The following is a 57671-nucleotide window of genomic DNA, read 5'->3' as shown; positions in this document are numbered from 1 at the left end:
CCTAAAGCTAAGGTAACTTCACCGGTAGCTAAACCAAAGCCGCCTGTTGAACAAGTTGTGGTGGCGAGCAAACCAAAGCCTAAAACAGTATTACCGGTTGTCAAAGCCGAGCCAACGGTTGCGGCAACTAAACCGCAACCCAAGAAAATTGCGCCGATCGTCAAGGCATCAGCTAAATCCAATGCGAAAGAAGAGGATGAGTCGCTGTTGTCATTTATTGATGACTGGCTGGGTATTAAACCGGTTAAGCCATGGCAAAAAGGCACACTGGCGAAAAAAGAAATGAAACCCGGTGGTGTGGTGCCTGAGTTTGATGTGTTTTCAGAAAAAGTATTTTCATACAAGCAGGGATCTGTCGGCGGCAATGGTGTCGGCGGCGGTGGTTGTGGCTGTAACTAATAATAAGCAAGAAAAACAATGAAGAATAAATTACCTTTGACGCTGCTTGGGACTGTTGCGATGGCAGGCTCAGCAGCGGCCGCTGACCATATTTCGGTCCATCACATGAATTTCGAAGAGTATGGCGATAAAGTCAAGGCTGCCGATAACATAGTCTCATTCGAGAAGAATTTCGGTCTGGACTGGACCCTGAATGGCGAAGTTGGTTATGACTCAGTTTCCGGCGCTTCTCCGGCCTGGGGGCCGACTACACCGAGTGCCGGGAACGAGGACTTGATCGAGCGTAATCGCCGGACGGAAGCGGCGCAGGCAGCAACAACCGAAGTCATTCGGGCCGGCTATGATCCTTATCGGGATGCCTATGCGATTCAGCCTTTTGAGCTGGAAGATAAGCGTAAATCCGCAGCAGCAAGCCTGACCTACCGAGACAGCAAGCGTAACGAGTGGACATTCGGTGCTAACTTCTCAACGGAAGAAGACTATGAAAGCATCGGCACCAATGCCCAGGTGCTTTTCTATGCCGATAGCCGGAAAAACCGTTCCTACACATTAGGCGGCTCTGTTCTGTTTGATAAAACGCTTGCCTTTCAGGAGTACAGCAATTTTAGCAATACACAGGAATGGGAAGATATCTTTACCGGTAGCTTTGAAGCGGGGCTATCTCAGGTCTTTACGCCGAACTTTTACACCACCTTTACCCTGTATTCAGGCTATCGAAGCGGTTATCTGAGCAATCATTACCTGACGGTATTGCGAGAGGTTGATATTAACGGTGACGGTCAGATTGGTGATGATGAAGTCTTTCTTGGTCAGGACTCCCGCCCGGATACCCGGCTTTCCGGCGGGTTAAACGTGCAGGCATTTTATAATGTCAATTCGCGCATTGTTGTGCGCCCGCGTTATAAGTTTTTCGTTGATGACTGGGGAGTCAGCTCCCATCAGATCGGCGGCAAGATGAATATCACGATCACTGAGTGGCTGACCTTGGCACCGGGATACTTTTGGTATAACCAGCAAGGTGCTGACTTCTACCGTGATCCGTCCGAGAAGGATCCAACGTTTGCGGCCACGGGTTATGCGACCTCGGATCTTCGCTTGGGCGATTTCAATGCCAATGCCTATGAGCTTGGCCTAAGCCTCAAAGTCTCTTCGCAGTGGCGCCTAAATGCACTTGCCGCCTATTACGAGCAGAGTAATGGCTATGAAAGCCGCTGGTGGGTACTGGGTGCAACCTATGAGTACTAACCAGCCTTTTAGTCACCGTTTTATGGCGATGACAGTACCCTGTGAAGTGATGATTTTTGCGCCGGAACCGGCGCAAATCGCACAGGCCATTGAAGCCAATACCCGCCGTTTGGAAAGTAAGTTTAACTTCTATGATTCAGGTTCAGTGCTGTCAGCTCAGATTAATCAGCGAAAGGCAGATAGTGTTGAAATTGATGACGAGACGTTGTCGGTGCTCACTAAGGTCCGCGAACACAGCATCGCGACCAATGGCATTTTCGATATCACGATCGGAACTGTAAAAGCCTTCCAGCAAACAGGTGGTTCAGTAAGCCGGGAAGAGGCCTACCAATTTGCCCAACCTTATATGGGACTATCATCCTGGAGCCTGGAAGAGAGCAAGCTTAACTTTGCCTGTTCACAAACCCGTATCGATCTGGGCGGGGTGATAAAGGAAGTAGCTGTTGATCAGGCTATCGACATCGCGACTAAGCATAATGCGAGCGGTGTACTGATCAACTTCGGTGGTGATATTCGCGTATCAGGCGGAAAGCCTGATGGCAGTGACTTTGTTGTGGCCGTGCTCAATCCCAAAGATCCGTCACAGCCTATTTTCGCACTACCGTTGCGGGAGCAGGCCCTGACAACCTCGGCGCACTATGCCCGACGCTATCAGTTCAGTGATCAGGAAACATCACATATTCTTTCTGAGCAAGGAACATACCGTCGCGTTCTGTCATCGACTGTGGTGGCTGAAACTGCCCTTCAGGCCGGTATTTTCAGTACTTCGCTGACGATTGACCCAAGAATATCAGTGCCGGAATCAGTGGGCTTCGCATTGGTCGATGACCAGCTTACCGTTCACCAAGACATAGAATTTCTAAATCAATGACGCATATTTTCCAATTGAGTCCGCAAGCTTTTCGTTTGTTTGCGGGAATAGTATTTGCCTTGTGCATGAGTTTCGCCGTGCAGGCTGGCGAAGAGAAATCCTTCCTGCCCGTCGAGCAGGCTTTTCCTTTTTCATATCAGCTAGTCTCTGATGCTGACACTGGTGCTGATGGAAGGGCATTGCAGGTAACCTTCGATACGGCAGAGGGCTACTATCTTTACCATAAACGCTTTTCGTTTAAGGCCAATAGCGATTCGCTGGTAGTGGGAGAGCCTCGCTACTCAATTGCCGCCGAGCAAAAACAGGATCCCAATTTTGGCGATGTAAAAGTGTATCATCGCCCGCTGACCATCACCGTGCCATATACGGGGCAGGGGGAAGCCAAAATCCGGTTTCAGGGCTGTGCTGATGATGGCTTGTGTTACCTGCCTCAGACGAAGAAGCTTGATTTGGCAGCGGCTCAATCTGTTGAGCCGTCAAAACCTTCTCCAGTATCACTGGACTCCTCATTGGCAAGCGATACTCAGGGGCTTTCTGAGTTATTGAAAAATGCCAGCCTGCTACAGGCGCTGGGCCTGTTTTTCCTTCTGGGGCTGGGTCTGTCATTAACGCCTTGTGTACTGCCGATGATCCCGATCCTGTCCAGTATTATTGGTGGTCAGGGTGAAGGGATGACGGGCTGGAAAGGCTTTCGTATCTCGCTGGCGTATGTGCTGGGGATGGCGACAAGCTATGCCTCGGCGGGTGCCCTGACTGCGACGTTGGGGCAGGGCCTTAACTTACAGGTTGCAATGCAGCAGACCTGGGTACTGACCTTGTTTGCAGCCTTATTCGTGTTGCTCGCCCTGTCGATGTTCGGTTTTTACGAGCTGCAGCTGCCTTCGCGTATTCAGGTTGCGCTTAACAGTCAGTCTCAGAGATTGACTGGCGGTAAGGTGATCACCGTATTTGTTATGGGGGCCGTGTCTGCGCTGGTGGTATCGCCGTGTATTTCGGCACCGCTGGCAGGCGCACTCCTGTACGTGTCTACGACGCAGGACTGGGTCCTCGGCGGAGCGACTCTGTTTACGCTGGCGCTTGGTATGGGCGTGCCTCTGGTGGTAATTGGTACCTCGGGCGGAAAGTTCCTGCCAAGAAGCGGACCGTGGATGGTCAAGGTGAAGCAGTGTTTCGGTGTCATGCTGCTGGCGGTAGCTATTTTGCTGGTGAGTCGTTTCGTAGCTCCTTGGGCAACGCTTGGACTTTGGGCATTGCTACTGATTGGTAGCGCGATTCACTTTGGGGCGCTGGAAGCGGCGCAAAGTGGCTGGCAGCGAACCACTAAGTCTCTGTCCTTTATCTCGTTGGTATATGGCGTGATCCTGCTGGTGGGTATGCTGACTGGAGCGGATGACCCGCTTGATCCGCTAGGCTCATTAAGTCGAGGTGTTCCGGCATCTCAAGCGGCTCCTGCAAGTCTGTTCACTAAAGTCACAGCAGTGGCAGAACTGGAACGCGGCATAGAGAATTTGGACCCTCGGCAATCTGTCACCATGGTCGATCTGTATGCTGACTGGTGCGCGTCATGTAAAGTCATGGACAAGAATGTCTTTCAAGACAGTGAAGTGATGGCGAAGATGGTGAGCTTTAATAGCCTGAAGTTTGATGTGACAGCCAATACCGACGAGCAGGCTGCATGGTTATCTGCCAGAGACTTATTCGGCCCGCCGGGAATCCTGTTCTTCGATAGTCAAGGTAACGAGATCAAATCACTCAGAGTGATTGGCGAGCTTGATAAACAGCAGTTCCTGGCTCACATAGCCAAACTCGGCCAACAGAGCTAAATACCAAAATAACTGTCCTTGAGTGCTATAAACGAAAACAAGCCTAGTCACATTACATTGTGGCTAGGCTTGTTTGTTGTTGCTTCTTTGTTTTATAGATTCGATTAGCTCTGTTTGGCTCTGGCTTTCTCCCTGGCGAAATACTCCTTGGTCAGCTTAAACACGACAGGGCTAAGCAGCAGCAGGGCGATCAAGTTAGGGATTGCCATCATGGCATTCAATGTATCGGCCAGTAACCAGATGAACTCGAGAGAGCTGGTGGCACCAATAGGTACCGCGATGATCCACAGTACGCGGAAAGGAATAATTGCCTTTACGCCAAATAGGTACTGGATACATTTTTCGCTGTAGAAGCTCCAGCCCAGAATCGTCGTAAAGGCAAAGATTGAGAGTGCTATAGCGACGATATAATTGCCAAGCCCCGGTAGTGAGGAGGCAAATGCTGCCGAGGTCAGTGCTGCCCCCGTTTCGCCGGTAAGCCAGGCACCCGAGACCACAATCGAGAGGCCGGTGATACTACATACCACAATGGTATCGATAAATGTTCCCAGCATTGCCACGAGCCCCTGTGCGACAGGGTTCTTTGTTTGCGCCGCTGCGTGGGCAATCGGTGCACTTCCCAGACCGGCTTCATTGGAAAAGATCCCTCGGGCCACACCAAATCGGATGGCGGCCCAAACTGCTGCTCCGGCAAATCCCCCTTGAGCGGCAACGGGTGTAAATGCGCTGCTGACGATTAGGCTAAATGCGGCCGGGATCTCAGAGGCGTTCATGCCCAGTATTAGCAAGCCAGAAGCAATATAGAAGGCAGCCATTAACGGAACCAACTTACCGGCGACATCCGCAATACGCTTTATCCCTCCCATGAGTACAAGCCCAACCAGGATCATCATGGCCAGGCCCGATACCATAGGAGGAATACCGAAGTTAGCATCGACTGCTGCAGCAACGGAGTTTGACTGGACGGTATTACCGATACCAAAGCCAGCTATTGAGCCAAAAATGGCAAAGGCCGTACCTAGCCATGCCCATTTGCGGCTCAGTCCGTTTTTGATGTAGTACATCGGGCCGCCGACATGGTTGCCGTCTTCATCGGTTTCACGGTATTGGACAGCGCATACGGCTTCTGCAAACTTCGTTGCCATCCCGACAAGCGCCGTACACCACATCCAGAACAGCGCGCCCGGTCCGCCGAGAAAAATCGCCGTTGCCACACCGGCTATGTTACCAGTACCTATGGTGGCTGAAAGGGAGGTCATTAGCGCATTGAACGGGCTGATTTCACCCTTGCTATCGTCATCTTTCTCCGGGATACGGCCTGACCACAGCAGTTTAAAACCGGAACCCAGTTTGACAATAGGCATGAATTTCAGGCCGACAGTCAGGAAAATGCCGACACCGAGTATCATCACTAGCATGGGGACACCCCATACCAGGCTGTTTATTGCAGAGATAAGGCTGGCTAAAGACTCCATAGGGTATGCTCTTCAAGTTTTTATAATATATGCAAAAACATAGGTGCTGTTTGTAATAAATACAAACATCATTAGCGTGAAATGCGGTGCAGTTGCTCTCTTAAGAGTTTGGTTGATTCGCGGTATATGGCGGTAGTGAGTGGCTTAGTCCGGTTATAAGCTCTGTTACTGGCATGAAACCAAAATGAAACGGAAAAATCATGATCGCAAACTAGGGAGTGAGTACACTTAATAGTGACGTCCAACGCTTTCCTTTTGTGATCTTCCATATTGGGCATAGGCAGTGCCAAGGCTAGAGGAAAGCGGGTGGACGTAATCCTCTAGTGAAGATTTTGAAGCAAACGGAGAGTAAGGAATGGGTTATGCGTCATTGGAGCAGGAAGAACAAGCAGCGACTGACCAGGCAGTATAAAGTGGAGCATATGGCCGCGAAGCTGATCAATGAAATGCTGGCTAAAAAAGCCACTGAAAGGTCAATTTCTACGACTGAACGGCTATAACAGAGCCTTATTACAATCGAGAACACTTTTTTATATTTTTGGGCCGTGTATCACGGTCTTTTTAATTAACGGGCTATTTGACTGTATATCAGTGAAGGAAATGGTTCAGGGGTTTTATATAGCTCTAACTTTTGTCTTTTGGGATTTGATTGAGTCTGATTAGTTTGTTAATACTAAATCCAGATTTTAATTAAGGTTTAAATAATTAATTGTATTAGCAAGTTCTCGATTAGATAAGAGGTGTTGATGATTAGGCAGTATGCGGTATTTTCTAAAACGTACCCAAGAGTTCACTGGTTTATTGTTGCAATGCTGGTTCTTGTTCATGTCATAAGCAGTTATTTTATACTTGAAAGCAATGAGCTGATATTTGCCTGGGGCGTGTGCTTGCCCGCTCTACCAATCCTTTTCTTTGCCATAGCATCTAGCTACAAGAAAAAGTACCTACACGGATAGTATGATAGATACTCAACATAACAAGGAGTTGAGTATTGTACCTAAGGGGTGTTTAATAAGAATCATTACCATTACGTAAATTTCTGTTATTTTGCTCGCATTTTTAAAATAAACACGGACGTAAATCTAATTAATCAATAATGACTCTTCCTTAATAGTTAATTTGAAGTGTTATCGCAACAATGAAAGCAGCTTTTATTTGAGCCATTTATTTGACCGTTAGTGTCAAATAAAAATCTACTTTATATTGTTTGCTATCAATAATTGAATAAACAACCCGCACATTAATTGATGCCGGTTCCAAATTCGTATTGATTTAATTATTAATTATTCTTTCAAAGAATATGCGCATATATGAGTAGCTTTATCTAGCGTTAAGCCGTGTTTTTCTCATTGCTCGTTATTACAATCTACCTCTTTATGGGTGGCTATTTCGTTGCGCGCCTAACCCGAGCACTAAAAATAAAAAATGGTGATAACGAAGCCTAGAGGAACTTTCGTTATCACCAAAAATAGGCACAAGTGCCTTGAAAGAGAGGTGGTGTTCAATGTTCATTAGTGAGTATAGGCGCTCTTTGAGAAACTAGGACTTTTTTGTTGTACATTTTTTCTGTGCAATTTGTCGTAGCTCGATATTCTCTCGCATTTCAAACGTCTGGCTGCTGTACACAGACACAAAAAGCCACAAAAAAGGCCACTCGAAAGTGGCCTCTAGGTATTCAAGTATCCAATGCTTACTCTTTACCGAACACGTTGTTCTCTTGCTCTTGCACGCGGATGAAGGTAGTACGCTTGGTTAGCTCTTTAAGCTGCGCTGCGCCAACGTAGGTGCAGGTTGAGCGCACACCGCCCATGATGTCCTGGATGGTATTTTCAACCGGGCCGCGGTATGGCAATAGTATGGTTTTTCCCTCGGCAGCACGGTACTTGGCAACACCGCCGGAGTGCTTGTCCATCGCGCTCTGAGATGACATGCCGTAGAATTTCATGAACATCTTGCCGTCTTTTTCGATGACTTCACCGTTGCTTTCTTCGTGGCCGGCCAGCATACCGCCCAACATAACGAAGTCTGCGCCGCCACCGAAGGCTTTGGCTACGTCACCGGCACAGGCACAACCGCCGTCACCGATAATACGACCACCCAGGCCGTGCGCGGCATCAGCACACTCGATGATGGCAGATAACTGCGGGTAGCCAACGCCCGTTTTGACGCGAGTGGTACATACCGAGCCCGGGCCGATACCTACTTTAACAATGTCGGCACCAGCCAGGATCAGCTCTTCCACCATATCTCCGGTAACAACGTTACCGGCGCTGATGACTTTGTCTGGGAACTCTGCACGTACTCTTTCAACGTACTCAACCAGGTGCTCCGAGTAACCGTTGGCGATATCGATGCAGATAAAGATCAGCTCGTCGGTCATCGCCATGATGTCTTTGGTCTTCTGGAAGTCAGCGTCTGAGGTACCGGTAGATACCATGACATTGTTCAGTACGCTGGCGTCGCTGCGCTTGATGAACTCAGCCCAGTCAGCCACGGTGTAGTGTTTGTGAACGGCTGTCATTACGCCGTGCTTGGCCAGCGAAGCGGCCATTTCGAAGCTACCAACGGAATCCATATTAGCTGCAATAATAGGTACACCTGACCATTGACGACCGCTATGCTTGAATGTAAAATCGCGGGTTAATTCAACTTGAGAACGGCTTTTTAGGGTTGAACGTTTTGGACGAAACAGTACATCTTTAAAACCTAACTTCAAGTCTTGTTCGATACGCATTGGTATTTCCTTAATCTTATCGAATTTTGCCCTTTGGCTTTCTTGCTATTGGCAGATAGCAGGTAGATCACCGAAGAGCAGGCACAAAAAAACCGGAGCGTTGGCAGACGCTCCGGTTTTCAGCATTATAGGCCGAGAAAGTTAATTAACAAGTCTAATAATGTTATTTTTTTTGTGGTATCCTCACAAAGATATTAGGTTGAAAAAGCCTAAGAATTGTCAAATTTTCCTGAATTCTTCGCATATCTCTTCCATTCTTCCATAATCATTGCATAATCCCATTGTCTTGCTGGCTAAGTGGATAGGTTGACCTTGTTAAGCAAAAGAAAAATAAAAAATACGTTTCCGCTCGACTTCTATGGTGAGGATGGGAGTTGGCGCTTCATTATCCGGGCAGAGAATCCCGGAGAGGTGCTGGATGCGATGTATTGGCGTGCATACATTTCATGTCACCGGAAAGAGTTCGATTTGTTGCATGTTGCGACCGATAAGTTTAACTATAAATATAACTATTCGAGCGTCGATGCGGCTGATTTGCATTATGGCACCGGAGGATCGCCGATGCGGATCAATATGATGGGGCCAATTGTCCCTATTTCCGCAATATTGGCGCAAGTTACAGCAAAAAGTTTACAGAACGATAAGAAAACAGCATAACTGCCGGGTTATTCAAAAAAAGGAGCGAATTGACGCTCCTTTTTTTATGCCTGATTTTTATCTGGTTATTGGCAGTCCCTGATTGTTAAGTTATTGTTGTTAGGTATGCAGTGATAACCGGAGAGACAGATGAATCATTGGATCCGCAGATTACTATTGGTGGCAGGCGCCTTGCTTCCGAGCATTGCCACCGCATCGTCGTTACCGGCTATCCAGGGCAAGTGGCAGTGTACGCCGCAAAATGAAAGGCCTCAGGAACAAAGTTGGGTGACTTACGATTTCAAGTCCGATGGTACGATGACATCACAAGAGTGGGTCAGGTATCAGGAAGAGCAGCAGACCCAACTGGAGTTCAACCTGTTTATCGATTATCGCTATGTCGTCAACGATGCCGATTATATGCTGAAACCCGTTAAGCTAAGCCGGGAGATCATTACCGATCCCAACAACAGTAACCCTTTTGACTATGCTGCTCGTCGCGATTTAACCGGCTACCGCATTTTCTTTAAGCCGATATTGCAAGGCGACAATGAAGCCTTGTTTGATATGTGGTACCACATTACGCCGAACAAACACTTTCAGATGCAGTGCAAGCGGCAGGGAGTCGTATAGCCGCTGCCATCGGCGTAGCTGTTACTGGCTGCGCTCCAGTAGCCTGTCCCTGTATTGCGTCGGCGTGACCCCGCGCTGGCGCTGAAATGCCTTGCTAAAGCTTTGCACATTTTTATAGCCCAGCTCCCTGGCAATCTCCGCATTAGACATATCTTTGAGCATGTACTTTATTGCAAGATTGCACAGTACGTAGTTGGTGACATTGGTAAAGCTCCAGCCGAAGGCATTGAACCGGCGCTGGAGTTGCTGCCGGCTTACCCGATAACGTTCGGCAATAAAGTCCAGGCTTGGGTAACCGTAGTGGCAGGCGTAGCTAACCATCTCGTACATGACCTTGGCGGTATCATGGGGTTGCGGCATGTTCAGAAACTCATCAAGCTGCAGGTTGGAGACCAGCATCGGGCGTGATGTGCTGAAAGGGTGAGCACTGCCGTGTTCCAGCATGGTGATATCAAGCCAAACCTTTGTCACTGCCGCATTCCATGTAACGTCACACCCAAAATAGGCTTCTACTCTTCCATTTCCGCATGGCGGGCCGCTGATCTCGACATGTTTTGGCCGATAATCATCGCCCATGAAATGTTTTAGCGTATTGGTATACATCACGGCAATGCGAATGCTGTCGTGGAGCCGGCTTCGGCCTTCTGAAAAGTGGTTGTCATAACACCACTTGATAAGCCTGCCTGATTGCTCGCCGTGAAAGCTGGTACCCGATTGCAGGCAGGATGTCCCGTAGTTGATACGCCTGAAGGCGAGCGCCAAATCGGGACTCGATAAAAACCAGTCACCAAAATAGCCCATGTTGTCGAACTTCAGGTAGGTGGCTATCTCTATCATATAGGCAGGATCGCCACTCTTTTGCTCAATCTGTTCCAGCCAGCGCTGCACATCGATAAAGGGAACGAGCGTCATTGGTTCCGCCAAAATCTGCGGTGGGATCCCCAGCCCTTCAGGCGTGAGTCCGTAGCGGGCGGTTATGCCGGCAGAGACCGGTTGCAGGAATGCCGAACGGATAAAGGAAATATCCAGTGCTGCCGATGCTTGATTCATGAGTTTGGGCTTGATGAAGATAGGGTGTGGATAGAATATCGCAAATATAGATGCTATGTGATGTCTTCTGTCCATAAAAAGTACGCAGTTCACATTATTGGGCACACTCCACACAACAAAAAAACATAACAATATCAACTTTAATATCGGAGATGTCTTACATGAGCCTCGTAAGCATGCCTTTTGTCGATAGCGGTGTCGACACAGCATTACATATTGTGGCCGCAGTCGTTTTAATAGGGACGATTGCGGCAGCAGGTTATGGATTCTGGCGAATCCATGAGCTGCCAATTCAAAAAGCCCACACCAAGGAACACCATCAAATAGGGTTGATAACAGCACTGACCTGGATAGGGTTCGTCTGGCATTGGGTGTGGGTCATTGCCGTCTTTATCGCCTTTGTCGATGGCGAGCAGGCACTTCGTCGTATCCGCGATATCTGGAAAGGCAATGATGAAGAAAGTACTGGTTCTTATCAGCATGAAAAACACACACAAGAGCCATCATCCGACTCGGTTGTAGCGGATCACAATGACAAGGAGGCCGAGCATGCTTGAGGGATTAGCCGTATGGTCGTTGTTTATCTATCTGCTTCGTATGGTCGGTATGCCGTGGAATAAATTTACCAAGGCGTTTTCTTATCTAGGTGGTGCAGGGTGGTTATTGTTTGTCTGGGTAGGGTTGATCACCTTCGCGCCGATGGATATGTCCGGTGGATCGCTGGTGCAGTCGCCGCATATTCAGCTGAGACCGGCCTCAACCAAGATCAAAGGGCACGTTGATGAGATTTACGTCCGCCCCAATGAGAAGGTGTCCGAAGGCCAGCTGATTTATTCGCTGGATGACGAGCCGTACCAAATTGCCCTGGATAAGGCCGAGTCATTACTGAACTCTGCCAAAGTATCCCTTTCGATTGCCAGGGAAGATGTCCTTATTGCCCATGAGTCCTATAGCGCAGCGTTGAAAGATATTGAAATCTCTAAAAATCAGCTGATAGCGACACAGGAAGATTTGAAGCTCAAGCAAACGACGCTGAGACGCTACCTTGAGCAAAACAAGGTGGTTAAGCATACCATTACTGAAACTCAGCTAGATGAGCAGCGTACTGCTGTACAAATGGCGATTGCACAAGAAGTGACTCTGCAGTCTCAGTTGGAAAAAGCCAAGTTGTCCGCCAATAAGGCCCAGCTAGCACTCGAGAAGTCAGAGCTGACTGTCAGCAGCCGTCAGGTTGATGTCGATAGCGAGCAGGAAAATGTTGCCCAGGCACAATGGAATTTGGATCAGACCAAGGTATATGCACCTACTGACGGGTACCTGACTAACTTTATTATGCGTGAAGGTCAGTATGTCGGTCTTATGCCTCGGATCCAGATGTATACCAACGAGAAGTATGTCCTGATGCGGGTGAACCACCAGGCGATCCGCAATGTAAAAGTCGGGCAGCGGGCCGAATTTACCTCGGCAGTCTATCCGGGCAAGGTGTTTAACGCGGAAGTAGAAGGCATCATTGAAGCCACTGGCGAAGCCCAAGGCAGCCTGCTGGCCCGTGACGACAACATCCGCCAGACAACCGGACAAAATGCCATGAACAAGCATCATTTTGTCAGGCTCAAGCTGGATGAACATGACGGCTATGACATACCGGTCGGCTCGGTAGGCCTGGCCTGGATCAGTGCAGAAAAACCAATTCCATTCCTGGCTTTTCTTGATGTGATCCGCGGGATCATAATCCGAATGAAGTCACAGATATTCTTTATCTGGTCGATGTAACGGCATGTCTTTATCAAAGTCTTCTAACCAAAGCGCCCTAACCACAGGGCGATAACCAAAAACGATAACAATAAACAGATGTTAACCAGAATAAATGTACATTAACCGCTCCGGGTGGTAGTCATACTGCCCGAACTTTTACTACGTTAATGCTGACTGTAGTTCGCTGTAACTCCTTGAGGCTTGGGGTTACAGCTTTTTTTTGCCAATTTTTCCGCCGGTGTTTTTCTCTATCGATCTTCTTATTCTGTATTGATGTCTTACGCATCAAGGAGTACAACTAGGCTGCATCTTTTTTATGGAGCTTAACGTGTCTTCTGTATCTTTCTGCCTTCCTGCTAAACGTTTATTTTGCTCTTTAGCTTTACTGTTGCCCGTTTTGGCCTTGCCGCTGGCTGCCAGTGCGTCTGGTTTGCGCTTGCTTGATGATTTTTATCTGAACGACAAGGCGGAGGATATCCGCTCCTTGCCCGGCGCATTTGATTGCTCTGATTTGTATAGTGGTAAATTGGCTTATTGCTTTGATCAGCTAAAGGTATTTGATGTTGACGAAGAGTTGCTGGCCGTCTTTATGGCAGAGCAAAAAGCGCTCTCTGTGGAATACACCACGCCGCTGAATGCAGCCAGTTACAATACTGTGCTTGCGGGGCTAAGGCGAAAAGGCCTGGTATTTGCGCACCTGAATGTAAACGATGAAACCCTCGATGTACTGGCGGGTATACAGCTCCTCGACCGGCAGACGTTGGACGAGCAGATGTTCGTTCTGGCTAACCGTTACGATTTTACGGTACCAAGAGAATATCTGTTTCTCGACAAGGGGGCGTTCAACCGTGCCTATCGCCAGGGGGAGCAGGATATTGAGCAGTGGTTAACGGCCGGGGACTCAACTGACGAGCAGAAAAAGTATGACCGGACGGTGATTATGTCGGTCTCAGCGGAGCAAATCACGGTTACCGTGTCTTACCCGTTTGTCGGCACTGGCACCGGCATCGACGACTGAGCCAGTCTCAAGCAAGCCTGCGCGGCTGCTATTCAGTCCTGACGCAGGTTGCTGGTCATCGAGATTGGTGTCGGGTAGCGCCTGACAACCCAATACGTGGATATGATGAAGGTTGTCATGGTGGCTGTCTGGATAAACATGCTGGCCTCGACGGAAAGTAGTTCGGCATTCATTGCTGCATAGACGACAAGAAAAGAGAACTCGCTGGCCTGGCTGAGCCTGGCGCCTAGCTCACGGGTCATGCTGGGCTTTTCGTGAGCCAGTGATAAAGCCAGCGTAAACCCCCAGGCCTTTATGACCACAAGAATGATACCGAACAAAATGCCCAGTAAGCTGTAGATGTTGCTGCCCGCCAGATCCATTCTCGCCCCGATAGCAAAAAAGAACAGAATCAGGAAGAACTCTCGCAGTGGCTTGAGGTGAACAGAGATTGCCTGCGAAACACGGCTAACGGCAATTGAAATTCCTGCAATGAATGCGCCGCTTTCATACGACAGTCCGACCTGGTGGCTAAGTTCGGCCCAGAAAAAGCACCAGGCGAGTGTTGTCACGAAACTGTATTCCTGGATCACGTCGAAACGCTGGAATAACGGCAGAATCATGTAGCGCACACCGAGAAAAGCGAGAGAGCAGAGTGCCACGAACTTTAGCAACATCATCATAAAGGCCACGAGCATGGCATTGCCGCCGCCAATATTGAGGAAAATGATCACAGTGATTGCGATGATATCCTGCACCAGCAAAATACTGGTCATCACTTCGCCCATGTGTTTGTGATGCAGGGTAGTGGTGGGGATCAGCTTCAGGCCGATGACTGTGCTGGAGAACATCAGGGCAGCAGCAATGATCAGGGCATCCTGCATCGGAAGCTGGATCGCGAGCGCAAAGAGCAAGGCGCCCAGAAAGAAAAAACTACAGGTGCCCAGGGTGATAATGGAGCTTTCTTTGAATAGCTGGATGAGCTTTTTGGGCTGTAAGTTCAGCCCAATCAAGAATAACAATAAGATAACGCCAAGATTGCCAATCTGAGTAATATGCTCGGCATCCCGAATAACCTGCAGGCCATTGGGGCCGATGAGCATGCCTGCGGCGATATAAGCCAGGATGATCGGTTGACGGGCGTAAAGAAACAGTGTGCCAAGAATAGCAGCGCTGATAACGATAGCGCATAGTTCAAAGATAAGAGGCGCCAGGTTGATCTGCATACACGACACTTCCCGTTGCTCAGGTATTTGCCCAATGGAAAACTATCAAAATGCAGTCGCTTGGGTATATGGTTCCGTTAGCATTTATAGCAATCAATGGAATTGTAATAAGGATAATACATCTGGCTTGATCCTCATTAGCAACCAGTAGCTATGCATTGGGTTCTTTCTGGCTAGCAGACTCAAAGGGGGCGTTAAGCGACAAGAGATTTCATCAGCTTGGCGAGATATTGAATCTTGATATTGGATAATTGCCGGTAGTCAAAGTAAGGGCACACTATCACTCTATGCTCTGTATTCACGGCAAACTCGTTATCGAGCCATTGCAGCTGACAGGTTAGCTTACCATCAGCGATTAACCGCTTGGCATAGGTTCTTCCCATAATGATATGGACAGTAGGGTGCGGTTGGTGCTGAAGTTCTCTTTGCACCGACAGCATAATGCGGGCAGCCTAATCCGACTGGAACTGACATTCACGAACCCTATAAAACAGTGTATTTTTGACAGAAGGCTAACTCTGCGCTGACATTTCGCTCAATGATAAACGTATGCTGTAGAGAAATAAATTTATAATTATAGTGAATATATGAAACACCTAACTCCATGTTTTCTTGCGCTTTGTGTAGCATTACTTCCTTCAGCAGCTTTGGCCAAAAAGCATCACCACAAACATCACCATAAACACCATCACAAACACCACAAACACTGCCACCATGGTGGCCATCATCACCATGATCATCATCGCGAAGTCATCGTCGTCAACGAACACCACCACCATTCATACCATGAGTCCCGACTGCCGGAAATTGCGACCTTTGCTGTGATCGCCGGGGTTTCATACGCCATCATTAATAATACGTTCTACAAGAAATCCGGTCATGAATACCGCTCGGTTGAGCCGCCCGCATATCGATAAAGCCCTATACAGGCAATGGCGAGAAATGCTGTTGCCTGTCTTAGTGTTTTTGACCGTTTCCTTTAGAAATGTAATCTTCAAATTTGAGTCTTTTATCACAAACAGAATTTATTCTGTGAAAATAGCACCTAAAAGGTCAGTGAAAACGCTGTTAAATTCTTAAATATCATAACTTTATACTCATTATTGGAAGACTTGACTGCTTTTTTGTATTTCGTGTTTTTGATTTTGGTTTGATGGACTGAGTTATTAAATTATTGTGGAGTTTAATTTCGAATTTTTAGTTTTTGGTGAAATTTAAATTGCCAGCTATTGGCATTGCCAGATTTTTGTTTAATCCTAAATGTAATTTAATTGTTAACGATGTTGGGGCCTGTTGTAATGCGCCATTGGGTGCAGCAGGGCTGTAACCGGCAATTTAGAACAACCACACTGAGCAGGGCCCTGGATTGAACTTTGGATAAGGTTCTGGACAGGAGCTGTAAACAGGAACTCAGAAACAGGGATTAGGAGCAAACCGATGCACACTTCGTTAGAGCGTACACTACAGCTGACTCAACTAAGCGGACAGGCTGTTAACGATCTTTCGCCTTCATTTGATTTCTTGCCGCAAACCGATCATGCCGATGGTCAATATCGCCTGCGCCGTTATTCAGTGGTAAAGCTGAAGCAGGGAGAAATTGAGCATTTGGCTGCGAGGCAGTTTGTTCAATCGGGGGATATCAATACGTTTCAGGGAAATGTCAGCCGTAGCTTCGCGACGCTGGAAGAGTCAATTCTGCGTAGTGATGGTTTACGTGAAATGTGCGAAGTCTTCAAGAAGGCCAATGCCCTGGATGATGAACAGGAAATAGAGATCCATCAGATCCGTATCTCGGCGATTGAGGAAGAAACTCTTGTGGCGCCTGAAGGGGTTCATCAGGATGGCTTTGATCACCTGGCTGTGATTGGGATTGGTCGCCATAACATCGAAGGCGGAGAATTTCTGGTGTACAGGGAGCAACATGAGCTGCCATTTTTGAGCATGGCGCTGAAGCAGGGTGAGGTCGCCATACTGGCCGATAGCCAGCTTTGGCACAATGCGCGTCCGATCAAGGCGGTTAAGAAAGATGAGCTCGGATATCTGGATCTATTTGTTCTGACCGCAAAGGAGCCAACGCATGCCCTTCACGCCTGAAGCCGTTCGCCGGAGCTTTCCGGCTCTGAACCAAACCGTTGAAAATCAGCCGGTGTTCTTTTTTGACGGCCCGGGTGGATCGCAGGTGCCCTCGACGGTACTAGACGCAATGACAGACTACCTGGGATGCTTCAATTCAAATTTGGGCGGTGCGTTTTTCTCCAGTGCCGAAACGGTTTTTGTGGTTGAAAAAGCGCGGGCATCGGCACAGGCATTGTTAGGAGCGCCTTCGGCAAGCAACATTGTCTTTGGTGCCAATATGACCTCGCTAACTTTTCAGCTCAGCCGGGCAATAAGCCGGGACTGGCAGAAAGGCGATGAAATTATTGTTACGGCATTGGATCATTACTCGAATGTATCAAGCTGGCAGCAGGCCGCGGAAGACAAAGGGGCTGTTGTTCATCAGGTAAAGGTGAATGAGGCAGATTGTACCCTCGATGTTGATCACCTCCTGTCATTGCTCAACACCAAAACGCGTCTGGTTGCTTTGACTTACGCTTCGAACACCACGGGATCGCTGGTGGATGTAAAACGCATTGTTGAAGCGGCACATCAGGTCGGGGCACAGGTTTATGTCGATGCGGTTCACTATGCGCCACATGCTTTGGTGGATGTCCAGTCATTAGGCTGTGACTTCCTGGCTTGCTCGGCCTATAAGTTCTTCGGCCCGCATGTTGGCATTGCCTATATCGCTCCGCAATGGTTACAGACACTTCGTCCTTACAAGGTTGAACCTGCGACTGATGAGGGGCCCGGACGGTTTGAAACCGGGACCCAGAGCTTTGAAGCGTTGGCTGGATTAGTGGCTGCCGTTGATTATCTGGCTCAGTGGGGAGATGAGGGAGCAAGTCTGCGCCAGCGTTTGCAACAAAGTTTTGCGTTATATCAGCAGCACGAAGTCTCCCTGAGTGAACACTTTCTGAATCGTCTATCACAGTACAGCAATATCACGCTATACGGTATTAATGATCAACAGCGGCTTCGAGAACGAACGCCAACCTTTGCTATTCGTATCGACGGTGTGACCCCGGGTGATGTGGCTGTACATCTGGGTAAGCAGCATATGTGCGTCTGGAACGGGCATTTTTATGCGCTGGGGTTGTGTAAGCAACTTGGAATTCTGGATGATGGTGGCGTAATACGCATCGGATTGATGCATTACAATACCGAGGAAGAAATTGACCAGCTATTTACGGCGCTAGAGCCATTTTTGCAGCGTCAGTAGAAAGCGAAATACCAACAACGTCATACCAACCGCGTTTGCCCCTCTGTCACAGGCTTGGAACTAAGGTTGGTGTTGAAGCACTAAACAACGTTATGACCCTCTGGCCCGTGATGCATGTATCCGGGCTTTTTTTGCTTAAATCATACTGGCCTTGTTATACCAATCTAAGTTTGAGAACTATCTCACAATTTATATACAGAATGATGTGTTGTAATTTTACCGGATGATATCCTTATTCCCGTAATGGTTCTCAGCAATATGGATGTTGCTTGATTAGGCTTTATTTATGCAAGCGGGCTGGTGCTCGCTTTTTTTTTTGCTTTTTTCAGCCCTTCTTATTTCCCTGCCAGTATTCGTTAACAATGCTTCTCTTCAATCTATTGTTTTCAAAAATAGCCAAAACAGCACTTTAAAACAGAGGGTTAAAGCAACTGCGCAATATTTTGCCGTCAGAAGAAAATGCAGCCGGTTACTTAGCCTTGAGCTTTTATATTTTGTGAAGTGGAAAGCATGCGTCTACCCTTAGGTTGAGTTTTAGAGTTATTGCTCTAGAATTGTCACCCCTGATAAGTACCAAGGCTTAATGGAAAAAATAATGAGAATAAAGCCTATTGTGGCGATGACGTGTTGCGCCGCTTTGTTGACGATGCCTTTTGGTCGTGTTTTGGCTGGTAGCAATGTATCAGCACCTGAATCAGCACCGGTGACTGACAGTATTGCCCACATCGACCAGCAGGCGGTGAGCTTTACCGACGCCTGGCAAGCTGTGGTTACCACTAATGATGGTCTGGCTGCTGAACGGGCGAATGTCGATCGTGCCAGACATCTCCAGAATGCGGCGAGCGATTTGTATTTTCCCCAAATTTCAGCGACAGCTAAATATACTCGACTGGATAAGCCTGTTGAGGTTAAGCCATCGGACTTAATTGAGAGTATGTCCGATGAGGCTGGCGGAATTGTCGCTGCCCTGGGGCAACAGTTTCACATCAATCCTGCGATGCTGGATCAGCTGTTTACCTCACAGCTGACAGAGCGCGATGTCTTTACCTCTTCTATTCGGGCTGTCTGGCCAATTTTCACCGGCGGCCGGATTACTGCTGCGCAGGATATTGCCAGAGGCCGAACGGAAGAAGCCCGTTATTTGCTGGCCATGAAGCAGCAGGCCAAGTTTGAAGATCTGGCCAAGTTTTATTTTGGTGTCGCCATGACCCAACATGTGCTGCAGACCCGTATTGATGTCGAGCAAGGACTGAAAAAGCATTTTGAGCACGCCTTAAAGCTTGAGCAGCAAGGCCAAATTGCCAAGGTAGAGCGGCTGCAGGCAGAAGCGTCTTACGACAAGGCGCGGGTAGAGCGCCAGAAAGCAGCACGGGATATGGAAATTGCACAGGTAGCACTTACCAAGTTGCTGAAACTGGATGTGCCTGCTATTCCGTCAACGCCTTTATTTACCAATACATCATTGCCGCCAATGAGCGCATTCATCGACAAGACACTTGATGCGTATCCAGGGTTGAAGATGTTGGATGCCAAGAAGAAGCAGGCAAGTGGCCTGATTGATGCCGAGAAAGGCAAGTATTACCCGGAAGTGTATCTTTACGGTAATTACAGCCTGCATGAAGATGACACGCTGGCAGCAAAGACGGCACCGGATTGGGCTGTCGGTGTCGGGGTGAATATTCCTCTTATGGATAATTCCGGACGGTCTGGCAAGGTCAAGGCCGCTCACAGCGCGGTAACCCAGGTCAATTATCTGCGAGCACAGGCGGAGCGGGATCTGTCTGTATTGGTAGAGAAAACCTACCGCGAGGCGATGCAGGCACTGGAAGAGTACAACGGCCTGTCATCCAGTCTTCAGCTTGCCCGCGAAAACGTACGGTTGCGCGAGAAGGCCTTTAGTCAGGGGCTGTCGACGTCTCTGGATGTGGTTGACGCCGAGCTATATCAGGCCAGCGTCCGTACGCAGCGATCTGCTGCGGCGTTTCAGTATGTAATTTCGTTGTCACGCCTTCTGGCCGTCAGCGGCGAGATCAGTAGTTTTTACCAGTATCAGCAATATCAAGGTGTAGAGGTTCAGTCATGAGTAAGTTTAAGGCTTTGGCGGCAGTCGTTCCGGCAGCGGCATTGGTAGGCTGGATCGGCTATACCTTCTGGGAGGCTTATCAGCCACAGCCGGAGCGCATGCAGGGGCAGATTGAGGCGCAGCAGTACAATGTGTCGTCAAAGGTGCCAGGCCGTATCGAGCAAGTTCTGGTGCGCAAGGGAGATAAAGTCGAACGAGGCGATCTGATTTTTACCCTCCTGAGTCCGGAGCTTGATGCCAAGCTTGAGCAGGCCAAAGCCGGTCAGGAAGCTGCCGGTGCGATGGCGGCTCAGGCCGAGAAAGGGGCCAGAAGCCAGGAAATTGCTGCTGCCCGGGATCAGTGGCAGAAGGCCAAGGCGGCGTCGGCGCTGATGGGCAAAACTTATCAGCGGGTCGATAACCTGTATAAAGACGGCGTGGTTGCCGAGCAAAAACGCGATGAAGCCTATACGCAGTGGCAGGCGGCGCGCTATACCGAACGGGCTGCCTATCAAATGTTTGAAATGGCCAAAGAAGGGGCGCGTGACGAAACCAAGCGTGCGGCGATCGAGAAAGCCCGGATGGCAGCCGGTGCAGTGGCCGAAGTAGAAGCGTATGCCGCTGATACGCAAATCGAGAGCTGGCATGATGGCGAAGTGACCCAGATTTTGTTGCATGAGGGCGAGCTTGCGCCGCAGGGTTTTCCTGTTGTTAGCGTTGTCGATATGAACGATGCCTGGGCTGTGTTTCATGTTCGCGAAGACAAGCTGAAAGAGTATAACCAGGGTGCTGAGTTCAAGGCGCGGATCCCGGCGCTTGGCGATCTGAAGTACAGCTTCAAGGTCAGCCATGTTGCTGTGATGGGAGATTTTGCTACCTGGCGTACGACCGATCCGGCGCAGGGCTTTGATATGCGAACTTTCGAGGTGGAAGCGCGTCCGACTCAGCCGATTGACGGATTGCGTGTGGGTATGAGCATCATTGTTGAGTGAGCACTATGACGTTTACTTCACAAATGTGTCGCGAGTGGCGGTTGCTGAAAGCTGACGGTTGGCTCAGGGCAATGAGTTTGTGGCTTCCCGTGTTGCTCTTTGTCACCCTCTGGGCAATCTTCTCCGCCGGTATAGCAAGGGATCTGCCGGTTGGGGTGGTCGATCTCGACCACAGCCGACTCTCCCGTCAAGTGGTACGTCACTATGATGCCAGTCCGGCTATCGCCGTTTCCCGGCAATATATGTCTGTCGAGCAGGGGAGTACCGCGCTTAGGGCGGGTGAAATATATGCTTTGGTGATTATTCCCTATGAACTGGAAAAGAAAACATTGCTGGGACAGGCGCCTGATATTTCGACCTTTTATAACAGCCAGTTTATTCTGATCGCCAAGCTAGTGAATTCCGCTATCGTCCAGGCTCAGGGGACGCTGAATGCACAGATCGATACCTTGCGTAATATGGCTGGTGGCGAAGCTGTTCCTGCCAGGGCGCTGGGGCAGGCCGTGCCAATTCGCTCGCAGGTGACACCGCTGTATAACAGCAATAATCACTACGGCCAGTTTTTGGTATCCGCGACAATTCCGGCCCTGTGGCAAGTGATGATAGTGGTGACGACAATATTGGCCCTGGCTGCTGAATGCCGCCAGCAGGGTATCAAGGCGTGGTTGCAACCAGCACCTGCTTGCAACCTGTTCGCCAAATTACTTCCCTACACCTTCTTGTTCTGGTTGCATGGAATATTGTTCCTCTGGGGGCTGTATGTGTTACTTGGCTGGCCAATGCACGGTAGCTGGAGCATTCTCCTGCTGGCACAACTGCTTATGGTGATTGCCTGTCAGGGCGTAGCGGCACTGTTCTTTCTGTTGCCGCTTGATGCCACCAAGGCCATGAGCCTGGCTGCTGGCTTTACCGCTCCGGCTTTTGCGTTTGTCGGGGTCACTTTTCCGGCTTCGGACATGCCCATGTTTGCTCAGATTTGGCGGGCAATGCTGCCCGTGACTCACTATCTGGACGTTCAGGTACATCAGGTCAATCATGGCCAGAACCTTATCGAGGCGCTGCCTGCTCTCGGGACATTGTCGGTCTTTGCCCTGGCGCTGGTTGTTGCACTGTTGAGGGTGAGGGGATTGGCCAATCAAGGCAGTGACAGAGACAGCCTGAAAGGAGTGACATCATGAGCTGGCGAGCCTTGTGCAAGTTTGAGCTAAACGCCATTTTTACTAACCCGTCGATCCTCTTTACGGTATTTGGCGGCGTGCTGATTTACTCTTTTTTGTACCCGTTGCCGTATTCTCAGCAGCTTCCGCGCGAGCAGCAGGTTGTTGTGGTCAACTTGGACAACAGTCAGGTTAGCCGTGAGCTGGAGCGTATGGTGGATGCGACACCGCAGATACAGCTTGCAGCGCGTGCCCCAGGTATTGAACAGGCCAAAGACATGCTCAATGCCGGTACGGTAGAGGGGCTGTTGGTGATCCCGGAGTACTTTTCGCGTGATCTGTTGCTCGGCAAGAGTCCGACGCTGGCCTATGCCGGTGATGCGGCCTACTTCCTCGTTTACGGCTCGGTTGTCGAAGGGCTGGCAACGGCGGGAGGAACGCTGGGCGCCAAGGCCAAAGTGTCGAGGATGGTGATGTCGGGAGAGAATATTGCGCTGGCTTCAGAGCAGTATTCGCCAATCAGGCTATCTATGCAGCCGGTGTTTAACCCGACGATGGGCTATATCAATTATGTCGTTCCGGCTGTTTTTGTCCTGATCCTGCACCAGACACTACTGATTGCGGTAGCTCTGCTGGGCGGCGGCCAAAATGAGTATGCCAGACAGGGAAAGAACGGTTACTGGCGGCAGTATCCGGCCTTGAAGGTGGCACTGGTTAGAGCCTGTCTGTTTGTGCTGATTTATCTGCCGTTGGTTATGTACTATTTTGGTTTTAGTTTTTCTTTTTATCAGATCAACCAGCTGGCGACTATCCCGGATTTGCTGGCCGTCACGGTGCCGTTTTTGCTGGCGGTAATTTTCATGGGGATGATCATCGGACAGCTGATCCCAAGGCGGGAACTGGCGACAGTGGTGGTATTGCTTAGCTCGATACCACTGATCTTTTCGGCAGGATTCATCTGGCCGGTGTCTGCGATCCCGGCCCCTATTACTGCGTTGGTTCAATTGGTACCGGCCACTCCGGCAATACATGCTTTCCTGAGGTTGAATCAGATGGGGGCCGATTTTGAGCAGATCGTTCATTTGTGGGGCCAACTATGGCTGCAGGTAGCGGCTTATGGCGGAATTGCTCTGTTAATGTATCGGAATCGAAACACACAATAACCATAATTAAAAAGGGAAGTTAGACTTCCCTTTTTTTAAACAACTTATTGCTTTATATCTGCGCTCGGCTCGACATACGCTTTGGTTCCCCAAAGTGGAACCGTGGAAAGGCTATGCTTGAAACTTCCGTCAGTTTCTTTGGTTGTATAAGACAAGTAGAGCAGGGTTTGGTTATCAGCATCATAGATGCGTCTTACCTTCATCGATTTGAAAAAGATGCTTTTCGACTTTTTAAATACCACTTCGCCTGATTTACTCTTGTCGATGTTAGCTATCATCTCTGGGGTTATTTCGCCTGTCTGGCGGCAAGAAATCGAACTGTCACTCGGATCGGCTAGACTAAAATCGGCTTCGATAGAGGCAATGTGACACGTCACACCAGTAACCTCATCGTCTTTTAGATTTTCAATTTTGATGTCTTTCATGGTGAAAACACCAAGGCTAACATCACCAACCTCATTGTCAGAGCAGCCTGCCAACAAGGTTGTCGCTGCAAGTAAACCTGCAATTAACGGCATTTTTTTCATTCTTCTTCTCCATACGAAGTATTTGGGCCGGGGTCAGTGCAGCCGGATATTAGCCAATGATACCAATTTCATCAGATTTACCAATGAAAACACCCAATTATCTCGATGTTCAGTTCCCTATCTGCCACAGTTTTTCGGCATGCGAGCCGATAAGCCAGAAGGTCAGGGCCAAAACGGCAAAGAATACCGTTTTATGGAAAGACTCCCAGAAGTACTCGAAATAGCGGGTATAGAGGTTTATCAGCAAAAAGGTGATACCAAAGCTGCGGCATACGGTGTTGTCTGATTTTATACCCAGGTAGAGAATAGCGAGGCAGCTGCCGCCGGCAATGAACGACCAATGCAGTAGCTCAATTTGCTTGACCTTGCTCCAGCTGGCAATGTCTTCGTAGTTGCCGAAAATAGAGAGCAGCCATAACGCTGTCAGGAAGTAGAGCAAACCGACAAACAGGGTGGGCTCCTTTAAATGGTGATATCGCTCTTGTCTGCCTGTGAGTAAGCTCAGGGCAATCACGAACAGTCCGACAAAGACAAACCGTAGCGGCAGGTTCATACCTAAGAAGTAGCCGCTTGAGCCCGCCAGATAACTGGTTTGTGAAAGCACCCAGGCCCCAAAGCCGAATAGGGCAAAAAGCCAGATCAGTACCGATGACAGGCGAATGCCCAGTACGGCATAGATACCAGTGAGCACCAGGAGCAAAATGGCGTCATGGGTGGTACTAAAGAGTGCTGTTTCGCTGAGAAAGCCGATGGAGACCGCCGTCATCAATACGCCAAAAAAGAAGGTTGCCTCGTTGCTGATATTCTTCTGCGGGTGCTTTTTGCGCCGCTGTACGCCTGCGCGATAAAAGAGCACGGCAATGCAGCCGCTGATAACCGAAAGGATGCTGGCCGGGGTGTCGATAATCGTTGCCAGTAGCTCCATAAGGTAGTCATCGGCCAACAAGACGCCAATGGAAATGATGAAGCAGGTGATGGCGATCCAGAATGAGTAAACAGCCAATAGCTTCCAGTCAAAGCCAACCACTTGATAGCTGCCTCGAAGCTGTCTGGCCTGTTCGTCAGAAATCAGTTGCTCCTGCTCCCAGTGCGTGATGGCTGAGTTGAGCACTTTTGCTTTTTGTTTGCTTACTTTCATATTTGGCTTGGCACTTTCCGTTAATCAAAAAGGCGCTAATTAGCGCCTTTTTTAATAATACCGTCCCGATTTACTGGGGAGGTTCCGAGCCCGAGATGGCTTCCGGCATGAATGTCAGAATATGTTGTTCTGAGGTCAGAGTCAGAATGTTGTTTTCCAGCGCGATGCTGTTCCACTTCTGTAGCGACTTGGTCATGATGGACTCTACCGTCGCCTGATCATCCTGAATACACGCCATTTTGGTCGACCCCATGGCAGTGATCCGGAGTTTGCTCTCTTCTGTTACCTCGATCTGGCCAAAAAAGCGGTTACAACCACTGAATCCGGCAACTTTCCAGTCCGCACCAATTGCCATGCCGGGAGGGGTTCTCGGTTCCGATATATTGACATCTTTGCCATCAATTTTTGTCAGAACCCAGTTATCTTTCAGGTTGTCTTTTGAGAAACCCGTCTGTACTTCTTGCTCACAGCCAACCAGGAAAAAAGCGCTCAGTATCCCTGCCTTCAGCAACTTTTTCATAAAAATTACCTCATTACCACGATAATGGCCCCGTGTGCTAATAATAGTATACCCACTTGACTGGGGTAACTCGTTTCGGGGTATAAAGAAATAGTTAGATATTTCCTCGGCCGAAATAGTTCACTTCACCATCGCGATAATGAAAATCTTCTTTGCTTTTGGTCTTGTAAGCCTGAAGGGCCTCTTGTGCCTGACAGTAACTTTCGTTTTTGCTGTATGCCTCGCGGGTGGAATCGATGGCCCGCTCGGCAGCACGACGAATATCTGGATCGATTTGTGTGTTACTGAAAATAGCGTGCTGCTCGATAAGCAGTTTGCCGACGCTTTCCCTGCAGATTTCCTCGTTCTCGGGCAGAGCGTGAGTGACTTGCGCCTGAGCAAAGCCTGATAGCGCGACAAGAAGGGGAATAGTAGAGCGGAAATTTGGCATCAGACATTTCTTTCAGTGGATAGGAGTCGGTGATTATATGTGCTTAGTGTAAATACTCAACTTTCAACCACAAAAGAACGAATAGATGGCTTAAATATCATACAAATATGGAATGAGTGTCATATCTCGCGCAAGGGGAGTTTTGACAGGCATTCTCGGCACAGGCAGTCTGGCGACTCTATCCCTGAGGTGTCTCTTTTAGCCAGCTCAAAGCACCAGCAGGACGATTTGCCGGCACTGATATCACAATAGGCTGGTTTTCCGCACGAGCTGCAAGTATGCGTTGAATGTTTGCCTTTTATTTCATCTATAGTCTTGGTCTGTTTTTCATCATTCATCAGGCGCCATCCGGTAATTTCTGTCATGGTGCGAAAACAACCGCTACAGATCCCTTCGTGGTTTTTACATTTTGCGACACAAGGTGTTTTCACGCGTTATGCTCTGTACTGCTCGTTACGGGAGCAGTACAGTAACACCAAGGCCGCGAGACAATCTAGCGTTTTCGCCAGATGGTCATTTCTGACAGGCTATGCTGGAACTTCCTCTTAGTTTCGCGGATCACAAAGGGGATCTCCTTGACTGCAATAAGTTCGAAATGGGGAATGAGAGTTTCGGTCAGCCCGTCGAGCGTCGTGAAGTTCTCGCCATGCACTTTGATGCCACCCAGCCAGTTTGCCTTCGTCGTGTATTCTTCCAGCCAGGTATAGGGAGAGGCTATCACTAGATAACCGCCTTCATTGATCCGCTGGTGGATGGTGGTCAGAAAGGCCTTGGGATCGCCGAGCCGGTCTATAAGGTTTGAGGCATAGATGAGATCATAACCGCTGAACTGCGGCTTGAGGTTGCAGGCATCACCCTGGACAAAATTCACTTTTTTGACCTCTTCACTGTAATTTAATTGGGTCAATGTAGTGCTCTTGAATTCAACCAAGTCCCCCTCTGTGCGAATGGTATAGCGTTTCTCGCCCTGCTCGCTCAGGTTATAGGCCTGCTGGATGAAGCGGGCAGAGAAATCAATACCGTCGACATGATCGAATGTCTTGGCGAGCTCGAACGAGGCGCGGCCAACAGAGCAGCCGATGTCTAATGCCTTGGCAGTGTGGCTAAGCTGAATTTCGCCAAGACATTGCCTGACACCGTTAACGCAGAAGTTCGGCACCGAGAAGTACTCGTCACCATAGTGAAACTCCAGATACTGAGAGATGAGTTCATCAGTCTCATAGACGTTAAGCGAGGTCATGCTCGCCGGGTCCTGGTTCGATTCGACGTAGCGGAACCCTGCGTGTTGGTAGAAATGCCGGCGAAAAGCATAGCGCGAAGAGCTGATCGATTCGTTACCGGTCGATATCCACGAGCCGCCTTTGATCAGGTTGTGTTTACCGTCAAATGTCGGCGTCGAGAAGTCATCATACAGTGGATGGACCTGAAATCCCTGAAAGCCGTCGATGCTGGTTTCCGTCCATTGCCAGGCATTACCCAAAATATCGCAAAAACCTTCATGTTCAAATCGGTCTACCGGACAAGAGGAAGCGAAGTAGGCCAATTCGATATTACCGGGGGTTTCGTGCCAGGTCGGTGAATCGTCTTCGATATTACTGCGCAGCAGATACCATTCTGCTTCTGTCAGCAACCGGATATTGGCCTGAAGCTGTTCAGCCTTCCAGTTACAAAATGCTTTGGCTTCCAGCTGGTTAACTTCTACTGGCCAGTTCAGTGGTAGCGGAACTTCTTCGGTTAGGTTCCGCTGCAGCCACTGGTTGTCCTGCCTGCGCCAGAAGCGTGGCATGGTGGCCCGGGTATACGAAAGCCATGCCTTTCCCTCGTCGTTCCAGTAACGGTGTTTGCGGTAGCCGTCATCATTAACAAAAGCCATAAATTCTTGATTGGATACCAGGTATTTGGATGCCTTAAAATCATCGACCTTGAACGTCTGCTGGCCGAATTCGTTATCCCAACCGTAGGTATTATCGTTATCACGCTTTCCAAGTGTAATCGTGTCGCCGCCGACAGAGAGCAACTGATTGGAAGGTGCTGTACCTGTGTCCCGGCAGGCAGGCCAGTCGGGATGCGGTGTCACATCACAAAGTGGTAGCTGGCGAATGATAACGGAGGACGTTTCAAGGTGGATGCGCTCATGCTCGATTCCCATCAGGATCACCCATGCGGGATCGTTCTGGGCTATCGGCAGGCTGATCGGCATCTCGTCGATAACTGCGTTTACCTGTTGGCAGACTTGGCTTCGGTAGGCTCTGACTTCACTGACAGAGGGCCAGTCGTAATGGCTTTCGTCGAGATCATCCCATGACATTTCATCGACACCGATGGCAAACATCGACTCGAAGTGCTTGTTAACTCGATGATCAATGTATTTACCGAGCTTTAGCTTGTTGATGTAAAAAACGGCAGTGTGGCCGAAGTAGAAGATCAGAGGGTGGCGCAGCGGCTCAGGCTTGCTGAAGTAGGCACTGTCGTTATTGATCACCTCGAAGAGAGATTCGTACAAAGCCCATGTCTGATTGAACGCTTGTTTTAGTTCCTGACGCTTTGATTTTTCGTCGTCACCTGACAGTAACAGGGTCCGCGTGGCTGTAGTCAGCTTGTTATCCATTGAGCTATTCCCTTCTTAAACAGTATCTTTAAACGTAGTCAGTGAGGAAATGGTTCACCAAAACATCGGTGAGATTTTTGCCATACTGGTTAGAGGCGTCATTGTGGATAATCTCATGAGGACATAGGGTTATATGAGAAAGTGGACAGTGCCAACTTGGATATTAGTGGCCACAGGGTTGCTGCTTAATGTGATATCTGCTCTTATGACCAATTTTTTTATTGATGATATAACCCGTCAAACCAATGAAATCATTCAAAGACAGCAAAATAATGAAGAGCTTATAAGCCTTACCTGGCAGCAAGTTGAAACCGTTGAAAGAAAAAGAGAGTTTGTTTTACAGTTATTATCAGCCAGTCAAATTCATAAGCAACCTATTGCTAAAGAAGTCACGGATCAGGTAATAAATGAGCTGAACTATTGGCTGGATAAAAAAATAGAACGTTTGGTGCTTGAAGATATTCCGGCACTGATGGTTGCAATTGATGACATCCAACATAACCAGAGGGAAAAAATCAATCAATTATATTTGGAAAATTTGGAGTTGCTTGAAATACATGATGATAAAATGAAATCAATATCACGGTTACGAAATTTGGCTTTATTTCTTCAAGTGATAGGGTTGGCGTTGGTATTGGCGCGAGACTTGAATCGACGTGAGTATTAGAAGGGTGAAAGTTAAAGGCCCTGATGTAGGGTCAGGGCCTTTGGTATAGTGACTACTTGTTAGTAGAGTGGAAAGCAAAGCGTGATGATTCACGGCCGCTTTCAGTTTTCGCTTTGTATTTGATAGAGCGAGAATTTTCCAGGGTAAGTGGAATGAACACCCGACCTTTATCATCTGTTGTATAAGACTTTTTCTGTTGTGGAACATTCGCGACTGACACTGAAGCATTCGCTGCAGGTTGTCCGTTTTCCGTAACTGTAACCCAAGCGCCATTGTGAGTATCAGCAACGCGGATATCTGCAAATGCTGAAGTTGACATTGCGATTACAGCTGTAACAGTTAGTACTTTCAAGCTAGACATAATCTTCACCTCATTAGTCTGTGGCATCAGCCTTTTGTTATATGTGCATAGTGTCCACATTCAAAATATAAGACCTGCCACCAACAACTATATTTCAACAAATTCCAAAAAAGTTATTTTTATTATTATTACAGTAGGTTACGGCTTAAATTTTTAGTCTGATTGAAGCTGTGCTGTAAAATAAGTCACAACTTGCAGTTCGATAAAGCAAACAACCTCTTTATTGCTTATCAGTTTTAGTATAGCTCTAACAAAAAAAATCACATTGGAATTTTGAGTCGTAGTATGTTCAACACTTTGTTTCTTTGAATGTAATTTCTTATAGATGTTTGTTATATATGATATGAGTGTTTTAGGTGTTTTAATAGTGATAAAAAATGCATTTATATCAATATCTTTTTTTGCTTGTTATAAATGGGATGCTGGTATCTGTTATTTTATAAATTAAATTTAGTGGTGTTCGTTTAAATGCCTATTTTATAAGTCTGTATTGCTGCTTTACTTGTATATTTCTGTTAATGTTCTGTTTATATATGGCTTAGGGGTTTTAGAGGTTATCCGATATTCCTGATAACGTATTTAGCTTACTGGCAGAGGATTATGCCTCTACCATTGCTTTGATCTCATAATACTCAAGATCTTCAGTGATCATATTGACTCTGGCTGCGTCACTTTTTGTCATAACATGCTCCATACCGATTTTTTGCATGATTTTGCCCGGTGACGGATCCCGGCTTAGGTGTTGACCATAAATAATGTCCAGCTCCAGGCGTTTGAACCCAAATTCAGTTACCCGTTTCGCCGCTTCCGTACAATAGCCCTGGCCCCAATAAGGCACACCGATCCAGTATCCGAGTTGGGCTTTCCCGCTGTCGATATTGTGTAATCCGACGCACCCCACAAGCTGATAATTCGATTTTAACGTGATGGCGTAAATGGCTGATAGCTGACTTTGCCATCCGGCGAGTACTTTGCCGATCCACTGACCTGCAAAGCCATCGGAGTAGGGGTGCGGGATGTTAATTGCCCCGTTTGCAACGAGCTCATCACCAGCAAGCTTTTGTATCTTGGTTGCATCAGAAAGCTGGAAAGGTCTTAGTATGAGTCTTTCTGTTGTTAATAAAGGTTGGTGTCTCATCGTTCCGTCCTAACGAAAAGTACAGCATCTTAAAATGGAATTATTAAATCGTGTTCATACACTATATGCAATCGATTAGATCAAAGAATGGAATCTATGCCAAGACATTGAAATTATGACAATGCATGAGAGGGTAGCCGGGAGTATTGACATACCGATGTCATGAAGAGGTGGCAGGAACGAGGGCCCAACAGGTGCACTGAATGCTTCGGCTGTTATAACAGCAGACGAGGCAGATATCATGATCGCAGATAACTGCCGGAGGTGCTGACTGGGCCGCGAGAGGCTTGATTTATTAACGAAGACTTAGTTAATGCTTTTTCCATTCTAATTTGCCGTACTCGGCGATATTGGACAGTGCTCTTTTAATGTCTTTTTCCAGCAGCAGTTTGATGAGCCACCCTGTCCCCCGAATACGAGGGGAAAACTTGATCCGGTAATGGATTAAACTTTGGTTGGCATTGATACTTTGAAAACGGATCCAGCCACCGTGCTCATCGACAGGACCGCCTTCGATGATCTTGTAGTGGAGGTGTTCATTTTCTTTGTAGTCAATGATTTGCTCCCGAAATGTGAACGGCCCGGCAATCACTTTCCTGATGGCTCCAATTCCGTTGATTTCAGGCTTTCCATGCTTAACGAGTGAATACTTGGCGTCAAAGAAGCGTCCAAGGTTTTCATGGTCAGAAAGTAACTGAAAGAGCACTTTCTTGGGCACATCAGCAGTTTGCTCTAAAGTGATGGTGTGTATACCCATGTTTTTGACCTCTTGTCAAGATGTAATTGTGATGTTAACAAAATGTATCTTTGTGTCAATGCTTATCGGGTGAATCAATTTAGCGGTCTTGACGATGAAAAAGTCACTGGCGGGCTTGGTATTTAATATTCGGCGGTATGATAATTAACAGCTTGATATCTAATTAGTTAGGGTAGCATTTAAGCGAGTCTGTTCTGGAAAAAAGACAACAGTCACAAAAATAGTGCACGATAATAGTTGCAAAACAACTCATTGGCTCTTATATTGGAAAAGTTGATATGAATTAGATGGTGAAATTTTACTGAAGACTATGGAAAGCCTTAATCCGTTAAATAAGGTCGCTTCTAGAATCACCCCTACAAGATATCACGCAGTTCTTTAACTCCCTGAGCTTTTTATTGAATCTAGCTGTAGCTAGTTTTTCTATTTTAAAAAGTTGATTTGCCAGGGTGTAGTGAAGCTAAATGCTAACCTAACTGTCATAAGGATGTAATGAATCGTTGGGTATAGTAAAGCTGATTAGATGAGTAAGACGGTATTAAATAAGAGAGATATCAACCTTACTCGTTTTTGGAAAAAATGAGAGGTAAATTATGACTAATAGAAACCGCAGACAATGGTTCTATCATCAATCGCAAACAACAAATGTAAAAGGAAAGTCGAAGTAACCGTTTGAGTGTAATAGCACTAATGCTTTGATTTTTAACACCTTTGTTTTAAAGCGCGCCAGAAGCACAAGAAGTTGTAAGCGTGTTTCTGGCAATATCCCCCCTATAAAGATTTATTTCCCAGCTCTTATTTCGATTCGGCTGAAATATATTTCATTTAACCACGAAAGCAAACGTTTGCTATTTGCAGGGGATGACAGAGCGTTGATTCGATATATAGCGATGCGCTGTAAGAAATCAATACTCGCTACTGATAGATTTTCCCTTCAACGGTTATATCATCAGGTATTTCGCTAAGTTGAATACCACCAAGATAAATATCACCTTTTACAACCAGAAATTTTGGCAGGGTTGTAATTGCCGAGTTGGCAAGATAAAGATCTCCACCAACGTAAAGGTATGGAGGAAGCTGTTCTATTTTCGTACCCATCAAACTTAGATCCCCTCTTACCTGAAGACCTGTGTTTAGATATGTGACCTGAGAATGGGCAAGATTAATATAACCAAACACCACTAACTGCCTTGGTAATTGCTTGACGGCACTATACGCGAGATTCAGGTTTCCTTTCACTTTCAGCTTTCGCGGTAGCTGCTCTATGTTGCTGTATTCAAGGTTTAGGTTGCCATTGACTGTCATGGGATCTGGTAAAGTCAGATTTTTTGCGTTTCGCAGGGATACATTACCGTAACTGTCTGTGTAGTTTAGCAGTTTTAGCTCGGAGACATATTGATTGGCCTGTGCCTGGCCAGAAAAGAGTACCGTGAAAAAGACAATGGCAATCGAGGCTATCCAAGCCTGACACGGGGAAGTTATTAACGTCTGAATTCGAGCGTATGCCATCGAGAGCCGCCTGTTATTTCTTATCAGCAAATTATGCCTTGCGCGAACAGATAGTCAATTCTGAACACAATTTTCCGAAAGACATCCAGCAATATAAATCACTTAACTGTTTCTTCAATGCTGTATGAAACTTGAAGTAACACTAATTAACCTCAAGAAACAGCCAGTGTTCAGCAAGAGTTCAGATATAAAACATTGTTTTCTATTTTAAGGTTGAGTTCAGTAAAGCGGTGTAGATTAGGCATCAACAAAACGAAGGGCCATGAGAAAAGCTTCGCCCTTGAATAAAGACATTTAGGAGTATCACTGATGAAAAAATTAGCCGTTATCTCAACCATTACTTTGGCTTCTGTTGTGGCAATGCCGGCTTTCGCTGCCGACACTGACTGGTTCGTAGGTGCGGGTGTTGGTTATCAGGAAGATAGTATTAAAGGCGATTCTGCCCAAAACGGTGAAGATGCAACTTATCAGTTACGTGGTGGCGCCATCATAAATGATCATCACCGTGTGATGGGTACTTATAGCTATATGGATAAGTCATCACAGAATATGTTCCTGGCATCTTATGATTACCTGGTTCCTGTTGCCCAGCAGGTTAACTTATTTGCAGGTGTATCGGCAGGTGTTGCGGACAGCAAGATTGCCGGTGAAAGCTCGTCGGATTTTGTTTGGGGCGGACAAGTGGGCGCAATGTACGAAATCAATGATAACTGGTCAACAGACCTGACTTATCGCTACCTCGATCAGGACTACAGCGAGAACAACACCAAGATTGATTACTCTCAACAAGTTGTCCTTTCTGTCGATTACAAGTTCTAATTCCTTGTACAGATGATTAAAGCAGCAAGAGGGGAGTAATTCCCTTCTTGTTGTTTTTGCGTATACAGAATCACGCGGATCCCTGGCTGGCAGAAATAAAACCATATTCCGCAATAATTGCCTACTTCATGCGCAATCAAATCTAGATCACAAAAAAAAGCCGCTTTCGGGTTGTTAATGTGATCTGTATCTCTATATACTCCGCTTCCGGCCAGAACCATCGAGTTCAGCCACCTTAGTTACAAGCTGTCACCATGGATATGTGAACGACCCACGGAGTTGGACCGGCGTTATTTTAGCTTGTTATCAAGGTGACTTGTATGTTGTATATATGGGCGGACACACCATTTTCTGAACATTCTCGTTCAGAACCCTCCTATTTTGCTTTCTCCCCGAAAGCAGTGGTTCCTCTATTGCAGCAGGCAGTAACACCTTCATATTTCGGCATCCCATTTATTAGAAGCAACAGGACGAAATAATGCAGTTGTTAATTAGTTTGGCCGGTATTTTTGTGCTGGTAGTATGCGCTTGGGCGTTATCTGAAAACCGTAAGGCAATCAATTGGCGTACCGTTGGTGGAGCGTTGTTTTTACAGGCAAGTTTTGCCGCTTTGGTATTGTATGTACCGGTAGGGCAAATGATGTTGGGAGCCATGAGCAGTGGCATTGCCAGCGTATTGGGCTTTGCCGATGAAGGAATTAAATTCCTGTTTGGTGACCTGGCTACTTCCGGTTTTATTTTTGCAGTTCGCGTCCTTCCCCTCGTTATTTTCATCAGTGCTCTGATTTCCCTTCTTTATTATCTTGGTGCCATGCAATGGGTCATTAAAGTGATCGGTGGTGGTATTCAAAAAGCGTTGGGTACAAGCCGAGCAGAATCTCTGGTTGCTACGGGCAATATCTTCCTTTCTCAGGGTGAATCACCGCTGCTGGTTAAGCCTTTCCTTCCTAAAATGTCACGCTCTGAGCTATTTGCCGTGATGACCGGTGGTATGGCATCTGTCGCGGGAAGTGTTTTGGGCGGTTACGCAGGGTTGGGTGTTGATCTGAAATACTTGATTGCAGCAAGTTTTATGGCAGCACCGGGTAGTTTGCTGATGGCTAAGATTCTGGTTCCGGAGCAAGGCAAAGCATTAGAGCAAGCTGACATTGAAATGGCTAAAAGCGATCACAGCAACGCGATTGATGCGCTGGCAGCCGGTGCGATGAACGGTATGAAGGTCGCGGTGGCGATTGGTACGATGCTGATAGCTTTTGTGAGCGTTATTGCCATGGCTAATGCCGGTCTTGAGATGGTGGGTGAATGGGTCGGTGTCCAGAACCTGACGATGCAGGCTATCCTGGGTTATATCTTCTCACCGCTGGCATTCATCATTGGCGTACCTGCGAGCGAAATGCTTCAAGCCGGTGCTTTCATTGGTCAGAAGATGATCCTGAACGAATTTGTTGCTTTCCTTGATTTCGTTAATGTCAAAGAAACGCTGTCTTCTCAAAGCCAGGTCATCATTACTTTTGCCCTGTGTGGTTTTGCAAACATCGGTTCGATTGCCATTCAGATTGGCTCTATCGGTGTGATGGCACCAGAGCGTCGCGGTGATGTGGCGAGCCTGGGCTTTAAGGCTGTGCTTGCTGCTACGCTGGCAAACCTGATGAGTGCGGCGCTGGCAGGAATTTTTGTAAGCCTGTAATTCTGTACCTTCCAGAAAAACCGCCATATCTGTGGCGGTTTTTTTATATCTTGAAAAAATATAATACGATGTTTTATTATGGTGTCATTGACAGAGATATATAATAGGCAGGTTAATACAATGCGGTTTATTGTCATCCTACTAGCAGCTAGCCTCTGGTTAGTATCAGCCCAGAGCTATGCAGAAACCTTTCTGAATGATGATGCATTGCTGAGCCAGCAATTAGAGTTCAGTCAGGAGCCCGCGCCTGAGCCCGTGACGAAAACGCGTGAGAAGCAACAAGATGTTGCTTTCAGTTTTCAGACAGAGCCTTCTTCAGCAAAGGATAACCAGATACAACGGTATCAAGAATTTACACCGACTCATGAAGTGATGCGTGATGTCGAGGAGAAACGTGAAGCGAATGATCGTCTGTGGGGAGCTATTTTTAGCCTGTTCTGACGATGGAGCTAACCATGCAACTTGCTCCGGCGAAGATCAGGAAACGAGGCTGCCAAGCACACATTGATTGGCGTTAAGGCTGGTATCTGCTTCCTAATCGCAGCAGAGACCAGCCTGCATAACTGTTGTTCAGTGACGATTATTCATCGAACTGCTTAATTAAGACAGAGGTATCTGCACGGTTAAACCCTCGTTCTTGAAGTTTGCCGTATTTTTCATCTACCTGCTTGGCGAGGGGGAGGTCGACCCCCAGCTTTTCTGCGGCTTCAAAGCAAATGCCAAGATCTTTGCGCATCCAGTCAATCGCAAATCCAAAGTCAAACTTGTCCTCTGCCATGGTGACAGCGCGGTTTTCCAGCTGCCAGGACCCGGCAGCGCCATGCTTGAGCACATCTGTCATCTTCTCGATATCAAGGCCTGCTGACTTGGCTAGTGTAATGGCCTCTGACAGCCCTTGTAGCACACCGGCGATACAGATTTGGTTGGCCATTTTGGTGATTTGGCCGTAACCGACATCTCCCATCAAAGTGGTCGCTTTGGCAAAGCAGTCAATGATTGGTTTTGCCTTAGCAAAGACTTCCTCGTTACCACCGACCATAACAGTCAGGCAGCCATTGACCGCACCGGCCTCACCACCTGATACCGGGGCATCAAGAAAAGCGGTATTGATTTCTGAGGCCGCCTGGGCAATTTCGCGTGCAACTTCGGCCGATGCTGTTGTGTTGTCGATAAGGATTGCTCCTTGTTTGACAGTGGACAGAATCCCATCGGTTGCCTTATAGACCTGGCGGACGTCTTCATCGTTACCCACACAGGTGAAAATAAACTCGGCATCTTTCGCCGCTTCCGCCGGCGTTAGGGCGATGTTACCGTCATATTGCGCCGCCCATTTTTCTGCTGTGGCTGTGGTACGGTTATAGACAGTGACCTGATGGCCTGCATTAGCCAGGTGTCCGGCCATTGGGAAGCCCATAGTGCCGAGCCCGATAAATGCGATGTGTTTGGTTGTCATGTGTTAGCTTCCCTGTAATGCAGTATGTTGATGAAATATAACGATCAAATTATTAACATTCAATGCCTATTTGGTGGCGGCTAGAAATAGAAAGTGTGATCAAGGGCAAATAATCCCTTGTGCAATTACGGTTGGCACCCTATGATGTTTTGGTTCTTATTTATGATGTTGAATATATGCTGGCGAGTTTATTTCGAGCAATAATGTTGGTGTTCTGTCTGGGCGTTGCTTCGTTTGCTCATGCCGAAACCGATCAAGCGGCTATCCGCTTGGCGTTGCCTGCCAGCGTCAGCCAGCATCTTACCGAATCTTCCAAGCTTGATCTGAACGATGCCAGTGCTCACACCGACAGCAGTCAGGCGGCGACGGAACAAGGTACGCTTGTCTGGGATTTTTCCCGGCAACACAGTTCTAAGTCCGAGATCAAGTCCGAGCAGGGCAGTTCGCTGCCTCATAAACAACACTCCACTGAACATCGCGACTATGACCCGGCATTAGTCAACTCTTCACGTATGGCCAGTTTGGCACACCATGATCCGGAAGAAGTGCAGCCCCTTTATCAACTGGCGATAGAATTACCGGTCGAACCGGCACCTTCTCTGGTTGTGGGTTATTGCGTCAACTTCAGTGACAGCCTTAATTGGATGTTGAATACAAATCCGCCCTCATGCCGAATATCGGGCTGGAAAGAGACTAATCTCACCTACACCATCTACCAACCTCCTTTTCTCCGCACCTGAGAAATCTTGATCGGCGCAAGTTGCTGATGGATCTTGCTGGCTATAGCAAGGAACCTGACTTGCCTGATCCAAAACCAGCGTTCGGCACTGCCGGCCAAGGCCGTTTAATGCCAAAAATGACTGGTTCCTACTGAGTTTACGTCAAGTAAATTGCTGCGAGCTTATGCCTTGCCGCAATCAATTGTCGTGCATTCAGGACAGATTGATATTTCACCAGTTCTATCGCTGGTGAAAAAGATGGTGCATTACTAATGAGAAAAACCAATCAACAGCGGCTGCTTAACCACTATCCGGCTTGGAAATACGTGGTGCTGGTCGTTACCGTTATGATCATGCTGCTCAGCGCAATTCCAACCTGGTATGGGGAGGATGCTGCCGTGCAGATTGCCGGGTCGAATTCGAAGCTCCCGTCGGTTCTGGTACTTCAGCAACAGCTTACTAATGAAGGAATAGCCGTCAAACGTATTGAACAGCAAGATGGCAAAACTACTGTTGTTCTCGACAATGACAGTCAGCAGACGGCGGCAAGAACAGTGCTGGCTGATCTGATCAATGATAAGGCCAACAATAAGTCAGTACTGACATTGGCATTGGAACCTGCTGCCCCGCAGTGGCTGCAGAGTATGGGGTTTGCCCCGATTAAACTGGGATTGGACTTACGCGGTGGCGTCCAGTTTTTGCTGGATGTAGATATTGATCAAGTCTTCAAGGCCCAGGGGGAACAGCTAAGTGAGGAGCTTCGTCAGCAATTTCGTCAGGACGGGATCCGAGGCGCACGCGTTGAGGCTTCAGGCATGGATACGTTGATAGTCCGTCTGCCAGATGCCAAAGCAAATAGTGCGGTACGCCAGTTTATTCGCCAAAGCTATCCGCACTGGCAGCTAACTAATGCCAGCGGAGCGGGCGTAAAGCTGGTTCTGAAAGACGATGAGAAAACCGCACTGCGAAATCTCACGGTTCAGCAAAACCTGCAAACCATGCGAAGCCGTATAGAGGAGCTCGGTATAACTGAAGCCTTGGTGCAACGACAGGGAGAGAACCGCATTCGAATTGAACTGCCTGGCGTACAGGATCCTGCGGCTGCCAAAAGTGTCATTGGGGCAACAGCTAGCCTGGCTTTCTATGCGGTCAAAGAACCGGGAACCGGTAGCACCATGGAAATGAAGGATAAAGACGGCAGGCCGGTGAGAGTTGCACGTAAACCGGTGCTGGGCGGAGATCATATTGTCGATGCCCGTGCCAGCTTTGGCGAGATGGGGACGGCAGAGGTGAACATTACTCTTGACCATGCCGGCGGGAAAATGATGTCTGATTTTTCACGCGATAACATCGGCAAGCCGATGGCAACAGCATTCAGTGAATACAGTCGTGATAGTGAGGGGAATGCCAAACAAACCAGCAGCATTATCAGTGTAGCGACCATTCAGAGCCAGCTCGGAAATCGTTTTCGGATCACAGGGGCGGGGTCTATTCAGGATGCCCAGGAATTGGCCTTGCTGTTGCGAGCCGGCTCGCTGACAGCCCCGGTGACGATTGTCGAAGAGCGGACAATTGGTCCGACGCTGGGGGCGGAAAACATCGAAAATGGGTTTGCGGCACTTGCTCTGGGGCTAGGGATGACCCTGCTGTTTATGGCGGCTTGGTACCGTCGACTTGGCTGGGTGGCCAACGTCGCCCTGGTGGCAAACATGGTGATGCTGTTTGGGTTGATGGCGTTGATCCCGGGGGCAGTGCTGACATTGCCGGGGATTGCGGGCTTGGTGCTGACTGTCGGTATGGCTGTTGATACCAACGTGCTTATTTTTGAGCGGATCAAGGACAAACTGAAGGAAGGGCGCAGTTTTGCCCAAGCGATAGATCGTGGCTTTAGTAGTGCATTTAGCACGATATTTGATGCCAACTTTACCACGATGATCACAGCCGTCGTGCTGTATGCCATCGGAAACGGCCCGATTCAGGGTTTTGCCCTGACACTGGGGCTAGGACTGTTGACCAGTATGTTTACTGGAATATTTGCTTCCCGCGCCATTATCAACTTGGTGTGGGGACGTGATGCTAGCCGCGAAGTGAGGGTTTAAGTGATGAGTCTTATGATAAAAAATGCAACCAAGTGGCGACACTTCACCAGCATCGTGTCTGTTCTGCTGATGGTTATTTCGATATTTATGGTTGCAAGCCGGGGATTAAACTGGGGGTTGGATTTTACCGGTGGTGTTGTTAGCGAGATCCAGCTTGATCCGGCAATCACCAGCAGTGAAATTGAGCCATTGCTGCAAGCTGGCCTGAACCAGGAGGTGAGTGTTGTGTCTGCCGGCGAGCAGGGGCGTTGGGTGCTGCGCTACGCCGTTCCGGAAACCTATGAACAAGCGCCATCCATCGTTCAGCTCCTTGCCCCGTTGGCGACAGAGGTCAGTGTATTGAATACCAGCATTGTTGGACCGCAAGTGGGTCAGGAACTGGCTGAGCAAGGAGGGTTGGCGCTGTTGGTGGCGGTATTGTGTATCCTGGGCTATCTCAGCTACCGCTTTGAATGGCGACTGGCCTCGGGCTCGTTGTTTGCGCTGGCCCATGATGTAATTTTCGTGCTTGGCTTTTTTGCTGCGACACAGATGGAGTTCAACCTGACTGTTCTTGCAGCCGTGATGGCTATCTTAGGCTATTCACTCAATGACTCGATCATCATCGCAGACCGGATCCGCGAGCTACTCATTGCAAAACCGGACAAGCCGATACAGGCGATTAACAACGAAGCGATTGCTGCGACATTCTCGCGCACCCTTGTGACATCCGGTACCACCTTGATGACTGTCGGTGCCCTGTGGTTGCTGGGTGGCGGGCCGCTGGAAGGGTTTGCGGTCGCGCTGTTTATCGGGATTATTACCGGCACCTGGTCTTCGATCTCGGTCGGTACCTCATTGCCGGAACTGTTTGGTTTGCGTGCCGAGCACTACATGCCTAAACCTCTGACGGATGAGCCGTAACAGGCTTGATAATAGCCTTTATGGCTCCCGATACTCCAAGGCCGCAGTACGCGGCCTTGTCTAGTTTTCTGGTCATCAAAGTGTTTTAAAGTAGAGACGTCTTGAATTAATTTGTCTTTTTTTCATTTTTATGCAGGCAAAATGCGAATAACTTGTCGATAATAATTTTAATATTTGTTTTCAAAGTGAGGTTCCTGTCACAGATATCCTCAAAATGGCAGTGATAAAGGTAGATATTAACCGGTATTAATATTGCATTTATCAATAGTGAGCATGAAGAGTCCTACTTAATACACTGATAAATGACAAGGGCGACATTATGTATGATACAGAAATGAAGCTAAACCATCAGATTGTTCAATTTGTAGAAACGCAATTGCATGAGTTGTTGTCACCTGAAGCAGACCAGGTACCAGCAGTACAGAATCACGAGAATATGCAGGCCGTAATGCTGTCTATACTGGCCCAGTACCTGTCCGGGCTAAAAGCCATCAATTGTCTGCTGGGCAAAGGTTTCGTCGCCCAGACTCGGGGTATTTTCCATACCTTGGGTGATGATTATGAAGATATCATTTTCCTCAGCCTGCCAAGCCAGGATGGTGAAGTTTCACCGCTGCATCATGAGTACCTGAAGAGTGCTGCTGGTGATGAGTGCCATGGCTGTTATAGTCCCGTTTCACGTTGCGAAATTCGCAATATGATCAAGCGAGCTAAAAACATCAACCATAATGTTTTCCAGCTATATCCGAAAAAGCAGGCCCTACAGGTATTGCGTCCCACCGGGGGCAAACCCTGCTCAGTGGATGTTGCCATCGATTTACACCGCCACTTTGCCTATAAGGCGATTTTGCTAACGGTACTGACGGCCAAAGTTGCCAATAACGTAGAAATTATGCGTGCATGCCTGAACTATCGTGCTCACCTGGAAATGATTGATCCCCGCACTGTTGAGTTTATTGCTGCAGACCACCCACAGAATCACACGCGTGAAATGGGTGTCGTTCCCCGTTATGCCGCGGCAAGGTAAAGAAAACCGACGGCTACCCAAGCCTTCATCAATTGTGTTAATTTCATATACCCAAGTATTTCTCGCTGAAACGGCTATCTTGAGGTAGTTTGGGTATAGAATGCTTTTGAAAAGGAAATTTGGGTAGATCATGGGAAAGAAAGAGTTAGATACTAAAATTGTGACCGCTGGGCGCACCAAGAAGTGGACCCAGCATTTGGTTAACCCGCCAGTGAGCCGAGCTTCGACCATTGTTTTCGACTCTGTTGCTGAGATGAAGCATGCGACGGCAAACCGCGCTAATAAAGAACTATTTTACGGCCGCCGTGGAACCAATACCCACTTTGCCTTTCAAGAAGCCATGGTTGAGTTGGAGGGGGGAGTAGGTTGTGCACTGTATCCATGTGGTACAGCAGCAATATCGAATGCAATCCTGTCCTTTGTTAAAGCGGGCGACCATATCCTGATGGTTGATGGGGTGTATGAGCCAACCCGAGATTTCTGCGATAAGATGCTGGATAAAATGGGTGTTGAGACAACCTATTATGATCCGATGATTGGTGAGGGGATCCGGGATTTGATCCGTCCAAACACCACTGTACTATTTCTTGAGTCTCCGTGCTCAATCACCATGGAAGTACAGGATGTGCCGACCTTGGCACGCATTGCCCATGAGCATGATCTTGTCGTGATGCTGGATAATACCTGGGCCTCTCCCATTAATTTCCAGCCTTTTGAGCACGGTGTTGATATTTCGATTCAGGCCGCAACTAAGTACATTGTCGGCCACTCTGATGTCATGCTCGGTACGGCTACGGCTAATGAACGCTGCTGGGATCAGCTACGTGAAAGTAGCTATCTGATGGGCCAGTGTACGTCTCCCGATGATGTCTATCTTGCAATGCGCGGATTGCGTACGTTAGGTGTCCGCCTGAAACAGCATGAACAGAATAGCCTGAAAATTGCCAAATGGCTGGTAGAGCGTGAAGAAGTCGATCATGTCCGCCACCCTGCGTTGGAAAGCTGTGAAGGACACGAATTCTACCAACGTGATTTCAAAGGTTGTAATGGCCTCTTTTCGTTGGTGCTGAACCGCGGAAATACCGAGGCGCTAACAGCACTGCTGGACGGGATGGAGCATTTTAGCATGGGCTATTCCTGGGGCGGTTTTGAAAGCCTGATCTTGGCCAATGAGAATATCAACACGATCCGTACCGCCAAGAAAAAAGACTTTGCCGGACCAATGTTACGCCTGCATATCGGCCTGGAAGACTGTGACGATCTAATTCGTGACTTGGAAAAAGGGTTTGAGCGCTTCAATGCCGTGTTGAATAGCTAGTGCTGCTAGAGTAACAAAGCTATATCAGACAGGCCGCTATTGCGGCCTGTTTGCGTATAGAGCAGGGGCGTTTTATAGTCCGATCTCATCTTGTAGCTGGGCTAAAAATCCTTTCATGTAAGCCGTTCGTGTGTGCGCTTCTCTTCTTCCTGCTTCCGTGTTCATTGTATTCTCCAGCTTGAATAGCTTGTTATAGAAATGGTCGACACAGAATGCCCGGTCGTTGTACTCACGCTGCTGGCAAAACGGGTCGTCATCGGAGTAAAGGCGAGACTTGAATGAGCTGCCAACCTGGATACAGCGTGCGATGCCAATGGCACCGAGGGCATCAATGCGATCGGCATCCTGGACGATTGCAGCTTCTATTGTTCGGGGGACGATATTGGCGCTGTAGCTATGGGCTTCAATGGCATGTTTAATTTCATCAAAGAAGATAACCGGATAGTTTATCTCGGCCAAGACGCGGATTGCTTCAATGCCGGCAAGTTTAGAGCTGTTGTGCCGCTCTGGGTGGTTTTTGGGCAGAGATACGCAATCATGAAGCCAAGCTGCCGGGATAACCACTTCCGGCTTGGCATTTTCGGTGATGGCGAATGACTTCGCTGCCGCAACAACACGTTCAATATGGCTGAGATCATGGGCCGGATCTGTGGTCATTTGTTGTACAACATAGTCTTTCAGTTGGTGTTCGAATTGTTCGAGTTGAAGTTCAGTCACAGCGATAACCTTAAATGATTCCATACGAGCTCAAGTCTTTGTCTAGACTAATGTTATACCCAAACTACTTCAATATGCAGATTCAGAGTGAGACCAGCATTTTGGGGTTGCTTTTGTATTAGGCAGATGTAAGGAGCCAGAATCACCATGAACTATAAACTGACGGTAATCGCAATAGTGGCACTTGGCGTAATGGGGTGTAGCAGCTCGGAGATTGAGAATTACCAGCTGTTTCCTGATGAGTATGTAAGTAGTGTCGAGTATGACAGTATTTATCATTACGGTTATAACCAAGGCTGCGAGAGTGCATTGAATTTAAAAGGGCAGCCTGACATGGATTACCTGAAAGACATTACGCTAGATAACAGTGATACGCGGTTTAACGAAGGTTGGGATGATGGCAATGCGGCTTGCAAGGACGGTGTCCGAAGAATAATGCCAACGTCGAAGATCTCAAGTGTTCCGGCACAGGGTAGTTACTAATTTGGGACAGCAATTATTCTTAGCTGATAATAAAGAAAAAAACAGACCCGAGGGTCTGTTTTTATTCTGCTCAATATTCCTACCGGAAATGAAGAAATAAACCTAGCCTGATTTTTTTCTTAATCATTGTTGATACCGATATTTATATTATGCAACTGATGCTTACGCAGCAGTAGGTCTTGTCAGTGAGTAAACTTGGCCTTCACGGAATGCTACAGGAACAACCGCATGAACCTCTGGAAGCAGCAAGTATGCATCATCATTTGCATCATTATTCATTTCAACAACGATTTGAAGATGCTGATCCAGTGCTTTGTAGAGGTTTGGTTTATGTTGCTTATTACCTTGATTGCTAAATTGACTATAATGACCTTTACTGGAATATACCCAGATATTGAAAGGGTCATCGCCCCTTTCAAGTTGCTCGATAAAATCGGCGATATGTCTCATAAAAGTCCTTTTTGTCAATATCAATATCTTTGTATTGATGTGTCTATTATGGGAGGAAGACAGGATTTTTCAATTTGAATTCAGTAGCTTTATTCAAGTAATGTGATCTTTGTAGTGTTTTAAATGAAAACGACTAAGTACAAATATCCCATATCCTACCTTCAGTGACGAACCACTAATAAAACAATACACAAATATACCAAATAGCAATATAGATAAATTGTTATTAAGTATTAAGATCTATCATTTAAATATATTTATTAATATCAAAAAATCGATTTTGGATATTAACCTTGCTCGTTATTAAACTAAGTGCTTATTGGTTTAGGTATGCAATTTGTTGCCATTTATATTAGAAGATAATTTGTTACTAATGAAATATAAAAGTGAATTAGCAGTAATTAGTGGGAAATTTGACGCTGAATATAATAGCGTCAATTATTCGACTGTATCTTAGGCTTTATTCGGTCTTAAAATAATAATTGGCTGAGGACGAGGCATCATATCCATCGTCCGATATAACTCCATCTGCTGTTGACGAAATTGCCGGGCTGAAGCGTCGTCGAAAGCGGGGGAGGTCGATGTGGTTGTGCAACCAATCAAATATAAACCCGTAATTGCAGTGACCAATGATTTGCACATAGCTGAAACTCATTAAATTAGCGCTATCAGACAAGAAAATCACCAGATTAGACGAACCGCTGGAAGGACTTAGATGAAGGTAGTGCCGGTTACCGTTAGTTAAGTGTAACTGATAGAATAAAATGCTGATAAGGACTGTGTTGCGTACAAAAAGCCAATGCCTTGATGCCAGCTGCCAATATTGTTCATGATTCGATCAGAATTCAGGTATCATAATTGGCTGTTCCATAACGAGATAAAGTCATGTCAGAGACCCCGGTAAAAGTTATTCAGAAGGCCACATGGGTTGGCTCGATCGCTAACGTCGGCTTGGCCGTATTGAAAATAACAGTGGGTAAGATAACTGGTAGCCAGGCGCTGGTGGCGGATGGCGTCCATAGTTTTTCGGATCTGGTTACCGACACGGCTATCCTTATTGGCTCCCGCTACTGGACGGCTCCGGCGGATAAAGGCCATCCGTATGGACATGGCCGCTTTGAAACGTTAACAAATATTTTTATTGGTGTGTTGCTGGCTTTTGTTGGTTTGGGAATAGGCTGGGATTCGATTAGCTCATTGGGCCATGATTCAACCACCAAGCCGGGAATGCTGGCATTTGTTGCCGCATTGGCTTCCATCTTGGTTAAAGAGGTTCTGTATCGCTGGACGCTCATCCAGGCCAAAAGGATCAATAGCCGGGCCTTGCACGCCAATGCATGGCACCATCGTTCCGATGCGCTCAGTTCGCTGCCGGTTGCTGTAGCTGTAATTGCTAATCTCTTTTTCCCGGATCTGCATTATCTGGACCAGGTGGCGGCACTGATTGTCACTGCGATGATCTTGAAAGCTGCCTTTGAGATACTTTGGCCGGCGTTGCTGGAACTGACAGAGGCCGAAGCTGATAGTGAGATAGAAGATAAGATTCAGAGCTATGCTGAGTCTGATCCCGATATCCGTGAAGTGCATGCAATTCGAAGCCGTCGCACGGGAAGCACGATTTTGCTGGATTTTCACCTGTTGGTGGACCCATCCATGAGTGTTGATCATGCTCACACGATTAGCGAGAACTTCAAGTCACACATCCTCAAGCAAATTGATGAGGTTGTTGATGTAATTATTCATATTGAGCCTTATACCTGTGCTGAGCGGGTGATCAACCCCTGCTGTGAAAACAAGCAATGTGATTAAGCCGGCAGCATTCGCCTAGAGGCGCAAAGGTATATACAGAGGTAAACACCTGCAACGAGCAGGTGTTTTTTTATGGGGCTTATAGTATTTTTTTATGGTTGTCTCAACTTTGAGATAGCGTCTTAACGCTGACCTTCGCTAGGCTTTTAACTTAGTTACTTATCAATGTCTCACCTGAGAGTTTCGGGGGAGGATATCGGTTTCGATGAGGGTAGGTTATGCCATTAGTAAGAATCAAATCATTGCCGTTTGATCATGAAGTCCCTGTGCCACAGGTTATTAGTGCGCTGTCCCAGGCAATTTCTGATGCTGCCAATATTGAGCAGCAGCATATCATGGTGACTTGGGAGTACCTTGCCCAATCACACTATTCCCACCATGGGAAAGTTGCAGCCAACCAGCCGATCAATACACACCCTCTGCTCATTGATCTGATTGCGCCCAACTTTAACACCGAAGAGCAGATAGCCTCGATGCTTGAGCTGATAGCTCATACCATAGCCGAGCAGGTTCCAATCGCTAAAAACAACATTTTCATTAACTTTACACCGGCCTATAGCGATGGAGTTTATGACGAAGGGCATATTGTTGAGTGGGATATGTAGCTTTTATCAATCAAGAAAAGGCTGATTTATGACCAATAAGCCTGATCTGGCACACAGAATGAAAAAAAGTCAGCCATTCATCGGCTGGCTTTTTCAGTTTATAGGCTGAGTAATTATGTATTTTGAGTTTGGCTTAATGTGACTGAATAGGGCAAAAACAAGTGACGAACAGAATCGAACCGCCTGAGTGTCGGTACTTGTGGAGACATATCTACCATGGGCGTGATTGCTGGACTGTCAGGTAAGTTGAATAGTCATGCTCAGTTTTGGTGTTTATATCTAATGATTCTATTACAGCTAGCGGTTTGTACCACACTTGTTGTGATTGTAAATGCTTTGTTATCTTTAAGGGGTGGTACACAAACATGGAATGTCTATGAAAGCACTTGAAGCAAATTTCGATGGGTTGGTAGGGCTAACTCATAACTACAGCGGGTTGTCGTTTGGTAATGTCGCTTCGGCTAAAAATCAGGCTGCGCCGTCGAACCCCAAGCAGGCCGCTAAACAGGGGCTGGCAAAGATGAAAGCCCTGTCTGACATGGGGATGATTCAAGGGGTGCTGGCACCGCAGGAACGCCCGGACGTAAAGACCCTGCGTCAGCTTGGTTTTACCGGTAGTGATAAAGCGGTGATTGAGCAGGCGGCGAAACAGGCGCCGAAGGTGCTTGCTGCCTGTTGTTCAGCTTCAAGTATGTGGACGGCCAATGCGGCAACGGTATCGCCATCGGCGGATACGGCTGACGACAAGATTCATTTTACGCCAGCCAACTTAACCAACAAATTTCACCGTTCGATTGAACACGAGGTGACAGGCCGGATCCTGAAGGCAACATTTTCCTCGCCTGAGCATTTTGTCCACCATTCTGCCTTGCCTGCCGTCGAGCATTTTGGCGATGAAGGTGCAGCGAACCATACTCGCTTTTGTCATCAGTACGACGAGCGGGGTATTGAGTTTTTCGTATATGGTCGCCATGCCTTTGACAGCCGCCACCCAGCGCCGGTGAAGTTCCCGGCCCGACACACTTTTGAAGCCTGCGAGGCGGTAGCGCGACTGCACCAGCTTGCAGGTGATGACGTGGTGATTGCCCAGCAAAATCCGGCAGTGATTGATCAGGGCGTCTTTCATAACGATGTGATTGCGGTAGGTAACAAGGATATTCTGTTCTGTCATGAGCAGGCTTTTTTGAATCAGCAAGCGGTTTATGACGAGCTTACCCAGAAAATGTCAGGCAACTTCAATATCATTGAAGTGCCGACCAGTGCCGTATCGGTTGATGATGCCGTAACCAGCTATCTGTTTAACTCGCAGTTACTTGCCTTGCCCTCGGGCGAAACCTTGCTGGTACTCCCTGAAGAGTGCCGCAATAACCCCAATGTCTGGGCGTATATCGAGCAGATGCTGGCGGAAAAACGTGGTATCGACAGGGTTCAGATTTTTGATTTGAAACAAAGTATGGCCAACGGTGGCGGCCCGGCATGCTTGCGCTTGCGTGTCGTGCTGAACGAACAGGAACAACAGGCGGTGAATCCCTCCACCTTGATGAATGAGACCTTGTTCAACCGTCTCAACCTGTGGGTAGAGTCGCATTACCGCGATAGCCTGGTTGAAGCAGATCTCGCTGATCCGCAACTACTTGATGAATCCCGCACAGCACTAGACGAACTAACGCAAATCCTCTCGCTCGGTGCCGTTTATCCATTTCAGCGTTAACCCATCCCAAGTAAGCGGTACACCTTGTACCGCTTAGACTTAACCTACATCGGTGTCTTTATTGCCAAGATACTGATGTCTTACTCTCTGATAACAATAGCAATATCTCAATTAAGAGATATGTCAGACTGCTATTTTTATCGCAAAATCAATCGTGTATTGCAATCTCGATATAATGATGATTTCAACACTTTGATTTTATTGGAAATATAGATTGGCACGAGTTCTGATGCCTTGTTCCTGATTGTGAATTAGGAGGTAGGGAATGAAAAAAGCGCTTGTGGCAATTATTGGCATCATCTTGGCTGGCTGTGGTTCGGAATCTTCACCGTCGATATCTGGTTCAACAGAAAGTACCCGTCTTAGTGATAATATTGCGCCGCCTAATGCACGGTTTGAGCAATACCGGATCAGTGCGTTTGAGCTGGATCCTAGTCAATTTGCGCTAGCGGGAAATAGGGTGTTTCTTAAAGTCTATTCATCTTCAGGTAATGTGCTTTTTCTTGGCCAGATAGATAAGCAGAAACCTGTTTCGCTCCCGCTTTCACTGCCAAATAGCGAGAGGATTGTAAAATTTGATCTGTTTAGCGATTTAGATGGCGATAATAGTATTTCAAGGGAGAGACAGCTATGAGCCGATACTTCAGGGGATTCTTGTTGGCCGCAATGTTGGCAATGCCACAGGCGCAAGCAGCAACAGTAACTGTTCAGTTGAAAGATACGATTAAGCAAGGAAGCGGGAGTATTGATCTATTTCGTGCCAAACAGCAAAAGAATAATCTTTCCGCTGCAGATTTAGAGGCAATGAGAACTGAGCACGCCGGCTCATTAATTTTTGCAGTTGATGTCAATGAAGCTGCTAATGGATCGGAGAAAGCATCCAGTCAAGGTGTGGCGATTGAATCTGCGGTACTCACTGTTGTTGTAGGCGGTAATAGCTCTTCATTTAGCAGCTTTTCGACACCAACCGAATCGATGTTGGCTAAAGTCGGCTCTAACGAGCGAAAGCTTTACTATACCTTGATAGGCCAGACAGGCTCGTCATTGATCACACCCAGCAGTAACAGTGAATTAAACGGAAGTTCGTATGATGCGTTGATCACTATGCCGGTAAACATGGCCCTTGATAGTGCGACTTCGGTAACGCTAGATATCACCTTGCTGGAGACGAATACCTCTTTGGGGGATCCCGAGGCGTTTTATGATTACACGGCCGGCTTTGAAGACCTTGCTCTTGTTAGTGCGGAAGATTCTACGTTTTTGGCAGGGCTGGCACCGGGTCAAAGCGAGGCACCATTGGTCATCACTCAGGGGCAGGTTTTGAATCCGGTTGACTCTTGGGTCTATTATCCTTCAGCTGTTGAGTATTATATTGCCGCCTATGAGGACAATTACCCGGCTAAGAGCGACTATGACTTCAATGATCTGGTTGTCGGTTATCGAGTCGGCCTTGGTATGGAAGATGACAAAGTCAGCTCCTTGCTAGTATATGGTTATATTATCGCCCGTGGCTCAGGTTTCACTCACGATTGGTATCTGCATATTGGTTTGCCTGATGAAGCATCGGGAAGTGGTACGGTAAACTTGTTCAAAGCCGGTTCGAGCGAACAGGAGAGCGGATATCCGAAATCCATTTCTCAGTCCGGCAGCTTTGACCAACGTTTGCTTCAGGGAACCAAGTCCCTGATGCAGATACCGGGTCTTGAGTTTGCCAATACAGAAGCACAGGTATCGTTAATACAGGGGCAAAAATTCAGTGTCTCGTTTGACTTTGATACGCCATTGAACCTTGAGGATGTTGCGCTCCCTCCCTATGATCCTTATTTGTATGTGACTAATACCGGCTATGAAATTCATTTGCCAGAGTTCGCCTCGCGGTTAGGGAGCTCGGTAAACAATGCAGAAGGTGTCGGTGGTTTTAAAAATGAACAGGGCTACCCATTTGCGGTGATCATTCCGGAAGACTGGGAGCCACCACTCGAGCATGTCGACCTAGGCGAAGCATACAGTTCATTTTTAGGGTATGTCTCTAGCTCGGGTACACAAAATACCTCTTGGTATACCCTGCCTTCGGAATCCAAAATTAAAGGGATCGGTAAAGGGTTTTGGAAGTGGGACTGATATTAAGGCAACTTAGCGACCTATCGAGGTCGTTTTGTTGCCTGTTAAGGGCACCTAGGCTTGACCTGTTTCTCCCTGCCCAGTGATAATATAACGATGAAATTAAGCAATCGGCGAAGCTTTCATCGTTAACGCCGGTTGTTATCACTGTTTAATGAAACTGTGCCCGCGACGGAGTCAAAATGGCAAAGCTAACGTTACAAGAGCAGATGCTGAAAGCAGGTCTTGTTGATAAGAAGAAACTAAAAAAAGCCGGAAAATCATCCAAGAAATCGAGAACTCAGGCGAAAGAAGCCAAAGCGGCCGTTGAAGCCAACCGAGTTGCTCAGCTTGCTCAGGATCAGGAGTTAAACCGTAAGAAGCAGGCGGAAGCCGACAAGAAGGCGATTGCCTCGCAGGTGAAACAGCTGATTGAGATGAACAGGATCGAGTGTAAAGATGGCGAAATCGGTTACAACTTTACTGACGGCACTCTGGTCAAGAAAATCTATGTCGATAAATCAATTCAGGACCAGTTAGTAAGCGGCCGACTGGCAATTGCCCGTTACCTTGATACTTACGCGATTGTACCAGGTGTGGTTGCAGACAAAATTAGCCAGCGTGATGAAGAATCAATCATCGTTAACAATACTGCCGATGAGCAGGAAATGGATGAGGATGATCCGTACGCAGACTTCAAGATCCCTGATGATCTGATGTGGTAACTGCACAGACTCTTTCGGGGTGCCGACTGGTACCCCGTTTTACCTTTTTGTTATTCCCCAATCCCCCCTTTTGCATAACAAAACAGTGCTGCTTGCCAACGCAATAGCGTTAACTAATGGTTTGTAAGCAGTTAATGTTCCTGTCTCAGCGACAAAATGGTAGAGAACGCTATTCCCTCTATACTTCATTCATTGGTTTCGCTTTTTTTCCAAGCGTGAAATATGACTTCTGGGCCTGAAACAGGCGATAGTTTGAGCGTTTGGTTATTTCAGATATAGGATATATGAATAAGTTAATGCGAATGAATATCATTTATAGTAAGTTGTGGATGTAATCAACGTCGTAGGAACATCAATAATGAAGACAGAAATTTCTCGTTGGTTAGCGCGAGACCCTGACCCTAAAACTCGTGATGAGCTACAACAGCTTATTGATTCAAAGTCTGAAGCAGAGCTGGCAGATCGATTCTCCGGACGGCTGGTATTCGGTACTGCCGGGCTTAGGGGGATTGTCGGTGCTGGACCTAACCGAATGAATCGCTTGGTGATTCAAGAAACGGCGATGGGGCTTGGCAAATATTTGCTGGCAACAGAGCAAGATGCGGCCGAACGTGGTGTGATAATCGGTTTTGACGGTCGTCCAGACTCTAAGCGCTTTGCCCATGAGACGGCCTCGGCACTGACCGCCCAAGGGATAAAAGTGTATATGACCACCCATGAAGCGCCAACACCAATGGTGGCTTTTGGGGTTAAACACTTTGAAACCGCTGCCGGTGTTGTGGTGACGGCCAGCCATAACCCGCCTGAATATAACGGTTTTAAGGTTTACTGGGGGAACGGTGCCCAGATCATTCCGCCGCATGACTCGGGCATTGCCGAGCAGATTGATATCGCTACCCAGCAAGATATTGAATTGCTTGATTTGGAGCTGGCTAAACAGCAAGGTTTATTGTTCTGGCTGAGTGAGTCATTTTACGATACGTATCGTCAGACGGTGAATAAGAGCAAGTTGTTGTCGAACCATACTCAGCCGGAAGGGATCAGCTTAGCCTACACTGCCATGCATGGTGTTGGTGCCAATATGGCTGAAGCATTACTGGCTGATGCTGGCTTTACCCAGGTCTACAGCGTCGCCGAGCAGCGCGAGCCAGACGGCCGTTTTCCTACCGTGAATTTTCCTAATCCCGAAGAGCCGGGAGCGATGGACATGGTAATCGCCGAAGCCAAGAAGCATGATGCCACCCTGGCGTGTGCCAACGATCCTGATGCCGACCGGTTTGCGGTTGCAGCCAGAACGGAAGAGGGCGAATACCAAATGCTGACGGGCGATCAGGTTGGTGTGCTGCTTGGGCATTACCTGCTGACACATGCCGAGCCGGGGCAAAACCTGGTGGGTGCAACAATCGTTTCTTCAAGCTTATTAAAACAGGTTGCCAAGTCGGTTGAAGCCAATTACTACAAGACCCTGACAGGTTTCAAATGGTTGACGAATGTTGCGATGCAGCAGCAGACGGATGAGAGCCGATTCTTGTTCGCCTACGAGGAAGCTCTTGGTTATACCGTTGGTAGCGAGGTATGGGATAAGGATGGGTTATCTGCACTGGTTGCCTTTGCGCAGCTGGCGGCTGAACTGGCTGTGAATGGCAAGACTGTCTGGGATCAGCTGGAAGCTATCTACCGTGAACATGGCCTGTATCTGAATGTCCAAAAGAGTATTGCGCTGCAGCCGGGTTCGCCGCCAATTGGTGATAGCCTGAGAGCCAATCCGCCGGAGACAATTTCTGGTCGCCACATTGTGAAGACGGATGATTTGAAAAAATCACAGACTATTTATGCCGATGGCAAGATTGAACCGATTGATCTGCCGTCCAGCGATGTGCTGATCTATTACCTCGACGATGATTCGCGCGTGGTGGTGCGTCCGTCAGGAACAGAGCCTAAGCTGAAATGCTACTATGAAGTGGTTGAGGCGATGAGTCATGAAGATACGCTTGAGCATGCACAGCAACGTGCAGAGGCGGCAATGGCTGAGTTAATCAGTCAACATCAAGCTTCGCTGACAGCGTGATGGCTGACAGTTTAAGACTCAAGCCGCCGGGCAGGACACTGTTCGGCGGCTTTAATGCTTACTCTAGCTTGGGTATATATATTTACTTTTCGCTCAGCTCTGCATATGTGTGCAGGAGCTCGGTAAGTACCTTGACCCAGCCGAAGGCATCCTCAGGTGCTTTATTCAGAATTTTCTCCACCTGCTCGCAGTGCTGTTCAAGGGTAACTGCTTCTTCAAGGTTGAAGGACATAGCGTAGAAATGCCACAAGATCAGGCGGATCATGCGTTCGGTATTTTGCTGTGCGTTGTCAGACTCGGAGAAAGCCATCTTGACTTCACCGAGGGCAATCGCGGTCATTCGAAGCATGGCATCAAACTGTGCCGATTTCAGGCGGTCTTCGCTATCAATCTCTTCCTGGTCGAAGGTAAATAGCTCCTGCATCATCTCTTCAGGAACCATACGGCCAATTACTCTTACGCTGAACTCTTCCAGCTCGTGGCGTGGCATTGTCAGCAGGCAGTCAAGTTTGTAATCGCGTTCCATTTTCTTTCTCGGCAGTAAGCTAAAACAGGGCGCGTATTCTGAGCGATTTTGCCGTGAAACTCCAGATCATTTCCACTGCTGGGGATGGTTCGGAGGCGTTTCTTTGACAGTCGGATGACATCCTTGCCATCAGCCTCGTGTATTGTCGGCACCGAATTCATCTCCTAGGACAACCAATTACTCAGTAATTGACTGTACAGAACGTAATGGCAACATCAGACAAGCAATCGCGACAAGAGGCAGAACAACACCTGTCATCCAAGAAATCAAATCAACAGGCACAATCGACCACTTCTTCTTTTTCCCCCTCTTCAAAAAGATCTACACATCGTGTTTCTACAAGAAGCAAGCGGCTTAAACGTGGCTGCTTGGTTGGTATGGTGTTGATTGTAGCTGGCATGGTGTGGATGGGTAATACCCTTAACGATAAGGTAACGGATAAGTTCGAAGGGCAGCTATGGCAGTTGCCCTCTGTCGTTTACGCTCGTGAGTTAACTCTTCAGCCAGGCGCTGTGATCCGGTATGAAGACTTGGTCAACGAGTTGGAAGTGCTGAAGTATCGTAAAGTTACGACTCCGAAGAAAAGCGGTGAGTATTCAACCAGCCGACTCAAGGTAGAGTTTATTCGACGCCCGTTTGAATTTAGAGACGGTGAGCAGCCACAGCGACATGTGGTTGTTGAATTTGACTACTCGAAGGTCAGACGGATTTCAGAAGTCGAATCCGGCCGTGAGCTGGGGACTTTTAGTGTCGAGCCAAAGCTACTTGGTATGCTGGAGGCAAAGACAGACGAGCAACGGATCTATCGGCCAAAAGACGAAATGCCACAGCCTTTGATTGAGGCGCTGATAGCAACCGAAGACAAGGAGTTTTACCAGCATGACGGAGTATCTCCCACAGCGATTGCCCGGGCATTTGTTGCCAACCTGAAAGCAGGACGAACCGTACAGGGCGGCAGTACGCTTACTCAGCAACTGGCCAAGAATCTGTTTCTTAGCAGCGAGCGAAGCCTGTGGCGTAAATTTAAAGAAGCCTATATGGCGTTAATCATCGATTATCGATACAGCAAAGACCAGATCCTTGATGCCTATCTGAACCAGATTTACCTGGCTCAAAATGGGGCAGAGGCAGTTCATGGGTTTGCGCTTGGCTCGCGATTCTATTTTGGCTTGCCATTATCAGAACTACGCCTCGATCAGCAGGCGTTACTCGTCGGGTTGGTGAAAGGCCCTTCATACTATAATCCATGGCGATATCCGGAGCGTGCCAAGCGTCGACGGGATCTGGTATTGCGCTTAATGGTCGAAAATGGCGTTCTCGAAGAAGAGGACTATAAGCTGGCCGTTGACAAGCGATTGGATTTGCAAGAGAAGGGGCAGATAGCCAATCGACAGCCAGCCTATTTTGGTCAGTTGCAGCGTGAGCTGAAAAAGTATGTCGATGATTATCAGCCCGGTCAGGGATTGCGGTTATTCACGACCCTGGATCCTGACTCTCAGGCCAAGGCTGAGCAGGCTGTCCGCCACGTAATTCCCCAGTTAGAAAAGCGTGCTGGTAACGAGCTTGAAACCGCGGTAGTTATTGCCGATCGCATGAACGGTGAAATCCGCGCTATGGTTGGCGGAAGTCGTCCGGGTTACGACGGCTTCAACCGGGCTATTGATGCCAAGCGTCCTATTGGCTCGGTTGTCAAACCTGCAATTTACCTGGCAGCCCTCGAGCAGCCGGGGCGTTTTTCGCTTGCCACCAATCTTGACGATCGTGCCTTGACGCTAAGAGGGCAGAATGGTGAAAAGTGGTCACCACGTAACTATGACCGTCAATACCGCGGGTCGGTGCCTTTATATCTTTCGCTGGCGAAGTCATACAATATTCCGACAGTGAATCTTGGGATGGCAGTGGGCCTGGATGAAGTTATCGATATCATGGAAAGGTTAGGGGTTGATCGCAATGAAATACCTAAGTTGCCATCTATGTTGCTGGGAGCCTTTACCCTGACACCCGTCGATGTCACCCAGATGTATCAGACCATTGCCAGTGGTGGTCAAAAAAGCGAGTTGACCGCATTGAGTGCAGTTGTTGATGCCGGCGGTAATGTGTTGTATCAAAAGCGGGCATCCGGGGAGCAGGTGGTTTCTGAGCAGGCGTCCTGGCTGACCCTATACGGAATGCAGAAGGTGGTGACAGTGGGGACCGGGCGTTACCTGAACTCTATTTTGCCTTCATCACGCCTGGCCGGGAAAACTGGCACCTCAGATAAGGGCCGAGACAGCTGGTATGTTGGGGTAGACGGCAGAGAAGTGGTTACTATCTGGATGGGACGAGACGATAATAAAAGCGCCAAGCTGACAGGCTCTTCAGGGCCGCTTCGACTTTACGCCGATTATATTCAGCGGCGCGATCCAGAGCCGTTGGTGCTTCGAATTCCGCCGCAGGTGTCCGACTTTACCTATCACCAGGCGAAAACGGGACGGTTGGAGCAAAGCTGCATCGGCTCGACAAAGCTGCCGGTGTGGGATCCGAACGGTACGTTGAAAAGAAGCTGCATAAAGAATGTCGAAACCTTCTTTAAACGTGTCTTTAACTGGTGATAAGTAGCTTGGGGTTAGGTATTGGGCTAGAATGCACGGCTTGTTTTTGTACAGAAGTAGATAGACAGAGCTATGCGATTACTGAAGTCAACCGTTCATCCTGATATTGAGAAGCTTGAAGGCCGTATTTTCCACCGCAAGGCGGCCCGAGGCATCATTCTCGATGGTGAAAATATCCTTATGCTCTACACCGCGCGTTATCATGACTATACGTTGCCTGGCGGTGGTATCGACGAAGGTGAGGACGCCATTCAAGGCTTGATCCGTGAGCTTGAGGAAGAGACGGGAGCTCGCAATATCCGCAATATCTCGGCCTTTGGTATGTATGAAGAGTACCGACCATGGTACAAGCCAGAGCATGACATAATGCACATGGAATCATATTGCTTCGTTTGTACGATAGATGCCGAGCTGGGTGATACTCAGCTGGAAGACTATGAAGTTAACAACGGTATGAAACCTGTTTGGCTGAATATCTTTGATGCGATAGCTCATAATGAAGAGACCATTGCCAACAGTAATAAAAAAGGTTCATCGCGGCTTTCCGGGGAAAGCTGCTTTTATCTTTAGGAAGAAGTATTCCGTATCTCGATATCCGTATCCCATACGCTTGATGAGTTTTATCTTGTTATTGATCCCCTCCAGCGTACAAGTATTCAGATGATATGA

General features: G+C 47.8%; 56 protein-coding genes (1 of these 56 running past the window's edge). 36 read left to right on the top strand and 20 right to left on the bottom strand.

The features are described 5' to 3' along the window. The 4 genes in view from EIZ48_RS30720 to dsbD are tightly spaced (at most 18 nt apart) and all read left to right on the top strand, a layout consistent with a single transcriptional unit that may run on beyond the window. Positions 1-399, top strand: partial view of a DUF4266 domain-containing protein gene (locus EIZ48_RS30720; RefSeq protein WP_439126593.1) — the 3' portion only. It extends 93 nt beyond the left edge of the window; 399 of the gene's 492 nt are visible here — the last part of the coding sequence; the start codon falls outside the window, past its left edge; the stop codon is at positions 397-399. Positions 400-417: 18 nt separating this feature from the next. Beyond that, positions 418-1644 (top strand): DUF3570 domain-containing protein, encoded by a 1227-nt coding sequence (locus EIZ48_RS23060; RefSeq protein WP_160656884.1) that lies wholly within the window; start codon positions 418-420, stop codon positions 1642-1644. Then, a complete protein-coding gene (locus tag EIZ48_RS23055) occupies positions 1634-2515 on the top strand; it encodes an FAD:protein FMN transferase (RefSeq protein WP_160656880.1) in 882 nt (293 codons plus the stop codon). Before EIZ48_RS23060 ends, EIZ48_RS23055 begins: the two co-directional genes overlap by 11 nt. Beyond that, positions 2512-4338: a protein-disulfide reductase DsbD gene (gene dsbD, locus EIZ48_RS23050; protein WP_160656877.1), complete on the top strand. Its 1827-nt coding sequence runs from the start codon at positions 2512-2514 to the stop codon at positions 4336-4338. Before EIZ48_RS23055 ends, dsbD begins: the two co-directional genes overlap by 4 nt. A gap of 104 nt (positions 4339-4442) precedes the next feature. On the opposite strand, the gene EIZ48_RS23045 is transcribed toward dsbD, so the two are convergent. Then, on the bottom strand, positions 4443-5813 hold the full coding sequence (locus EIZ48_RS23045) for an alanine/glycine:cation symporter family protein (RefSeq protein WP_160656874.1): 1371 nt from the start codon (positions 5811-5813) through the stop codon (positions 4443-4445). 362 nt (positions 5814-6175) lie between these two features. Between EIZ48_RS23045 and EIZ48_RS23040 the strand changes: the two genes are divergently transcribed. Then, positions 6176-6313, top strand: a complete 138-nt coding sequence (locus tag EIZ48_RS23040; protein ID WP_160656871.1) for a hypothetical protein — start codon at positions 6176-6178, stop codon at positions 6311-6313. Between the two features lie 1190 nt (positions 6314-7503). Here EIZ48_RS23040 and EIZ48_RS23035 read toward each other — a convergent pair. Next, positions 7504-8547, bottom strand: coding sequence for a GMP reductase (locus tag EIZ48_RS23035; protein WP_160656869.1), 1044 nt, complete (start codon positions 8545-8547; stop codon positions 7504-7506). Between the two features lie 297 nt (positions 8548-8844). Here EIZ48_RS23035 and EIZ48_RS23030 point away from each other — a divergent pair, with 297 nt between their 5' ends. Beyond that, the gene (locus EIZ48_RS23030) at positions 8845-9204 is read left to right on the top strand and encodes a hypothetical protein (protein WP_338046943.1); all 360 of its coding nucleotides are present in this window, start codon (positions 8845-8847) and stop codon (positions 9202-9204) included. Positions 9205-9333: 129 nt separating this feature from the next. Then, positions 9334-9816 (top strand): hypothetical protein, encoded by a 483-nt coding sequence (locus tag EIZ48_RS23025; protein ID WP_160656866.1) that lies wholly within the window; start codon positions 9334-9336, stop codon positions 9814-9816. 21 nt (positions 9817-9837) lie between these two features. On the opposite strand, the gene EIZ48_RS23020 is transcribed toward EIZ48_RS23025, so the two are convergent. After that, positions 9838-10866, bottom strand: coding sequence for an AraC family transcriptional regulator (locus EIZ48_RS23020; protein WP_160656863.1), 1029 nt, complete (start codon positions 10864-10866; stop codon positions 9838-9840). 161 nt (positions 10867-11027) lie between these two features. On the opposite strand from EIZ48_RS23020, the gene EIZ48_RS23015 reads away from it, so the two are divergent. The 3 genes from EIZ48_RS23015 (at position 11028) to EIZ48_RS23005 (ending at position 13639) form a co-directional block, all read left to right on the top strand. Next, positions 11028-11423 carry an MFS transporter gene (locus EIZ48_RS23015; RefSeq protein WP_240153069.1) on the top strand — a complete coding sequence of 132 codons (396 nt, stop codon included), beginning with the start codon at positions 11028-11030 and terminating at the stop codon, positions 11421-11423. Further along, entirely contained in the window at positions 11416-12639 is a 1224-nt protein-coding gene (locus EIZ48_RS23010; RefSeq protein WP_160656860.1) for an HlyD family secretion protein, read from the top strand. The genes EIZ48_RS23015 and EIZ48_RS23010 overlap by 8 nt, the downstream gene beginning before the upstream one ends. A 310-nt stretch (positions 12640-12949) precedes the next feature. Next, complete coding sequence (locus tag EIZ48_RS23005) at positions 12950-13639, top strand: hypothetical protein (RefSeq protein WP_160656857.1); 690 nt, start codon at positions 12950-12952, stop codon at positions 13637-13639. A 32-nt stretch (positions 13640-13671) separates the two neighbouring features. Here EIZ48_RS23005 and EIZ48_RS23000 read toward each other — a convergent pair whose 3' ends face one another. Both EIZ48_RS23000 and EIZ48_RS22995 read right to left on the bottom strand, forming a co-directional pair. Beyond that, positions 13672-14844 carry a cation:proton antiporter domain-containing protein gene (locus EIZ48_RS23000; RefSeq protein WP_160656854.1) on the bottom strand — a complete coding sequence of 391 codons (1173 nt, stop codon included), beginning with the start codon at positions 14842-14844 and terminating at the stop codon, positions 13672-13674. Positions 14845-15038: 194 nt separating this feature from the next. After that, positions 15039-15284: a DUF6942 family protein gene (locus tag EIZ48_RS22995; protein WP_192928704.1), complete on the bottom strand. Its 246-nt coding sequence runs from the start codon at positions 15282-15284 to the stop codon at positions 15039-15041. Between the two features lie 147 nt (positions 15285-15431). Between EIZ48_RS22995 and EIZ48_RS22990 the strand changes: the two genes are divergently transcribed. The 7 genes from EIZ48_RS22990 to EIZ48_RS22960 all read left to right on the top strand — a co-directional run bounded on the left by EIZ48_RS22990 (position 15432) and on the right by EIZ48_RS22960 (position 23537). Beyond that, a complete protein-coding gene (locus EIZ48_RS22990) occupies positions 15432-15761 on the top strand; it encodes a hypothetical protein (RefSeq protein WP_160656850.1) in 330 nt (109 codons plus the stop codon). Between the two features lie 520 nt (positions 15762-16281). Further along, positions 16282-16938: a 2OG-Fe dioxygenase family protein gene (locus EIZ48_RS22985; RefSeq protein ID WP_160656847.1), complete on the top strand. Its 657-nt coding sequence runs from the start codon at positions 16282-16284 to the stop codon at positions 16936-16938. Further along, positions 16922-18163, top strand: coding sequence for a cysteine desulfurase-like protein (locus EIZ48_RS22980; protein WP_160656844.1), 1242 nt, complete (start codon positions 16922-16924; stop codon positions 18161-18163). The genes EIZ48_RS22985 and EIZ48_RS22980 overlap by 17 nt, the downstream gene beginning before the upstream one ends. Positions 18164-18758: 595 nt before the next feature. Next, a complete protein-coding gene (locus EIZ48_RS22975) occupies positions 18759-20246 on the top strand; it encodes a TolC family protein (RefSeq protein WP_160656840.1) in 1488 nt (495 codons plus the stop codon). Then, positions 20243-21217, top strand: a complete 975-nt coding sequence (locus EIZ48_RS22970; RefSeq protein WP_160656837.1) for an HlyD family secretion protein — start codon at positions 20243-20245, stop codon at positions 21215-21217. Before EIZ48_RS22975 ends, EIZ48_RS22970 begins: the two co-directional genes overlap by 4 nt. Positions 21218-21222: 5 nt before the next feature. Further along, entirely contained in the window at positions 21223-22395 is a 1173-nt protein-coding gene (locus EIZ48_RS22965) for an ABC transporter permease (protein ID WP_160656834.1), read from the top strand. Then, on the top strand, positions 22392-23537 hold the full coding sequence (locus EIZ48_RS22960; protein WP_160656831.1) for an ABC transporter permease: 1146 nt from the start codon (positions 22392-22394) through the stop codon (positions 23535-23537). Before EIZ48_RS22965 ends, EIZ48_RS22960 begins: the two co-directional genes overlap by 4 nt. Before the next feature lie 44 nt (positions 23538-23581). Here EIZ48_RS22960 and EIZ48_RS22955 read toward each other — a convergent pair whose 3' ends face one another. From EIZ48_RS22955 to ovoA, 6 genes are all read right to left on the bottom strand, one after another. Next, positions 23582-24064 (bottom strand): CreA family protein, encoded by a 483-nt coding sequence (locus EIZ48_RS22955; protein ID WP_075767659.1) that lies wholly within the window; start codon positions 24062-24064, stop codon positions 23582-23584. A 109-nt stretch (positions 24065-24173) separates the two neighbouring features. Further along, entirely contained in the window at positions 24174-25202 is a 1029-nt protein-coding gene (locus EIZ48_RS22950; RefSeq protein ID WP_160656828.1) for a hypothetical protein, read from the bottom strand. Between the two features lie 70 nt (positions 25203-25272). Further along, a complete protein-coding gene (locus tag EIZ48_RS22945) occupies positions 25273-25722 on the bottom strand; it encodes an META domain-containing protein (RefSeq protein ID WP_160656825.1) in 450 nt (149 codons plus the stop codon). Between the two features lie 94 nt (positions 25723-25816). After that, positions 25817-26152: a hypothetical protein gene (locus tag EIZ48_RS22940; RefSeq protein ID WP_160656823.1), complete on the bottom strand. Its 336-nt coding sequence runs from the start codon at positions 26150-26152 to the stop codon at positions 25817-25819. A gap of 119 nt (positions 26153-26271) precedes the next feature. After that, on the bottom strand, positions 26272-26583 hold the full coding sequence (locus EIZ48_RS22935) for a cysteine-rich CWC family protein (protein ID WP_160656820.1): 312 nt from the start codon (positions 26581-26583) through the stop codon (positions 26272-26274). Between the two features lie 62 nt (positions 26584-26645). Beyond that, positions 26646-28760 carry a 5-histidylcysteine sulfoxide synthase gene (gene ovoA / locus EIZ48_RS22930; RefSeq protein ID WP_160656817.1) on the bottom strand — a complete coding sequence of 705 codons (2115 nt, stop codon included), beginning with the start codon at positions 28758-28760 and terminating at the stop codon, positions 26646-26648. A 133-nt stretch (positions 28761-28893) separates the two neighbouring features. Between ovoA and EIZ48_RS22925 the strand changes: the two genes are divergently transcribed. Further along, positions 28894-29427 carry a hypothetical protein gene (locus EIZ48_RS22925; protein ID WP_192928703.1) on the top strand — a complete coding sequence of 178 codons (534 nt, stop codon included), beginning with the start codon at positions 28894-28896 and terminating at the stop codon, positions 29425-29427. A gap of 52 nt (positions 29428-29479) precedes the next feature. On the opposite strand, the gene EIZ48_RS22920 is transcribed toward EIZ48_RS22925, so the two are convergent. From EIZ48_RS22920 to EIZ48_RS22905, 4 genes are all read right to left on the bottom strand, one after another. Beyond that, positions 29480-29788, bottom strand: a complete 309-nt coding sequence (locus EIZ48_RS22920) for a hypothetical protein (RefSeq protein ID WP_075767666.1) — start codon at positions 29786-29788, stop codon at positions 29480-29482. Between the two features lie 598 nt (positions 29789-30386). Further along, positions 30387-30926: a GNAT family N-acetyltransferase gene (locus EIZ48_RS22915; protein WP_160656779.1), complete on the bottom strand. Its 540-nt coding sequence runs from the start codon at positions 30924-30926 to the stop codon at positions 30387-30389. Positions 30927-31236: 310 nt separating this feature from the next. Next, positions 31237-31683, bottom strand: a complete 447-nt coding sequence (locus EIZ48_RS22910) for an SRPBCC family protein (RefSeq protein ID WP_075767668.1) — start codon at positions 31681-31683, stop codon at positions 31237-31239. Between the two features lie 915 nt (positions 31684-32598). Continuing rightward, positions 32599-33192, bottom strand: coding sequence for a hypothetical protein (locus EIZ48_RS22905; protein ID WP_240153068.1), 594 nt, complete (start codon positions 33190-33192; stop codon positions 32599-32601). Between the two features lie 309 nt (positions 33193-33501). Here EIZ48_RS22905 and EIZ48_RS22900 point away from each other — a divergent pair, with 309 nt between their 5' ends. The 3 genes from EIZ48_RS22900 (at position 33502) to EIZ48_RS22890 (ending at position 36139) form a co-directional block, all read left to right on the top strand. Further along, positions 33502-34011 carry a porin family protein gene (locus EIZ48_RS22900; protein ID WP_160656777.1) on the top strand — a complete coding sequence of 170 codons (510 nt, stop codon included), beginning with the start codon at positions 33502-33504 and terminating at the stop codon, positions 34009-34011. A gap of 478 nt (positions 34012-34489) precedes the next feature. Continuing rightward, on the top strand, positions 34490-35698 hold the full coding sequence (locus EIZ48_RS22895; protein ID WP_075767672.1) for a NupC/NupG family nucleoside CNT transporter: 1209 nt from the start codon (positions 34490-34492) through the stop codon (positions 35696-35698). 120 nt (positions 35699-35818) lie between these two features. After that, positions 35819-36139 carry a hypothetical protein gene (locus EIZ48_RS22890; protein ID WP_160656774.1) on the top strand — a complete coding sequence of 107 codons (321 nt, stop codon included), beginning with the start codon at positions 35819-35821 and terminating at the stop codon, positions 36137-36139. Positions 36140-36278: 139 nt separating this feature from the next. Here EIZ48_RS22890 and EIZ48_RS22885 read toward each other — a convergent pair whose 3' ends face one another. Then, complete coding sequence (locus tag EIZ48_RS22885; protein WP_160656771.1) at positions 36279-37151, bottom strand: NAD(P)-dependent oxidoreductase; 873 nt, start codon at positions 37149-37151, stop codon at positions 36279-36281. Positions 37152-37354: 203 nt separating this feature from the next. Between EIZ48_RS22885 and EIZ48_RS22880 the strand changes: the two genes are divergently transcribed. The 5 genes from EIZ48_RS22880 (at position 37355) to EIZ48_RS22860 (ending at position 43217) form a co-directional block, all read left to right on the top strand. After that, entirely contained in the window at positions 37355-37891 is a 537-nt protein-coding gene (locus EIZ48_RS22880) for a hypothetical protein (protein ID WP_240153067.1), read from the top strand. Between the two features lie 251 nt (positions 37892-38142). Continuing rightward, complete coding sequence (gene secD, locus EIZ48_RS22875) at positions 38143-39969, top strand: protein translocase subunit SecD (protein ID WP_160656765.1); 1827 nt, start codon at positions 38143-38145, stop codon at positions 39967-39969. A gap of 3 nt (positions 39970-39972) precedes the next feature. Next, the gene (gene secF, locus EIZ48_RS22870; protein WP_160656761.1) at positions 39973-40872 is read left to right on the top strand and encodes a protein translocase subunit SecF; all 900 of its coding nucleotides are present in this window, start codon (positions 39973-39975) and stop codon (positions 40870-40872) included. A gap of 319 nt (positions 40873-41191) precedes the next feature. Further along, the gene (locus EIZ48_RS22865) at positions 41192-41899 is read left to right on the top strand and encodes a hypothetical protein (RefSeq protein WP_160656758.1); all 708 of its coding nucleotides are present in this window, start codon (positions 41192-41194) and stop codon (positions 41897-41899) included. Positions 41900-42029: 130 nt separating this feature from the next. Then, on the top strand, positions 42030-43217 hold the full coding sequence (locus EIZ48_RS22860; RefSeq protein ID WP_160656755.1) for a cystathionine beta-lyase: 1188 nt from the start codon (positions 42030-42032) through the stop codon (positions 43215-43217). A gap of 72 nt (positions 43218-43289) precedes the next feature. Here EIZ48_RS22860 and EIZ48_RS22855 read toward each other — a convergent pair whose 3' ends face one another. After that, complete coding sequence (locus EIZ48_RS22855) at positions 43290-43958, bottom strand: HD domain-containing protein (protein ID WP_160656752.1); 669 nt, start codon at positions 43956-43958, stop codon at positions 43290-43292. Between the two features lie 123 nt (positions 43959-44081). On the opposite strand from EIZ48_RS22855, the gene EIZ48_RS22850 reads away from it, so the two are divergent. After that, positions 44082-44417 carry a hypothetical protein gene (locus EIZ48_RS22850; RefSeq protein WP_160656749.1) on the top strand — a complete coding sequence of 112 codons (336 nt, stop codon included), beginning with the start codon at positions 44082-44084 and terminating at the stop codon, positions 44415-44417. Positions 44418-44579: 162 nt separating this feature from the next. Here the strand turns inward: EIZ48_RS22850 and EIZ48_RS22845 are convergent, their stop codons facing one another. Beyond that, positions 44580-44867, bottom strand: a complete 288-nt coding sequence (locus EIZ48_RS22845; protein WP_160656746.1) for a hypothetical protein — start codon at positions 44865-44867, stop codon at positions 44580-44582. 885 nt (positions 44868-45752) lie between these two features. Between EIZ48_RS22845 and EIZ48_RS22840 the strand changes: the two genes are divergently transcribed. The 7 genes from EIZ48_RS22840 (at position 45753) to EIZ48_RS22810 (ending at position 53885) form a co-directional block, all read left to right on the top strand. Then, complete coding sequence (locus EIZ48_RS22840; RefSeq protein WP_160656743.1) at positions 45753-46676, top strand: cation diffusion facilitator family transporter; 924 nt, start codon at positions 45753-45755, stop codon at positions 46674-46676. A 218-nt stretch (positions 46677-46894) separates the two neighbouring features. Then, positions 46895-47281, top strand: a complete 387-nt coding sequence (locus EIZ48_RS22835) for a hypothetical protein (RefSeq protein WP_160656740.1) — start codon at positions 46895-46897, stop codon at positions 47279-47281. A 376-nt stretch (positions 47282-47657) separates the two neighbouring features. Beyond that, positions 47658-48992, top strand: a complete 1335-nt coding sequence (gene astB / locus EIZ48_RS22830) for an N-succinylarginine dihydrolase (protein WP_160656737.1) — start codon at positions 47658-47660, stop codon at positions 48990-48992. A 265-nt stretch (positions 48993-49257) separates the two neighbouring features. Then, positions 49258-49626, top strand: a complete 369-nt coding sequence (locus EIZ48_RS22825) for a hypothetical protein (protein ID WP_160656734.1) — start codon at positions 49258-49260, stop codon at positions 49624-49626. Beyond that, positions 49623-51113 (top strand): LruC domain-containing protein, encoded by a 1491-nt coding sequence (locus tag EIZ48_RS22820; protein WP_192928702.1) that lies wholly within the window; start codon positions 49623-49625, stop codon positions 51111-51113. Before EIZ48_RS22825 ends, EIZ48_RS22820 begins: the two co-directional genes overlap by 4 nt. Positions 51114-51295: 182 nt before the next feature. Next, positions 51296-51817, top strand: coding sequence for a DUF2058 domain-containing protein (locus EIZ48_RS22815; protein WP_160656731.1), 522 nt, complete (start codon positions 51296-51298; stop codon positions 51815-51817). A gap of 358 nt (positions 51818-52175) precedes the next feature. Next, entirely contained in the window at positions 52176-53885 is a 1710-nt protein-coding gene (locus EIZ48_RS22810) for a phospho-sugar mutase (protein ID WP_160656728.1), read from the top strand. Between the two features lie 82 nt (positions 53886-53967). Here EIZ48_RS22810 and EIZ48_RS22805 read toward each other — a convergent pair whose 3' ends face one another. Beyond that, positions 53968-54411, bottom strand: a complete 444-nt coding sequence (locus EIZ48_RS22805; protein ID WP_160656725.1) for an exoribonuclease R — start codon at positions 54409-54411, stop codon at positions 53968-53970. 206 nt (positions 54412-54617) lie between these two features. Between EIZ48_RS22805 and mrcB the strand changes: the two genes are divergently transcribed. Then, positions 54618-57002: a penicillin-binding protein 1B gene (gene mrcB, locus EIZ48_RS22800; RefSeq protein WP_192928701.1), complete on the top strand. Its 2385-nt coding sequence runs from the start codon at positions 54618-54620 to the stop codon at positions 57000-57002. 72 nt (positions 57003-57074) lie between these two features. Continuing rightward, complete coding sequence (locus EIZ48_RS22795; protein ID WP_160656721.1) at positions 57075-57572, top strand: NUDIX hydrolase; 498 nt, start codon at positions 57075-57077, stop codon at positions 57570-57572. On the opposite strand, the gene EIZ48_RS22790 is transcribed toward EIZ48_RS22795, so the two are convergent. Next, positions 57534-57671 (bottom strand): transposase (locus EIZ48_RS22790; protein ID WP_160652717.1); only part of this gene is annotated, 138 nt, incomplete at its 5' end. The genes EIZ48_RS22795 and EIZ48_RS22790 overlap by 39 nt on opposite strands.

This window comes from Photobacterium alginatilyticum, assembly GCF_009910675.1.
Taxonomy (GTDB): Bacteria; Pseudomonadota; Gammaproteobacteria; order Enterobacterales; family Vibrionaceae; genus Photobacterium; species Photobacterium alginatilyticum.
Note: the sequence above shows the minus strand (reverse complement) of the source record. Positions and strands in the feature narration are given on the sequence as shown.

What these genes read in the sequence shown, in the direction of transcription:
- EIZ48_RS23060 (WP_160656884.1), top strand. Translation starts at nt 418, where the DNA reads ATGAAGAATAAATTACCTTTGACGCTGCTTGGGACTGTTGCGATGGCA.
- EIZ48_RS23055 (WP_160656880.1), top strand. Translation starts at nt 1,634, where the DNA reads ATGAGTACTAACCAGCCTTTTAGTCACCGTTTTATGGCGATGACAGTA.
- dsbD (WP_160656877.1), top strand. Translation starts at nt 2,512, where the DNA reads ATGACGCATATTTTCCAATTGAGTCCGCAAGCTTTTCGTTTGTTTGCG.
- EIZ48_RS23045 (WP_160656874.1), bottom strand. Translation starts at nt 5,813, where the DNA reads ATGGAGTCTTTAGCCAGCCTTATCTCTGCAATAAACAGCCTGGTATGG.
- EIZ48_RS23040 (WP_160656871.1), top strand. Translation starts at nt 6,176, where the DNA reads ATGCGTCATTGGAGCAGGAAGAACAAGCAGCGACTGACCAGGCAGTAT.
- EIZ48_RS23035 (WP_160656869.1), bottom strand. Translation starts at nt 8,547, where the DNA reads ATGCGTATCGAACAAGACTTGAAGTTAGGTTTTAAAGATGTACTGTTT.
- EIZ48_RS23025 (WP_160656866.1), top strand. Translation starts at nt 9,334, where the DNA reads ATGAATCATTGGATCCGCAGATTACTATTGGTGGCAGGCGCCTTGCTT.
- EIZ48_RS23020 (WP_160656863.1), bottom strand. Translation starts at nt 10,866, where the DNA reads ATGAATCAAGCATCGGCAGCACTGGATATTTCCTTTATCCGTTCGGCA.
- EIZ48_RS23015 (WP_240153069.1), top strand. Translation starts at nt 11,028, where the DNA reads ATGAGCCTCGTAAGCATGCCTTTTGTCGATAGCGGTGTCGACACAGCA.
- EIZ48_RS23010 (WP_160656860.1), top strand. Translation starts at nt 11,416, where the DNA reads ATGCTTGAGGGATTAGCCGTATGGTCGTTGTTTATCTATCTGCTTCGT.
- EIZ48_RS23000 (WP_160656854.1), bottom strand. Translation starts at nt 14,844, where the DNA reads ATGCAGATCAACCTGGCGCCTCTTATCTTTGAACTATGCGCTATCGTT.
- EIZ48_RS22995 (WP_192928704.1), bottom strand. Translation starts at nt 15,284, where the DNA reads ATGCTGTCGGTGCAAAGAGAACTTCAGCACCAACCGCACCCTACTGTC.
- EIZ48_RS22990 (WP_160656850.1), top strand. Translation starts at nt 15,432, where the DNA reads ATGAAACACCTAACTCCATGTTTTCTTGCGCTTTGTGTAGCATTACTT.
- EIZ48_RS22985 (WP_160656847.1), top strand. Translation starts at nt 16,282, where the DNA reads ATGCACACTTCGTTAGAGCGTACACTACAGCTGACTCAACTAAGCGGA.
- EIZ48_RS22980 (WP_160656844.1), top strand. Translation starts at nt 16,922, where the DNA reads ATGCCCTTCACGCCTGAAGCCGTTCGCCGGAGCTTTCCGGCTCTGAAC.
- EIZ48_RS22975 (WP_160656840.1), top strand. Translation starts at nt 18,759, where the DNA reads ATGAGAATAAAGCCTATTGTGGCGATGACGTGTTGCGCCGCTTTGTTG.
- EIZ48_RS22970 (WP_160656837.1), top strand. Translation starts at nt 20,243, where the DNA reads ATGAGTAAGTTTAAGGCTTTGGCGGCAGTCGTTCCGGCAGCGGCATTG.
- EIZ48_RS22965 (WP_160656834.1), top strand. Translation starts at nt 21,223, where the DNA reads ATGACGTTTACTTCACAAATGTGTCGCGAGTGGCGGTTGCTGAAAGCT.
- EIZ48_RS22960 (WP_160656831.1), top strand. Translation starts at nt 22,392, where the DNA reads ATGAGCTGGCGAGCCTTGTGCAAGTTTGAGCTAAACGCCATTTTTACT.
- EIZ48_RS22955 (WP_075767659.1), bottom strand. Translation starts at nt 24,064, where the DNA reads ATGAAAAAAATGCCGTTAATTGCAGGTTTACTTGCAGCGACAACCTTG.
- EIZ48_RS22950 (WP_160656828.1), bottom strand. Translation starts at nt 25,202, where the DNA reads ATGAAAGTAAGCAAACAAAAAGCAAAAGTGCTCAACTCAGCCATCACG.
- EIZ48_RS22945 (WP_160656825.1), bottom strand. Translation starts at nt 25,722, where the DNA reads ATGAAAAAGTTGCTGAAGGCAGGGATACTGAGCGCTTTTTTCCTGGTT.
- EIZ48_RS22940 (WP_160656823.1), bottom strand. Translation starts at nt 26,152, where the DNA reads ATGCCAAATTTCCGCTCTACTATTCCCCTTCTTGTCGCGCTATCAGGC.
- ovoA (WP_160656817.1), bottom strand. Translation starts at nt 28,760, where the DNA reads ATGGATAACAAGCTGACTACAGCCACGCGGACCCTGTTACTGTCAGGT.
- EIZ48_RS22925 (WP_192928703.1), top strand. Translation starts at nt 28,894, where the DNA reads ATGAGAAAGTGGACAGTGCCAACTTGGATATTAGTGGCCACAGGGTTG.
- EIZ48_RS22920 (WP_075767666.1), bottom strand. Translation starts at nt 29,788, where the DNA reads ATGTCTAGCTTGAAAGTACTAACTGTTACAGCTGTAATCGCAATGTCA.
- EIZ48_RS22915 (WP_160656779.1), bottom strand. Translation starts at nt 30,926, where the DNA reads ATGAGACACCAACCTTTATTAACAACAGAAAGACTCATACTAAGACCT.
- EIZ48_RS22910 (WP_075767668.1), bottom strand. Translation starts at nt 31,683, where the DNA reads ATGGGTATACACACCATCACTTTAGAGCAAACTGCTGATGTGCCCAAG.
- EIZ48_RS22905 (WP_240153068.1), bottom strand. Translation starts at nt 33,192, where the DNA reads ATGGCATACGCTCGAATTCAGACGTTAATAACTTCCCCGTGTCAGGCT.
- EIZ48_RS22900 (WP_160656777.1), top strand. Translation starts at nt 33,502, where the DNA reads ATGAAAAAATTAGCCGTTATCTCAACCATTACTTTGGCTTCTGTTGTG.
- EIZ48_RS22895 (WP_075767672.1), top strand. Translation starts at nt 34,490, where the DNA reads ATGCAGTTGTTAATTAGTTTGGCCGGTATTTTTGTGCTGGTAGTATGC.
- EIZ48_RS22890 (WP_160656774.1), top strand. Translation starts at nt 35,819, where the DNA reads ATGCGGTTTATTGTCATCCTACTAGCAGCTAGCCTCTGGTTAGTATCA.
- EIZ48_RS22885 (WP_160656771.1), bottom strand. Translation starts at nt 37,151, where the DNA reads ATGACAACCAAACACATCGCATTTATCGGGCTCGGCACTATGGGCTTC.
- EIZ48_RS22880 (WP_240153067.1), top strand. Translation starts at nt 37,355, where the DNA reads ATGTTGGTGTTCTGTCTGGGCGTTGCTTCGTTTGCTCATGCCGAAACC.
- secD (WP_160656765.1), top strand. Translation starts at nt 38,143, where the DNA reads ATGAGAAAAACCAATCAACAGCGGCTGCTTAACCACTATCCGGCTTGG.
- secF (WP_160656761.1), top strand. Translation starts at nt 39,973, where the DNA reads ATGAGTCTTATGATAAAAAATGCAACCAAGTGGCGACACTTCACCAGC.
- EIZ48_RS22865 (WP_160656758.1), top strand. Translation starts at nt 41,192, where the DNA reads ATGTATGATACAGAAATGAAGCTAAACCATCAGATTGTTCAATTTGTA.
- EIZ48_RS22860 (WP_160656755.1), top strand. Translation starts at nt 42,030, where the DNA reads ATGGGAAAGAAAGAGTTAGATACTAAAATTGTGACCGCTGGGCGCACC.
- EIZ48_RS22855 (WP_160656752.1), bottom strand. Translation starts at nt 43,958, where the DNA reads ATGGAATCATTTAAGGTTATCGCTGTGACTGAACTTCAACTCGAACAA.
- EIZ48_RS22850 (WP_160656749.1), top strand. Translation starts at nt 44,082, where the DNA reads ATGAACTATAAACTGACGGTAATCGCAATAGTGGCACTTGGCGTAATG.
- EIZ48_RS22845 (WP_160656746.1), bottom strand. Translation starts at nt 44,867, where the DNA reads ATGAGACATATCGCCGATTTTATCGAGCAACTTGAAAGGGGCGATGAC.
- EIZ48_RS22840 (WP_160656743.1), top strand. Translation starts at nt 45,753, where the DNA reads ATGTCAGAGACCCCGGTAAAAGTTATTCAGAAGGCCACATGGGTTGGC.
- EIZ48_RS22835 (WP_160656740.1), top strand. Translation starts at nt 46,895, where the DNA reads ATGCCATTAGTAAGAATCAAATCATTGCCGTTTGATCATGAAGTCCCT.
- astB (WP_160656737.1), top strand. Translation starts at nt 47,658, where the DNA reads ATGAAAGCACTTGAAGCAAATTTCGATGGGTTGGTAGGGCTAACTCAT.
- EIZ48_RS22825 (WP_160656734.1), top strand. Translation starts at nt 49,258, where the DNA reads ATGAAAAAAGCGCTTGTGGCAATTATTGGCATCATCTTGGCTGGCTGT.
- EIZ48_RS22820 (WP_192928702.1), top strand. Translation starts at nt 49,623, where the DNA reads ATGAGCCGATACTTCAGGGGATTCTTGTTGGCCGCAATGTTGGCAATG.
- EIZ48_RS22815 (WP_160656731.1), top strand. Translation starts at nt 51,296, where the DNA reads ATGGCAAAGCTAACGTTACAAGAGCAGATGCTGAAAGCAGGTCTTGTT.
- EIZ48_RS22810 (WP_160656728.1), top strand. Translation starts at nt 52,176, where the DNA reads ATGAAGACAGAAATTTCTCGTTGGTTAGCGCGAGACCCTGACCCTAAA.
- EIZ48_RS22805 (WP_160656725.1), bottom strand. Translation starts at nt 54,411, where the DNA reads ATGGAACGCGATTACAAACTTGACTGCCTGCTGACAATGCCACGCCAC.
- mrcB (WP_192928701.1), top strand. Translation starts at nt 54,618, where the DNA reads ATGGCAACATCAGACAAGCAATCGCGACAAGAGGCAGAACAACACCTG.
- EIZ48_RS22795 (WP_160656721.1), top strand. Translation starts at nt 57,075, where the DNA reads ATGCGATTACTGAAGTCAACCGTTCATCCTGATATTGAGAAGCTTGAA.